The organism is Thalassotalea agariperforans (assembly GCF_053470345.1).
Genome location: NZ_JBQMWH010000007.1, coordinates 1 through 57,671 on the forward strand (window position 1 = coordinate 1; position 57,671 = coordinate 57,671).

46 protein-coding genes and 5 tRNA genes are annotated in these 57,671 nt (G+C 36.8%); 12 read left to right on the top strand and 39 right to left on the bottom strand.

Annotated features, from left to right (window positions below; translation table 11 throughout):
- Positions 1 to 156: 156 nt before the first annotated feature.
- Complete coding sequence (locus ACSLUO_RS10645) at positions 157 to 1,920, bottom strand: sensor domain-containing diguanylate cyclase (protein WP_448248518.1); 1,764 nt, start codon at positions 1,918 to 1,920, stop codon at positions 157 to 159.
- 673 nt (positions 1,921 to 2,593) lie between these two features.
- Here ACSLUO_RS10645 and ACSLUO_RS10650 point away from each other — a divergent pair.
- From ACSLUO_RS10650 to ACSLUO_RS10660, 3 genes are all read left to right on the top strand, one after another.
- Complete coding sequence (locus ACSLUO_RS10650; protein ID WP_448248519.1) at positions 2,594 to 4,351, top strand: purine-cytosine permease family protein; 1,758 nt, start codon at positions 2,594 to 2,596, stop codon at positions 4,349 to 4,351.
- A 154-nt stretch (positions 4,352 to 4,505) separates the two neighbouring features.
- Entirely contained in the window at positions 4,506 to 6,050 is a 1,545-nt protein-coding gene (locus ACSLUO_RS10655) for a mannitol dehydrogenase family protein (RefSeq protein WP_448248520.1), read from the top strand.
- A complete protein-coding gene (locus ACSLUO_RS10660; protein ID WP_448248521.1) occupies positions 6,050 to 6,970 on the top strand; it encodes a carbohydrate kinase family protein in 921 nt (306 codons plus the stop codon). The genes ACSLUO_RS10655 and ACSLUO_RS10660 overlap by 1 nt, the downstream gene beginning before the upstream one ends.
- A 468-nt stretch (positions 6,971 to 7,438) precedes the next feature.
- Here the strand turns inward: ACSLUO_RS10660 and ACSLUO_RS10665 are convergent, their stop codons facing one another.
- The 7 genes from ACSLUO_RS10665 to ACSLUO_RS10695 form a co-directional block, all read right to left on the bottom strand.
- Positions 7,439 to 8,398, bottom strand: coding sequence for a sugar-binding transcriptional regulator (locus tag ACSLUO_RS10665; protein WP_448248522.1), 960 nt, complete (start codon positions 8,396 to 8,398; stop codon positions 7,439 to 7,441).
- 15 nt (positions 8,399 to 8,413) lie between these two features.
- A complete protein-coding gene (locus ACSLUO_RS10670) occupies positions 8,414 to 9,109 on the bottom strand; it encodes an HAD family hydrolase (protein ID WP_448248523.1) in 696 nt (231 codons plus the stop codon).
- 297 nt (positions 9,110 to 9,406) lie between these two features.
- Positions 9,407 to 10,426 carry an ABC transporter ATP-binding protein gene (locus ACSLUO_RS10675; protein ID WP_448248524.1) on the bottom strand — a complete coding sequence of 340 codons (1,020 nt, stop codon included), beginning with the start codon at positions 10,424 to 10,426 and terminating at the stop codon, positions 9,407 to 9,409.
- Between the two features lie 11 nt (positions 10,427 to 10,437).
- A complete protein-coding gene (locus tag ACSLUO_RS10680; protein ID WP_448248525.1) occupies positions 10,438 to 11,268 on the bottom strand; it encodes a carbohydrate ABC transporter permease in 831 nt (276 codons plus the stop codon).
- A gap of 3 nt (positions 11,269 to 11,271) precedes the next feature.
- Complete coding sequence (locus tag ACSLUO_RS10685) at positions 11,272 to 12,144, bottom strand: carbohydrate ABC transporter permease (protein WP_448248526.1); 873 nt, start codon at positions 12,142 to 12,144, stop codon at positions 11,272 to 11,274.
- Between the two features lie 68 nt (positions 12,145 to 12,212).
- Positions 12,213 to 13,523 carry an ABC transporter substrate-binding protein gene (locus ACSLUO_RS10690; protein WP_448248527.1) on the bottom strand — a complete coding sequence of 437 codons (1,311 nt, stop codon included), beginning with the start codon at positions 13,521 to 13,523 and terminating at the stop codon, positions 12,213 to 12,215.
- Positions 13,524 to 13,662: 139 nt separating this feature from the next.
- A complete protein-coding gene (locus ACSLUO_RS10695; RefSeq protein WP_448248650.1) occupies positions 13,663 to 14,946 on the bottom strand; it encodes a hypothetical protein in 1,284 nt (427 codons plus the stop codon).
- Positions 14,947 to 15,745: 799 nt separating this feature from the next.
- On the opposite strand from ACSLUO_RS10695, the gene ACSLUO_RS10700 reads away from it, so the two are divergent.
- From ACSLUO_RS10700 to ACSLUO_RS10715, 4 genes are all read left to right on the top strand, one after another.
- Positions 15,746 to 16,336, top strand: a complete 591-nt coding sequence (locus ACSLUO_RS10700; protein WP_448248528.1) for a Crp/Fnr family transcriptional regulator — start codon at positions 15,746 to 15,748, stop codon at positions 16,334 to 16,336.
- A gap of 114 nt (positions 16,337 to 16,450) precedes the next feature.
- The gene (locus ACSLUO_RS10705; RefSeq protein WP_448248529.1) at positions 16,451 to 17,077 is read left to right on the top strand and encodes an NAD(P)H-dependent oxidoreductase; all 627 of its coding nucleotides are present in this window, start codon (positions 16,451 to 16,453) and stop codon (positions 17,075 to 17,077) included.
- A gap of 1 nt (position 17,078) precedes the next feature.
- The gene (locus ACSLUO_RS10710) at positions 17,079 to 17,522 is read left to right on the top strand and encodes a DMT family transporter (RefSeq protein ID WP_448248530.1); all 444 of its coding nucleotides are present in this window, start codon (positions 17,079 to 17,081) and stop codon (positions 17,520 to 17,522) included.
- Position 17,523: 1 nt separating this feature from the next.
- Positions 17,524 to 18,300 (top strand): GNAT family N-acetyltransferase, encoded by a 777-nt coding sequence (locus ACSLUO_RS10715; RefSeq protein WP_448248531.1) that lies wholly within the window; start codon positions 17,524 to 17,526, stop codon positions 18,298 to 18,300.
- Between the two features lie 87 nt (positions 18,301 to 18,387).
- Here ACSLUO_RS10715 and ACSLUO_RS10720 read toward each other — a convergent pair.
- The 29 genes from ACSLUO_RS10720 to ACSLUO_RS10860 all read right to left on the bottom strand — a co-directional run bounded on the left by ACSLUO_RS10720 (position 18,388) and on the right by ACSLUO_RS10860 (position 49,884).
- Positions 18,388 to 18,477: transfer RNA gene (locus tag ACSLUO_RS10720), tRNA-Ser, on the bottom strand.
- Positions 18,478 to 18,593: 116 nt separating this feature from the next.
- Positions 18,594 to 19,316: a tyrosine-protein phosphatase gene (locus ACSLUO_RS10725; RefSeq protein ID WP_448248532.1), complete on the bottom strand. Its 723-nt coding sequence runs from the start codon at positions 19,314 to 19,316 to the stop codon at positions 18,594 to 18,596.
- Positions 19,317 to 19,337: 21 nt separating this feature from the next.
- Positions 19,338 to 21,533 carry a GumC family protein gene (locus ACSLUO_RS10730; protein ID WP_448248533.1) on the bottom strand — a complete coding sequence of 732 codons (2,196 nt, stop codon included), beginning with the start codon at positions 21,531 to 21,533 and terminating at the stop codon, positions 19,338 to 19,340.
- Positions 21,534 to 21,555: 22 nt separating this feature from the next.
- Positions 21,556 to 22,077, bottom strand: a complete 522-nt coding sequence (locus ACSLUO_RS10735; protein WP_448248534.1) for a polysaccharide biosynthesis/export family protein — start codon at positions 22,075 to 22,077, stop codon at positions 21,556 to 21,558.
- Positions 22,077 to 23,240 (bottom strand): outer membrane beta-barrel protein, encoded by a 1,164-nt coding sequence (locus ACSLUO_RS10740; protein WP_448248535.1) that lies wholly within the window; start codon positions 23,238 to 23,240, stop codon positions 22,077 to 22,079. The genes ACSLUO_RS10735 and ACSLUO_RS10740 overlap by 1 nt, the downstream gene beginning before the upstream one ends.
- A 46-nt stretch (positions 23,241 to 23,286) precedes the next feature.
- Positions 23,287 to 24,684: an undecaprenyl-phosphate glucose phosphotransferase gene (locus ACSLUO_RS10745; protein WP_448248536.1), complete on the bottom strand. Its 1,398-nt coding sequence runs from the start codon at positions 24,682 to 24,684 to the stop codon at positions 23,287 to 23,289.
- Between the two features lie 235 nt (positions 24,685 to 24,919).
- Positions 24,920 to 25,936, bottom strand: a complete 1,017-nt coding sequence (locus ACSLUO_RS10750) for an acyltransferase family protein (RefSeq protein WP_448248537.1) — start codon at positions 25,934 to 25,936, stop codon at positions 24,920 to 24,922.
- On the bottom strand, positions 25,936 to 27,213 hold the full coding sequence (locus ACSLUO_RS10755; protein ID WP_448248651.1) for a flippase: 1,278 nt from the start codon (positions 27,211 to 27,213) through the stop codon (positions 25,936 to 25,938). The genes ACSLUO_RS10750 and ACSLUO_RS10755 overlap by 1 nt, the downstream gene beginning before the upstream one ends.
- 32 nt (positions 27,214 to 27,245) lie before the next feature.
- Complete coding sequence (locus ACSLUO_RS10760) at positions 27,246 to 28,445, bottom strand: polysaccharide pyruvyl transferase family protein (RefSeq protein ID WP_448248538.1); 1,200 nt, start codon at positions 28,443 to 28,445, stop codon at positions 27,246 to 27,248.
- 33 nt (positions 28,446 to 28,478) lie between these two features.
- Entirely contained in the window at positions 28,479 to 29,753 is a 1,275-nt protein-coding gene (locus tag ACSLUO_RS10765) for a hypothetical protein (RefSeq protein ID WP_448248539.1), read from the bottom strand.
- A gap of 14 nt (positions 29,754 to 29,767) precedes the next feature.
- A complete protein-coding gene (locus ACSLUO_RS10770) occupies positions 29,768 to 31,645 on the bottom strand; it encodes a WecB/TagA/CpsF family glycosyltransferase (RefSeq protein ID WP_448248540.1) in 1,878 nt (625 codons plus the stop codon).
- A gap of 245 nt (positions 31,646 to 31,890) precedes the next feature.
- Complete coding sequence (nadA, locus tag ACSLUO_RS10775) at positions 31,891 to 32,928, bottom strand: quinolinate synthase NadA (protein ID WP_448248541.1); 1,038 nt, start codon at positions 32,926 to 32,928, stop codon at positions 31,891 to 31,893.
- Between the two features lie 256 nt (positions 32,929 to 33,184).
- A tRNA-Lys gene (locus tag ACSLUO_RS10780) sits at positions 33,185 to 33,260 on the bottom strand.
- A 28-nt stretch (positions 33,261 to 33,288) separates the two neighbouring features.
- A tRNA-Lys gene (locus tag ACSLUO_RS10785) sits at positions 33,289 to 33,364 on the bottom strand.
- A 27-nt stretch (positions 33,365 to 33,391) separates the two neighbouring features.
- Positions 33,392 to 33,467: transfer RNA gene (locus ACSLUO_RS10790), tRNA-Lys, on the bottom strand.
- Between the two features lie 55 nt (positions 33,468 to 33,522).
- Positions 33,523 to 33,598, bottom strand: a tRNA-Lys gene (locus ACSLUO_RS10795).
- Positions 33,599 to 33,747: 149 nt separating this feature from the next.
- Positions 33,748 to 34,536 carry a tol-pal system protein YbgF gene (gene ybgF, locus ACSLUO_RS10800; RefSeq protein ID WP_448248542.1) on the bottom strand — a complete coding sequence of 263 codons (789 nt, stop codon included), beginning with the start codon at positions 34,534 to 34,536 and terminating at the stop codon, positions 33,748 to 33,750.
- 13 nt (positions 34,537 to 34,549) lie between these two features.
- Positions 34,550 to 35,104, bottom strand: a complete 555-nt coding sequence (gene pal, locus ACSLUO_RS10805; RefSeq protein WP_448248543.1) for a peptidoglycan-associated lipoprotein Pal — start codon at positions 35,102 to 35,104, stop codon at positions 34,550 to 34,552.
- A 43-nt stretch (positions 35,105 to 35,147) separates the two neighbouring features.
- Positions 35,148 to 36,491, bottom strand: coding sequence for a Tol-Pal system beta propeller repeat protein TolB (gene tolB, locus ACSLUO_RS10810; protein WP_448248652.1), 1,344 nt, complete (start codon positions 36,489 to 36,491; stop codon positions 35,148 to 35,150).
- 88 nt (positions 36,492 to 36,579) lie between these two features.
- The gene (tolA, locus tag ACSLUO_RS10815; protein ID WP_448248544.1) at positions 36,580 to 37,497 is read right to left on the bottom strand and encodes a cell envelope integrity protein TolA; all 918 of its coding nucleotides are present in this window, start codon (positions 37,495 to 37,497) and stop codon (positions 36,580 to 36,582) included.
- Positions 37,497 to 37,919 carry a protein TolR gene (tolR, locus tag ACSLUO_RS10820; protein WP_448248545.1) on the bottom strand — a complete coding sequence of 141 codons (423 nt, stop codon included), beginning with the start codon at positions 37,917 to 37,919 and terminating at the stop codon, positions 37,497 to 37,499. The genes tolA and tolR overlap by 1 nt, the downstream gene beginning before the upstream one ends.
- Before the next feature lie 27 nt (positions 37,920 to 37,946).
- Positions 37,947 to 38,627, bottom strand: coding sequence for a protein TolQ (gene tolQ, locus ACSLUO_RS10825; protein WP_448248546.1), 681 nt, complete (start codon positions 38,625 to 38,627; stop codon positions 37,947 to 37,949).
- Positions 38,617 to 39,033: a tol-pal system-associated acyl-CoA thioesterase gene (gene ybgC, locus ACSLUO_RS10830; protein ID WP_448248547.1), complete on the bottom strand. Its 417-nt coding sequence runs from the start codon at positions 39,031 to 39,033 to the stop codon at positions 38,617 to 38,619. Before ybgC ends, tolQ begins: the two co-directional genes overlap by 11 nt.
- 661 nt (positions 39,034 to 39,694) lie before the next feature.
- Positions 39,695 to 40,705, bottom strand: coding sequence for a Holliday junction branch migration DNA helicase RuvB (gene ruvB / locus ACSLUO_RS10835; RefSeq protein ID WP_448248548.1), 1,011 nt, complete (start codon positions 40,703 to 40,705; stop codon positions 39,695 to 39,697).
- Between the two features lie 51 nt (positions 40,706 to 40,756).
- A complete protein-coding gene (gene ruvA / locus ACSLUO_RS10840; RefSeq protein WP_448248549.1) occupies positions 40,757 to 41,377 on the bottom strand; it encodes a Holliday junction branch migration protein RuvA in 621 nt (206 codons plus the stop codon).
- A gap of 196 nt (positions 41,378 to 41,573) precedes the next feature.
- Complete coding sequence (gene ruvC / locus ACSLUO_RS10845; RefSeq protein ID WP_448248550.1) at positions 41,574 to 42,101, bottom strand: crossover junction endodeoxyribonuclease RuvC; 528 nt, start codon at positions 42,099 to 42,101, stop codon at positions 41,574 to 41,576.
- A gap of 347 nt (positions 42,102 to 42,448) precedes the next feature.
- Positions 42,449 to 44,788, bottom strand: a complete 2,340-nt coding sequence (locus tag ACSLUO_RS10850; protein ID WP_448248653.1) for an ABC transporter substrate-binding protein — start codon at positions 44,786 to 44,788, stop codon at positions 42,449 to 42,451.
- Positions 44,789 to 44,942: 154 nt separating this feature from the next.
- Positions 44,943 to 46,745, bottom strand: coding sequence for an aspartate--tRNA ligase (aspS, locus tag ACSLUO_RS10855; RefSeq protein ID WP_448248551.1), 1,803 nt, complete (start codon positions 46,743 to 46,745; stop codon positions 44,943 to 44,945).
- Positions 46,746 to 47,019: 274 nt separating this feature from the next.
- On the bottom strand, positions 47,020 to 49,884 hold the full coding sequence (locus ACSLUO_RS10860) for a diguanylate cyclase domain-containing protein (RefSeq protein WP_448248552.1): 2,865 nt from the start codon (positions 49,882 to 49,884) through the stop codon (positions 47,020 to 47,022).
- A gap of 141 nt (positions 49,885 to 50,025) precedes the next feature.
- Here ACSLUO_RS10860 and cmoA point away from each other — a divergent pair, with 141 nt between their 5' ends.
- Both cmoA and cmoB read left to right on the top strand, forming a co-directional pair.
- Positions 50,026 to 50,760 carry a carboxy-S-adenosyl-L-methionine synthase CmoA gene (gene cmoA / locus ACSLUO_RS10865; RefSeq protein WP_448248553.1) on the top strand — a complete coding sequence of 245 codons (735 nt, stop codon included), beginning with the start codon at positions 50,026 to 50,028 and terminating at the stop codon, positions 50,758 to 50,760.
- Entirely contained in the window at positions 50,760 to 51,722 is a 963-nt protein-coding gene (gene cmoB, locus ACSLUO_RS10870; RefSeq protein ID WP_448248554.1) for a tRNA 5-methoxyuridine(34)/uridine 5-oxyacetic acid(34) synthase CmoB, read from the top strand. The genes cmoA and cmoB overlap by 1 nt, the downstream gene beginning before the upstream one ends.
- Before the next feature lie 123 nt (positions 51,723 to 51,845).
- On the opposite strand, the gene ACSLUO_RS10875 is transcribed toward cmoB, so the two are convergent.
- Complete coding sequence (locus tag ACSLUO_RS10875; RefSeq protein ID WP_448248555.1) at positions 51,846 to 52,637, bottom strand: substrate-binding periplasmic protein; 792 nt, start codon at positions 52,635 to 52,637, stop codon at positions 51,846 to 51,848.
- Between the two features lie 141 nt (positions 52,638 to 52,778).
- On the opposite strand from ACSLUO_RS10875, the gene ACSLUO_RS10880 reads away from it, so the two are divergent.
- Positions 52,779 to 54,104, top strand: a complete 1,326-nt coding sequence (locus tag ACSLUO_RS10880; RefSeq protein WP_448248556.1) for an anti-phage deoxyguanosine triphosphatase — start codon at positions 52,779 to 52,781, stop codon at positions 54,102 to 54,104.
- A gap of 13 nt (positions 54,105 to 54,117) precedes the next feature.
- On the opposite strand, the gene ACSLUO_RS10885 is transcribed toward ACSLUO_RS10880, so the two are convergent.
- Positions 54,118 to 54,888 carry a class I SAM-dependent methyltransferase gene (locus ACSLUO_RS10885; RefSeq protein WP_448248557.1) on the bottom strand — a complete coding sequence of 257 codons (771 nt, stop codon included), beginning with the start codon at positions 54,886 to 54,888 and terminating at the stop codon, positions 54,118 to 54,120.
- 115 nt (positions 54,889 to 55,003) lie between these two features.
- On the opposite strand from ACSLUO_RS10885, the gene gloB reads away from it, so the two are divergent.
- Together gloB and ACSLUO_RS10895 are read left to right on the top strand one after the other, a co-directional pair.
- Positions 55,004 to 55,840, top strand: coding sequence for a hydroxyacylglutathione hydrolase (gene gloB / locus ACSLUO_RS10890; protein WP_448248558.1), 837 nt, complete (start codon positions 55,004 to 55,006; stop codon positions 55,838 to 55,840).
- Between the two features lie 94 nt (positions 55,841 to 55,934).
- Positions 55,935 to 57,575, top strand: a complete 1,641-nt coding sequence (locus ACSLUO_RS10895) for a LysM peptidoglycan-binding domain-containing protein (RefSeq protein WP_448248559.1) — start codon at positions 55,935 to 55,937, stop codon at positions 57,573 to 57,575.
- The last annotated feature ends 96 nt before the right edge of the window (positions 57,576 to 57,671 follow it).

Consider the following 57,671-nt stretch of genomic DNA (forward strand, 5'->3'; position numbering starts at 1 on the left):
TCGGTTTTAATCGATTTAGCGGCTTGCTTCGCAAACGCTTCAAGTTCTTTCTTATTCATAGTCTGCCTATCCTAAACCCTACATGGGTATTAATGATAGGCAGTTACACAGATTTTGTTACAGGGTCCTTTTTAATCATTGCTTCAGTAACAAAATCTATGCATCTAACGCAACTTCACGATGATATTCTGCAAAAATCTGATTTTTTCCGTTTTGCTTAGCAATATAAAGTGCTCTGTCAGCTTCATTAATCATCATTTCAAAATTATCTAACGTTAGCGGCGCATTTTTAAAGTTACCGGCATAAGTACCGGCAACACCAAGACTCGCCGTAATAGACAAAGGCACTTGATTAATAGTAATACTAAGTGTTTGAATTGCTAGCCTTATACGCTCCGCCTGAACAAGTGCTTGTTCTTGTGATGTTTCAGGTAAAAACACAATAAACTCTTCCCCGCCCCATCGAGCAGATATATCACCTTTTCGACAAGTATTACTTATACATTTTGCAACGTCATGTAAGACTTTATCGCCAGTATCGTGACCGTATAAGTCATTAAACTTCTTGAATAGGTCAATATCAATTAACACAAAAGCTGCATCTCGTTGTTCACGAATAATAGATTGCCAAATCGGCTTGGTTAAATACTGAAAACCACGACGATTATTGAGTTGCGTTAAAGTATCTGTTCGAGCATATGTTTCTGCAATTAATTTATCAAATTGCGCCATTCGAAATTGTCTGGCTAAAATAACCGCCAATAAAATAGCTTCAAAGGCCATTCCTGCTTCAATCGCTTTAAAAGTATAATCATTATAAGGAACCACAACGCCGGCAACCGCTAATGTAGTTACTGTAATGCATATAGCCGCAAGAACTGACGAGAATAAAAAAATACGCGCAAATGCTATTTTTGCATATAACGCCCGAACGCCCATCACAATAAAGAAAATAACAAAAGTGGTGTTTAATATAAATGCTAAGATTAATGAGATAAAAAGTTGATTTAAAATAAAGCCAACTAGCATAGCTATTGGAATAATAACTGTCGTTCGCCAAACAAATTTATCTAAACTTGGTGCGTATTCTTTTGTCATTAATAATACCCGCGCAAAATGTAAGCCCGCTACGCTATAGGTGATCATTAAAAAGATATTTAACCAATCTTGAAAATACGCGCCAAAATCGTAAATAATAAAGGTATGTAATAACCCAGTATATGACAGGCTATTTAACACAAAACCAATGAGATACGCGCTGTATAAACCATATTCTATTTGACGAATACCAAAAAACAGCACTAAGTTATAAAGTGCTAATGCCAGCATAATTCCGTATAACACCCCATATTGATATCCATTAGCGATATCATTATCTATTGCTTTTTTAATGGAACGTAATTTTACCGGTACGGCCATAGGGCCTTTTGTTTCAATTCGAATAAAAACCTCTGTTTGCCCTTGCAAAAAAGCATGTTCAAACGCATAAAACCGATATGGCATCGGCCTTTGTTCAAAAGGAAATGCATCTCCACCGGGGATATGTTGAATAACCTCTCCTTGGTATACTAGCCAAGTATCAATATAATCTAACCATGGTGTTTCAACCGCTAAACGATATTTCTGTGCCAACTCACTCGTATTATTTACGGTAAACTTCATCCAAACAGGCGCAACATCTAAGCCTAATGATATAGAATTACTGGTGCCTTTTTTTGTTGATGAAAAATTAAAAGTATCACGCGCTTGAGCTAACGTTAACTTACCACGTGATTCTTGGAAATAATGAGTGTGTTTCCCTAATGAGCCTTCACTGATTTGAGGAATATCAAAAGTATCTGCTTTAATGACCGGACTGAATATAAAAATATGCACTAAAAAAAGATAGAACAATAAAAAACGAAATGTTAACTGAGGCATGAAAACACTAACTCCGGGAGGCCAAAATTTTAATAAAACGGTGCAAGATTAAGGCGTATAAAATATTTATAAATTAAAGACTAAATAATCCGTTATTCGATAATGATGATTTTTGCACACTAGCACTAATTTAAAGCTAGATATTTGTACACTGGTACCAATCTAAAACCAATTATTTGCACACAAGTACTAATTTTAGATTGGTAATTAGTATAGTTAAAATAACTTAAAACACAATAAAATCAGCTCAGCCCATCAATATAACCCACACACTTTTTAGCTGATTTTTAGAATCAATATCCACACCATGAGATGATGATAACGTTGAAATAACGTGACTTTCCAATGATAAGCAATAAATCATTTATAAATCCACCTTGCTTAAACGCAATTAAATATCTGAATAACATATAGTTTTTATTTTAACGTAAAAATTTCTAATGTAATTTTACTGATCAACACTGATTAATAATTGACATCTCAATACCTAAAATGAGATTATGCCCACATAAAGAGCTAATGCCCAAAATGAATAATAAAATAGTTTATCTGTTCACGGGTATTAATAATTATTTTTCATATAACCGAAATTGATATTAAACCAACAATATCAATTTTAATAATAAAACACTTTTCACCCGCCATTATACGGTGGTGATGTAAGGAAGGAACAATGGCCAATATTCAAAGAGAGCATTCATTTAGCCAGATGAATGAAGAACAAATGCCTGTTGCCAAGAATAAACTGCATGGCTGGAAACATTTTGCTGGTTTATATGCTGGTGAACATGTAGCCGCTACTGAATTTGTAATTGGAGCGACTTTTGTCGCATTAGGGGCTGCTACCAAAGATATTCTATTAGGCTTATTAATTGGTAATTTATTAGCCATGATGTCGTGGTGGTTATTAACCGCTCCTATTGCGGTTGAAACTCGATTAAGTTTATACAACTACCTTAATAAAATTGCTGGTAACTCAATGACTAAGCTTTATAACTGGGCTAATGTCGTGATATTTTCAGTGATCTCCGCCGCGATGATCACCGTCTCGTCAACTGCGGTTAGATTTTTGTTTGATATTCCTGCCCAGCTGAATTGGTACCCAAATAGTTTTTGGTTTGTTGCTATTGTACTAGCGGTTGGTTCAATTGTGGTCTTTGTTGCTATGTATGGTTTTTCAACCGTGGCTGACTTTTCTAAAATTTGTGCTCCTTGGTTATTTGTTATTTTTATTGCTGGTTCTTTTACTTTATTTCCTGCGTTATCTAATCACGTACTGGGAACAACAACCTTATCAGGTTGGGAAGATTTTATGACCATAGGTGATAGCTCCATTTGGACAGGTTTTACTGGCGATGGCGAAAAAGGTATAGGTTTGATAGAAGTTATAGGCTTTGCATGGGCAGCTAACTCTATTACCCACTTTGGTTTAATTGATATGGCAATATTCCGTTTTGCAAAACGCAAGAGTTATGGTTTATTTTCTGGTGTCGGCATGTTTTTCGGGCATTATCTAGCTTGGATATCAGCAGGTATTATGGGCGCAGGCGCTGCGGTATTATTAAAAACCACCATTACACAACTTGATCCAGGTGATGTTGCTTATCATGCTTTAGGTTTAACGGGATTTGTGATCATTATTATCGCTGGCTGGACAACAGCAAATGCGAACTTATACCGCGCCGGATTAGCAGCTCAATCTATATTTGTTAATCACTCTCGTGAAAAAACCACTGCGGTAGTAGGTATAGTTACCGTAATTATTGCTTGTTTTCCATTTGTATTCTCACAAATGTTACCGTTATTAACTTATGCAGGGTTATTAGTCGTACCGGTTGGCGGCATTGTATTTGCTGAGCATACCTTATTCCCTAAAATAGGCTTAACGCGTTATTGGGCAAAATATCAGAATATTTCAAGAAGCATTCCTGCGATTGCTACATGGGCACTCGCTTTAGTGTTCGGTTTTGGCTTAAATGCTTTAGACGTTATGTCGTTTTATTACTTATTTATTCCGACATGGATTTTCAGCATTGTCGTTTATACCCTATTAGCGAAAGAATATGGCGCTGATAAAAATTACAGCAAAGAAATTGCAGCAGAAACACTCGAGCAAGAGCAAATAATAACGTATCAGGAAAAGCTAGCAATTAATGACACTCCATTTGTTCAAGATACCCGCGTATTAAGTAAATTATTAAATACAGTATCAACGGTATCTTTATTAATTATTGCCGCTTTTGCTTCCCAAGTGATGTTTTTTAGCTCAACCATGGAAATGTATGACGCTAACAAAGCTCAATTTGAATTTTACTGTTTCATCTTAACCATTGTTTATTTTATCAGTTCATATATCGCCTTAAAACGCCAAAAAGCTCTGAACTGCAGTAGTGCTGACATTGAAGTAAATTCAGCAAAAGCGATCAGCTAACTAGGCGCTGAGCAAAGTAAAAATAAAACACGCGCCATTGATTGTTATTTACCGTATTAATCAATAGCGCATATAACATCAGTGAAATTGGGTCGCCAGATAGACTGGCTACCCCGTGATATATAGGTTAAACCCTATTTAGTAAGGCCAAAACATGACTAACATTGCCCAAAACAACAAACAAACACATTCGTTAAATCAACTAACCTTAGCTGATTTACCTAACCATATTGATATCCCCACTTATGATCGTAGCCAATTAAAAGCAGGTATAGTGCATATTGGCGTTGGTGGTTTTCATCGCGCCCATCAAGCAATGTATATCAATGAATTATTAAAAACACCAGGCTCTGAACAATGGGCCATTTGTGGCGTTGGTTTATTAGAAAACAATCGCGCTTTACGTGACATTTTAGTCAAACAAGATTATTTGTATTCGTTAGTCGTTCGCCATCCTAATGGCCAAATCGACAATAAAGTCATAGGGTCGATGATCGACTTTATCTTTGCGCCTGACAATAAACAACATGTTATTGATAAAATAGCGCATAGCGATACCAAAATTGTTTCGTTAACTATTACAGAAGGTGGCTACAACTTACACCCTACAACTGGTGACCTTGATTTAGACAACCCAGGTATTGCACATGACATTGCTAATCCTAACGATCCAAAAACTGCTTTTGGCTATATTGCCGCGGGTTTAAAACTGCGTAAAGCGCAAGGCATGAAAGCGTTTACTGTGCAGTCTTGTGACAACATCCAGCACAATGGTGCTGTAACGCGTAAAATGTTGCTTACTTTTACCCAGCAGCAAGATCCTGAGCTGAGCCAATGGATTGCCGCGAATGTTGAATTTCCAAATGCGATGGTAGATCGTATAACGCCAGTAACAACTCCAGCTGATATCGAATACGTAACAAATACGTATGGCTTAATTGATGAATGGCCGATTACTTGTGAGTCATTTTCGCAATGGGTTATTGAAGATAACTTTAGCGATGGCCGCCCTAACTGGAATTTAGCCGGTGCACAATTTGTTAGTGATGTAACACCATTTGAAAAAATGAAAATCCGCTTATTAAATGCAGGTCATTCGGTATTAGGTTTATTAGGTTCTATTCATGGTTACGCGACCATTGATGAAACGGTTTCTGATCTTGATTTTGCCGAATATTTACGCGCTTTTATGGATTTAGAAGTAACACCGTTATTAGATGAACTTGACGGTTTAGATTTAAACCAATATAAAGATACCTTAATTGAGCGTTTTTCAAACCCAAATATTAAAGACAGCTTGGCACGTATTTGCTCAGAAAGCTCAGCAAAATTACCAAAATTTTTACTCGCTACTATTAACGAAAACTTAGCAGCTGGTCGTGATTGCTCATTAGCCATTTTGGTTATTGCTACTTGGTGCTTATATAGTGATAAACAAGTAAACCAAGCAAATATGCCATTAGATATTCAAGATGCCATGCGCGACGAGCTAGCTAAATATGCTCAGCAAACACCAAATGATATGTTTGCCTTTTTAAAAATTAACAGCTTATTTGCCAACTTAATAGAACAAAAGGCCTTTAGCCAAAAATATGCTGCCGCCATTACCGCTTTATATTCGCCAAGCAGCAATATTAAAAAAATAATGGCACAAACCCTAAATCATAAACGTACTCATACTGTCGCGGAGGCCTCGTAATGAATAGCTTATTTATCAATCATAAAGCGCCAAGCGACATTAGTATTAGTTGTTTTGGTGAAATATTATGGGACTGTTTTGCTAGCGGCAAACGTTTAGGTGGTGCGCCACTGAATGTTTGTTTAAGGTTAAACTCACTCGGTATCAAAGCACAAATGTTAAGCGCCGTCGGCAACGATGCTCTAGGGCAAGAATTAATTGATATTATAAAACAACGTCAACTCAATACTGATTTTATAACAATAAATCCCGAGAAAAAAACCAGTACTGTGGAAGTTACATTAAATGATAGCGGCTCAGCATCATACGAAATTGTTGCTGATACGGCTTGGGATAATATTGCCTTAACACCAGCACTAATTGAACAAGTAAAATCGTCAGATATTTTTGTTTTTGGTAGTTTAATTGGCCGTGAGCAAGTGTCATTAAATACCTTAAAGCAACTAATAGGTATTGCTCAATTTAAAATATTCGATGTTAATTTACGCAAACCACATTATGATTTAGCCATGTTAATTGAGCTAATGAAGGCCGCTGATTTCATCAAGCTAAATGATGATGAATTATATGAAATAGCCCATGCCATGGGTTCAAAATTTAATTCATTAGAGCAGAACTTAGAGTTTATTGCCGAGCAAACCAATACGCCTTATATCTGTGTGACTAAAGGTAATCATGGTGCTTTACTGAAAATTAATGATAAAAATTATTATAACTCTGGTTACTTAATTAACGTGGTTGATACTGTCGGCGCTGGCGACTCATTCTTAGGCTCCTTGATTTATCAGCTATGTAATACCACAAATGCTCAATACGCAGTTAACTTTGCCTGTGCTGTTGGCGCTATGGTAGCACAAAGCCACGGCGCAACACCTGAATTGCCAATGCAAGATATTGAACAGTTTATGAATCCTAAATAACCTGAGTTCGGGATAATACCAATCCGTATAAGAAAATGATCGCTTAGCGAGAATTTAAAGGCACAGAGGCAAAGCATTGATTGAAGACGAAACCATGGATGGTGGAGGTAGAGCGACTCAGGAGACAAAGCCGAGAATGGTTATTCTCGGTAACTGCTCCTGCGTTTCCCTAATGTTCAACATCCATGTGGGAACGTATGCGCACCATGATAACTGCACAAAATTTATTGGATGTAGAATATCTATCTCTTCACAAATTTTGTTTATTCTAATGCCGCCCATACCGTTCTATGTGGTTCTATGTAAGCACTTTTTTATACGGAATGGAATAACAACTTGCTTGCTTTGGAGCTAAAAAAAACCACAGAGCTCATTCTGTGGTTTTTTATAAATAAGCAGATATTTTTATCTAGAAAAATAAGAGCAGTGGCTTAAACTTTAGCTTAATTTAACCCGCCTAACTAAAACTTAATCAATACTTAATAAGCGCTCTGCCGTATATTCATTGGTGATCAAACCGGTAATAAGCTTAGATCTTAATGCGCCAAGTATGGCAAAAACCTTCTCTTCACCCGCTGCAATTGCATATACAGGTTTATCAGAATTAACTTTCAACGGGGTACTCGCAACTCGGTCGTTAACCGCACAATCGAGTAAATTACCTTTAACGTCAAAAACCCAGCTAATTAATTCACCAACCGCGCCCTTTTTTTCTAACTCTGCTAATTCAGCTTCCGTAATAAAGCCATCTAAGTGCAGTGGTGAATTTAAACCTAAATTTCCAACTCCCACAAAGGTTACATCCGCTTTAGCGGCTAACGCTAAATTTTTAGCTATGTGCGCTTGCGCATGTAATTGCTCCTTTACTTCCTTGCTAACAGGTAATACCGGCAATGGCATTGGGTAATGTTTAGCGTTAATGTGTTCTGCCATCCGCATAACCACATCATATGATGAAGCGGAGCCATCCGATGCTATATTACCGAGTAACGCCACAATTTGATGTTGCTCACAATTCATTAAAGTCAGTTCTTCTACGCAAGCTCGCAAAACCCGACCGGTGCCCATTGCAAAAACTTTTGATTCGGCTGATCTTAAATGTAGCTCCATAACACTAGCACCCGCTTGTGCTAAGCCTAAAGTCGACGAGGGTTCAGCACCATCACTTGGTACGACGCGACAAAATTCTAAACCAAACCGTTTTTTTAGTTTTTCTTTAAGATCCATACACTTTGCAATTGGATGCTCTAGCCTAACTTTAATAAGTTCTTCACTAACAGATAATGCAACCATTCGCTGCGCCGTTTGACGCGAAACATTGAGTTTTTTGGCAATTTCTTCTTGGGACTTACCTGCAACGTAATACATCCATCCGGCTCTTGCTGCATCGTCTAACTTTCTTACTTCTGAATTAGAACGCTTTACCACGATTTACCTCTCAATTTAAAATGATGAACTAAGCGAAGGAAACATCTCAAATAACTGTTCCCAATGATCTATTGTACTAATACCCTCAGACAACTGGGTAGTAATATTTCTATTTTTCATATGGCTTGCACCCGCAAACCGAATAACCGGCATATTTGCCGCCAAAGCGCCTTTGATCCCTACTTGAGAGTCTTCTATCACTAAGCAATTTTCTGGTGATACCCCCATATTTTTTGCCGCATGTAGAAATAAATCTGGGGCTGGCTTACCTCTTTTTACTTCAGATGAAGTAAAAACTTTGCCAGAAAAATAATCACTAAGACCGGTGTAATGCAAGGAGTTTTTTACTTTTTCTGGGCTACCACTCGTGGCCACACATGATTTAACTTTTAGCTGTGCTAACAACCAAGTTAACTGTTCAGTCGGTTTTAGCTCTTCAGCAAAGGTATTGATCAATTGCCCGCGAAAATTTTCACGAAACTCTGCTGTTAACGTGACGCCAAAATCCGCTAACACTTTAGCCGTGACATGTTCAAAATTAAACCCTAAAAAATGGCGATAAAAATATTCATCAGAAACATCTGCCCCCAGCTTAGCAAGCATTTTAAGTAAAACACGTTTACTCAAAACTTCACTGTCAACTAGAACACCATCGCAATCAAAAATAATTAATTCAATATTATGGTTAAGTGCAGGTTGAGTCTGATTCATGGTAATAGCCTTATTGAATTTATCTTGTGGTAAATGCGTTTCGCTTGCTCTTGATGTTAGTTCTGATGTGCAGGAAAATAAAAACATCCATGCTATTAATGCTATTAGTATTCCAAAGATATCATTGATTTGCAAAAACACCGCCATAAACTTACCACTAAAATGTAAGTTTAATTAAGCTCGTTGTTTATGATGTGTTGGTAAAATTATCTTCAAACTTATAATCAATATTTTAATGCTAGCACTGCAAATAACTTATTGTAGCAATGCCAGCATTAAATTAGTTCTGCAGCTGTTCTAAGCTATCGCAGCTTCTTTATTCATGGTGATCCCTGATTTATCAAAATGAAGTATTTTATGCTCGTCTGCACTTAAATAAATAATGTCACCATAATTTAAAGTACAATCGCCATCAGCCTTCACCGTAAAGGTTGCCCCTCCTTCAACTTGTACATGTAAAAAAGTTTCAGAGCCAAGGTGCTCTACCACCCCAACCTTACCTTTCCAAATACCTTCATCTTTTGATATTTTTAAATGTTCTGGGCGAACGCCAAGACAGGCTACTTGATCATCATCAGGTTCTGCTATTTCAATAAAATTCATCTTAGGTGAGCCAATAAAACCAGCAACAAAACGATTTACGGGCTTGTTATATAACTCTAATGGTGTGCCTACTTGCTCGATAATGCCGGCATTAAATACGGCAATGCGATCCGCCATAGTCATGGCTTCAACCTGATCATGGGTAACATAAATCATGGTAGTGGCTAAACTTTTATGTAATTCTGAAATTTCTAAACGCATATTAACCCGTAACGAGGCATCTAAATTCGATAACGGTTCATCGAATAAAAACGCGGATGGTTGACGTACAATCGCACGACCTATCGCAACACGTTGCCGCTGCCCGCCCGATAATTGCCCCGGTTTACGATCAAGATAAGAACCTAAGTTTAAAATTTTTGCTGCATTTGCTATTTTTTTCTCTATTTCATCTTCGCTGACTTTGGCACGTTTTAGTGGAAAAGCGATATTATTACGTACCGTCATATGCGGATACAAAGCATACGATTGAAATACCATTGCTAAGCCTCTTTTCGCAGGCGGTGTTGCGGTTGCATCTTGACCATCTATTTCAATGGTGCCGCTGGTGGTATCTTCCAATCCGGCAATCATGCGTAATAACGTTGATTTGCCACAGCCCGATGGCCCAACAAAAACGATAAACTCACCATCTTTAATTGCTAGATCAATTGGTTTAATGACATTGACTTTACCGAATGACTTTGTCACTTGCTTTAATGTAATACTGCCCATTTTAAAATCTCCTATTTAACTGCGCCGAAACTTAATCCGCGCACTAATTGTTTTTGACTAAACCAACCAAGTATTAAAATTGGCACAACGGCCATTGCAGAAGCTGCAGATAACTTGGCATAAAATAACCCTTCAGGACTTGAATAACTGGCAATAAATGCCGTTAAAGGGGCAGCATCAGCGGCGGTTAGGATCAAGGACCAAAAGGCTTCGTTCCACGCCAAAATAACATTTAATAATAAAGTTGATGCGATACCTGGTAAGGCTATGGGCAAAAGCACATGAAATATTTCATCCGCGATATTAGCGCCGTCCATACGTGACGCTTCTAAAATTTCATTAGGAATTTCTCTGAAATAGGTATAAAGCATCCATACCATGATAGGAAGGTTAATCAACGTCATGACAATCACCAAACCTAACTTAGTATCAAGCAGTTCTAAATCTCGAAATAATAAATAGATTGGAATAAGCACACCAACTGGCGGCAACATTTTGGTTGATAACATCCACATTAATAAATTTTTTGTCCGTTTAGTTTGAACAAAAGCCATTGACCAAGCTGCAGGAATAGCTATCAGCAAACCAAGAAGACTTGAACCAAGTGAAATGACAACGGAATTCCAAAAATGATCAAAATACGGCGATCTCGCTAACACATCCTGATAATTTTCGAGTGTCCAATCAAACATAAACAAGCTAGGCGTGGCTGAAATTGCTTCCGCTTCGGTTTTAAAGCTCGTGATCAAAGTCCATAATATTGGAAAAAATATTAAGCTACTGATGCTCCAAGCTAAAAAGGTATAAATGAATTTGGATTTTTTACTATTATTAATCGCCATAATTTAACCCTCCAAGTTTTTGCCAATTAAACGCATTAAGAAAATGGCCACTATATTGGCAATAATCACCGCAACAATACCACCAGCCGAGCCGCCACCAACATCAAACTGTAATAAGGATTGCGTGTAAATAAGATAAGTAATATTGGTTGATGCATAACCTGGCCCACCACTTGTTGTTACTAATATTTCAGCAAAAATAGACAATAAAAAAATGGTTTCAATTAAAATAACGGCAGTTATTGCCCGTGATAAATGGGGTAAAACAATGTAAAAAAACTTGCTGAATGGGCCGGCACCATCTAAATCCGCCGCTTCGAGTTGCTCACGATCAAGTGACTGTATCGCCGTCAATAATATTAAGGCAGCAAATGGCAACCACTGCCAAGAAACAATCATGATGATCGACAACAAAGGAATTTGCGCGAAAAAATCAACAGGTGTTACACCTAGCCAAGTAGCAAAATGGGCAAATAAACCATTTACTGGGTTCATTAACATATTTTTCCACACTAGCGCAGACACGGTAGGCATAACAAAAAATGGCGCCAATACCATGATACGAACATAATTACGGCCCCAAATAGCCTGATCTAGCAAGATAGCTAAACCAATACCGCCACCTAAAGTGATCAGCAGAACCCCGCCAACCAGTAATAATGTATTAAAAAAGGATTCAATAAACGCAGGATCGGTCAAAAAGAATTCGTAGTTTAATAAACCAATAAATTCTTCTGTACCCGGACTAAGTAAATTGTAATCTAAAAATGAAAAGTACAATGTAATACATAGCGGTACTAACATCCAACCTAACAGTAAAATAACTGAAGGAAATAACATTAAACGCGCTAGCGAACGTGAGTTTGTTGTAGCCATAACCTAAACCTTATAATAAGCCTTAAACCTGGGTAAGTTAGAAGCACTTACCCAGCCTAAATAAACAGTTACTTTTTAGGGTATCTAGCTTTACGCATCGCACGTTCAACTAAACGCTGTGAACTTGCTAAAGCTTGCTTGACTGTCATTTGTCCAGTTAATGCCGCAGAAAATTGCTGACCAACTGCTGTACCTATGCCTTGAAATTCAGGAATAGCAACAAACTGAATACCCACATAAGGTACCGGTTTTACCGTCGGATTAATTGGGTCGGCAGATTGAATTGAATCTAACGTGATTTGGGCAAATGGAGCGGCCTTCATATATTCAGGGTTATTGTATAATGACGCTCGTGTTCCTGGAGGCACTTTAGCCCAGCCTTTTTTCTCTGCTACTAATTGAGAATATTCTTTTGAGGTGGCCCAGCTAATAAACTTCATTGCTGCGCTTGGTTTTTTACTACTCGCGGGAACCGCTAAGGTCCATGACCACAACCAATTACCGCGTTTTCCTAAACCATTATCTGGTGCTAACGCAAAGCCAACTTTATCAGCAACTTCAGAATCTTTTTCGTTAGTAACAAAAGCACCAGCAACAGTTGCATCAATCCAAATGCCACATTTACCGGTTTGGAATAAAGCTAAGTTTTCATTAAAACCATTAGCTGAAGCGCCAGGAGGTCCAGATTCTGCCATAACTTCAACATAATATTGCAAAGTGTTGTGCCATGCTTGCGTATTAAATTGTGGTTGCCAATTTTCATCATACCAACGAGCACCAAATGAGTTTGACATTGCGGTAATTAACGCAACATTTTCGCCCCATCCAGCTTTACCACGTAAACAAATACCATAAATGCCCGCGTCTTTATCTGTCATCGCTTTTGCTGCTTCGCGAATAAAAGTCCAGCTTGGCTTTTTAGGCATTTCAAGACCGGCTTGTTTCATTAAATCAGTACGATACATCACCATCGAGCTTTCACCATAAAAAGGCGCAGCAAAAAGCTTGTTATCAATAGTTAAGCCACTTCTAATCGCTGGTAATAAATCATCGACATCATAGGTAGCACCAAGGTTATTGAGCTCAGTTAACCAACCTTGCTCACCCCAAATAGGGACTTCATAAGTACCAATAGTCATAACATCGTATTGACCACCACGTGTTGCAACATCGGTCGTAACTCGTTGGCGGAGAATATTTTCTTCTAACGTTACCCATTTAAGCGCTATATCTGGGTTTTTCGCGGTAAAATCATCACTCAATTCTTGCATGGTGATCATGTCACCATTATTTACCGTTGCTATAGTAATGGTTTCTTTTGCCACAACGGCACTCATGGTCATAACACCACAGGCCAACATCATTAATTTTTTCATCATCGTCCCCTCACTTAAAAGTGAATTTCTTACTTAACCGTGTTAAATAAGGTTATTCTTATAGTAGTAGAAAAAACCGACCTACCTTTTTATTTGACTAGGTCGGCTAGGCTAAATAAGCCGAGAGATTTCGGCCTCTAGCCTAAAACTTGACTGATATTTCAGACGTAAAACCGTCAAAACCAGCACCAATTTGGCCACCTGAGTTAACACCTTCTTCTTGGTTAACATATTCAAATTTCAACAAGGTTTTATCGTTAAACCAGTAACCTGCAGCTACTTGTAGTCGTTCAACTTTATTGTCGATTTGTTCGATAAGTTTAGAAGTGTTTTCAGCTTCAGAATAACGAGCTGCGACATAAAATTTATTTGGCACAATGTACTGCTGTGCTTCTAAAGTGAAATATTCCACTGACGACTCACCTTTAATTACACTAACAGAATCAAAGGTAGTGCCATCAGCATCGGCAACACCATCAACGCCAAAATAGGTAATTCCAGCCACCGCATTACCGGCAGTATCAGCAAAAGTATAATCATCACTAGATTTACCAATCATGAAAATAACACTCGTTTCAGGTGTTGGTTGATACGCTAAGTTAAGTTGCATAATTGACTGATCTAGCCCCGGCATAGCACCTACATGAGTATCACGTTCACTAGAGGGAGAAGCAGAAAAGTTATAATTCTCTCCATCACCAAAGCGATAATTGGTCGTTGTTACTCCTGCAAGGCTAGCAACGCCATCTTCAAAACGTAATTGATCCCCCTGATTTGCTTGGAAAAAATTTAAACCGGCTTTAAAACCACCAGCAAATTCAACCGTACCTTGAAGCCGATAGTTAAAGCCTCGGTCCTCTTGAAAAGCCTCTCCAAAACTTGAAGTAGTCATATGACCCGCAATATTAAAGCTACGAATTGCACCGCTATCAAATGATTCGCTATAACTTAATTGGGCGCCGTTTTCCGCAGTTGCATAATCAGTTATACCGTTACCAATCAGGGCATTACCTTGGTTGTCTGCACCATCTTGAAAACCCTTGAATTGAAAAGGAGCTGCGCCAATATTGCCAAGACGAAGTGTTAAATCTGCATTGTCTCGGGCACGACCCGAAAGACCCAGCAGTTCAAATTCAATGCCGGCAAAATCTTGGTGAAATGAAAAATCACGGTCGCCATTATTACCAAAATCATTTGGCTCTTCGGCAATATCAACATCAGCTGTAATATGTTCAGTAATATGAAACTTAAATTGCAAATTAACTCTTAGACGGCCAAAACCAGAAGACTGCTCCTCATCTACCGGACGAAACGCACCATCTTTTGCTTGAATAGCTTGGTAATTTTGCAGCGCTAGAAAATTAACTTCGGCCAAGCCATCTAGAAATTCAGCTGCTTGTGTATGTGCCGACGTTGATGCAGCCATTACAGCGGCAGCAAGTATCCCTAACTTAGCGAATTTAGATGTTGTTCGAGAATTCTTACAGATATTACGACTTTTTGAATTCGACATACTCTCCCCCTTATTTGCTTTTGATGAAACTAGATTTTTTTGCATATTTATCAACATAGTAAGCCCTTATTTCTCATAGTTTTTTTATGGTTTTTTTATAATTTTTTTGTGTTTTTACAAAGTGATTAAGTAAAGACTAAAGGCATCAAATTCGAATACGATCGAAACATTGTTATAACAATACTTTGATAACGAACAACAACCATTAGACCTCACACTGAGCAAAATTAAACAAAAGAGCTTTTGCTCACTACTAAGGCATAATCCCACAGTTGACTTTATAACGTCAACCGCTTTATTCAAAAAACAAACAAATAATGAAAGACGGAAAAATAAAGACAATAAAATCATAATGTTAAAAATACAGATATATATTTAAGTAAAGCTTTAATTGTTAATGCGGTGTCAGGGCAAGCAAAAATTGTCATTGAAATAACAAAGAGGAGTCATTAAAAGTATAAAAACAAAACCAGATTTTGAATATATCCGAAATTATGTTTACTAATTATAAGAGTAAATATTAGGTGAGATAGTGATCGAGCTAAGCACTGAATTGAAATTATTTTCAACTTGATACAGATAACTTATTGGTACGAATTGTTTTTGGTTTATATATTTCAAAGCATCAATTAACCCAAAAAAATTTATCTAATGGTAAATTTTTTAATACGGCGCTATATTATTGATTTATTGTTAGAAAATTTCTTTTTATATGTCAGATAAATCCGCAGCCTTTAAAGCGTTAAGAGCAACACTAACTTCTTATGCGCCTATTAGTGATGATACATGGCATGATTTTAAAGCATTTTGTCAAGTTAAGTCGCTCAGCAAACAAACGATGCTTTATGCACTTAATACTATACCAACCTCATATGCTTTTATTTACCAAGGCTTAGTCAGGTGTTTTTCCTGCGATGAAAAAGGAAATGAATATAATAAAATGTTTTTTGATGAAGGCATGTTTCCCGGTGCTATGACTGCTTTATTAACATCAACACCTACTAAACTTGCCTGTGAAACTTTAGAAGATTCGATCCTCGTTGAAATTGACTTTAAAGCTTACCGTCAGTTAATGATAAAAAATGATGAGCTTAAGCTTTTTCAAATTTATTATTTAGAAAAAAATTGGCTGCTAGCAAAAGACGCCCGTGAAATTCAAATGGCACAAGACGACGCCACTGCACGATATTTACACTTTGTTAAGCAATATCCCACCCTTATTGATCGCTTACCGCAGTATCAAATTGCCGCGCACCTTGGTATTACCCCAACACAGTTAAGTCGCATTAGAAAAAAACTTTAATTCATCAACCTATGTAAATGAATGTTAAAACACTGCTCTTTAAAATGGTCATTCCGAGTGAGTAAAGAGCACTTGCTCAGTTTGTATTAATTAACAAAATAAAGAGTAAATAACATGACCTTATTACCTGCATTACAATGGCGATATGCTGTTAAGCAATTTTCCCAACAAAAAGTTCCAGCACACCAACTAAAAACACTGCTTGAATCCACACGTTTAAGCGCATCATCTTATGGTTTACAACCCTATAAAGTCATTGTGGTTGAATCACCAACGACCAGAGCACAATTAGTACCCTACTCCTACGGCCAAGATAAAGTCGCACAAAGTTCACATTTAATCGTATTTGCTGCACATCGCCAAATTGGTGATAGTACCGTTGATCGTTATATTGACAAACATGCACAAATTACCAATAAAACGCCTGAGCAACTCAATAACTTTGCAATGCACATGAAGTCGGCACTTAAACAAAAAAGTGATTATCAAAAACAGGAATGGGCGCACCAACAAGCCTATATCGCACTCGGCAACTTTTTAACCTGCGCCGCGGCAATGAAGATAGACAGCTGTCCAATGACAGGTTTTGACCCGGCAGGCTATGACCAAATACTGGCATTAAAAAAACACAGCTTAACCACAACTGCCATCTGTCCTATTGGTTATCGTCATCAAGATGATGTTCAAGCCTTCACGCCTAAAGTAAGATTTGATTACGATGAATTTGTGATGACAATTTAACATGAGTATTTTAGCGCTTTTTGCAATAGCGGCGGGGGCTGCTATTGCAATACAAGCTACCATGAACGCTCAACTTGGTGTTGTACTTAAAAACTCAATACTGGCAACTTGTATCGCCTTTTTATTGAGTTTTATGATCACCGTCATTGCATTGTTACTCACTACAACACAATACCCGAATATTGCAGAACTAAAATCTGTGCCGGCATATTTATGGTGTGGTGGCATTTTAAGCGCATTCGGTGTTGCTATGTTTTATGTTTTAATTCCTAAAATGGGCGCAGGTAACATGATGTCTTATGCTTTAACAGGACAACTGTTAATCGCACTTTTAGCAAGCCACTTTGGTTGGTTTAACTTACCAATAAAATCAATTGATAGTATTAAAACAATCGGCGCCATACTACTGATTATTGGTGTTGTATTAATTAATTGGAGAGCCTGAAATGTTAATAAATCAAGCCAATATTGATAACCTTACACATTTATGGAAAAAATACGGTACACGGACCCTTAAATTAAAAACAACACAAAATGAACGCCAAAGTAGCTTATTACATATCAACCCCCATTGGCCGTACCGTTGTTGGTTTGATGAACCTTACCTACGGCAAAATACGTTAGCACTTGTGTCTTTGCCTCCATCAACCATTTATCCGGTTTGGCCGAACTTTTCTGTAAAGACAAAACAAACACTAGCCGAACAACACAAAATTGAGCGGGAATTAAGTAGCAATAACTGGCGCTGTATACTCGAACAAACGGCAATGTTTTTACCCTTAAATCAACAAACAACGGCTGAATTAGTAAACTACCATTCAGCACCAACAAACTTTAACGTTAAAAAACTAACAACAGTAACAGAGTTAGCCTTATGGCTTAATATTGCCAGTAAAGCTTTTGGTTATGCGATTGAACAACTTGTCTTTGAAAAGTTAATGGCTGAGCAAGATAGCCAAATATTACTCGCTTATGATAATAATGTGCCGGTTGCGACTGCACTCTTGTTTAAAACAGACAATATTATTGGCATCCATCAAGTCGCCGTTCACCCAAACATGCAAGGGAAAGGCTACGCTCGTATGTTAATGAAAGCTTTAATAAACAAAAGTTATGAATGGCAAGGATCACACATTGTTTTACAAGCATCAGCAGCAGGTAAACCGTTATATGATAGTTTAGGTTTTAAAAACCAGTTTTTAATTAAATCTTATCAAAAATAACAATTAACAAGCATGGCTATAGAAATTTAACGCTTGAGAAAGCAATAAAGCTGAGTACCCTTACAGATACTCAGCTTTATTTTAATATGGCGGTGAGCGAGAGATTCGAACTCTCGTTAGGGATTAACCTAAACACACTTTCCAGGCGTGCGCCTTCAGCCACTCAGCCAGCTCACCATAGTGCTTTATTACTTAGAAATCTACGGTTCGTAATATAAAGCGGCGCTATGGTAAGAAAAAAACGCTTATTAAGCAAGGTGAATTTTGAGGTTCAATAGAATAAGGTTAACGGTTTAATTAATCAGAGTAATTAGCTGCTTAGGATTATTTAAAACTAAATCTTCTACATAGCTATCATTAGTGACTGAGCAAGCTAATATAGCAGCTTCGTTCAGTAATGGAGGCCTTCTTTTTACGCTGTGTGCGTCACTTGCCATAAACTGGAAAACTTTTTTTTCTAAGAGTTTATGTGCAAATAATCTAGCGGCATCGCCAAAATGACCTAATAAAGAGCTAGCGGTTAACTGAAAAAGGCAACCGTTTTGTAGCAATGTATTTAATAAATTAGGGTTCTGTTGTAATTCACGATTACGTTCAGGGTGTGCAATAACTGTAATGATATTATGTTTAGCCAACCACAGAATTAAATTATCAATTCCTTTAGGTACATGGCTATGAGGCATTTCAAGCAACAATACGTCATTCCCGTGCCAACAACCAATAAAAGGTAATAACCTCTTCTCTACTAATGGCATTATATCAGGACTAACTCTTACTTCTGCCCCTAAATGTAGCTTGATTGGAATAGAGTACGCTGTTACCTTCTCTGAGAATATATTAAAAGCGTGTAACAAACGTTCCATATTATTATCAAAAATACCTAAATGTATATGCGGTGTTAATATAACCTCGGTAATACCGTTGTTATTTGCTAATTCAAGCAAGGCTATCGACTCACCCATATCTGCTGGGCCATCATCAATCCCAGGTAAATAATGACAATGAATATCAATCATATCAGTATATTACAATTATATTTATGCATAACCATATTGATCATAATAACCTTGATAACCTTGATAGTTGTCTTTTTTACTCATATCCACTTTATTCAACACAACACCTGCAATATTGGCATTAACAGACAAAAGTTTATCAAGCCCCTGTTGAGCCAATTTACGCGCTGTTTTATCCGCACCAATAACATAAAAGGTTAAGTTGGAAACTTGAGAAATAACTAAGGCATCACTAACAGCTAAAGAAGGTGGTGTGTCAATAATTATGCGATCGTATTGTGAAGTTAACTGGTTTATTAATTCAGCAAAGCGATCTGATGATAACGCCTCTAATGGATTTGGTAACATAGTACCTGCGGTTAATATATCAATTCCTGACTTATTATCAGTAAATACACATTCTGTAAAACCGTCTGTTTGCGCCAAAATATTTGATAAACCATGAGTATAAGGTGGTAAATCAAAGTTTTTATCGATGGACGGCCGTCTCATATCAGCATCTATAAGTAATACTTTTTCCATATGAGCCATAGCAAAAGATAAATTAATTGCGGTAGTGGTTTTCCCTTCATTTGGCTGAGCAGAGGTGACGCTAACAACCTTTGCTACTTTATCTATATAAGTTAATGAAAAGTTAGTTCTCAATGTCCGTAACGCTTCAGAAAAACAGTGATGATGACTATCGTAAAAACTGTATAACGAAAAAGGTTGTTTAGCTTTTTTATCTATTTGCGGTATTAATCCTAATAACCGTTGGCCCAGTTTATACTCCACATCTTCTGTAGTTTTAAAGCGATCATTATTAGCATCAAAAATAAAAGCAACGATTGCGCCAATGGCTAAAGATGACATAAAAACTAACGCCAAAATCATTACCTTTTTAGGTTTACTTGGCTGAATCGGTACAGTAGCATGATCCGTAAATTTAGCATGTGCTGATTCAAAATCAGCTGTGATCGAAGTCTCCTTTGCTCGTTCTAAAAAAGTGTCGTATAACTTTCTATTAGTGCTCACCTCTCGCGCTAATCGGCGATACCCATTATCAAGTTGTTCATTACTTAAATGCACATTTCTGGTTGATGCTATTTTTTCATTTATATCTTCAATACGGCTTTTAGATGCAGTCACTAATTTACCAGAGTTTTGAGACAGTTTATGTATTTCATTTGCAACACGACCTTCAATTGAGGCGAGCTCCGCGTAAGCTGAAATAATTTTAGGGTGTTTAGGCCCATAAACTTCACTAAGTTCAGAAAGTTTTAATTCAACATTACTTTGATCCCGCTTTAAATCTTGGATCGTACGATTGCTTGTTACCATATTAAGTGCTTCCAATACAGATAAACTATTGCTACTCGGCTTTTTCACAATGTCATAAATACTTTGCGCTTCACTTAACACTTTTTCTTCTTGTACTAATTGTACTTGTAATGCTTTTAAACGCTGACCAGTTAAAGCATTCACTCCATCAACGACTGTTAAATTATTATTTTGAGTAAAATCTTGTAGCTTACTTTCAGATTCCCTTAGGTTTTCTTCAAGTTCAGTGATCCGCTCGAACAGCCAAAACCCCGCTTTTCTAGTCCGATCATTTTTATCAATAATATAATTTTTTATATACTCCTCGCCAATGGTATTGGCCACTAACGCTGCCAATTTAGGGTCTTTGGATTCAAAACTAATATTCACTAATTGTGTTTTTTTTATCGGTGTTACATTTAACCTGCTAGAAAAGTTATTTAGAACACTTTGCTTTTTAATATTAGCTTTGAGTTCATCACTCATCAGCTCATTTTTTACTAGACCTAACCTTGTTTTAAGCAAAGTTGTAAAACTCGCCTTATCTGGGTTTACCACAAATTCTTTGTGATTCATCAAGCCTAATTTTTGGATTACTTGCTCCGATAAACTTTTCGACTTTAATATTTCAAATTGTGTCAAAAAATATTCTTTTTGAGTGGTGTTCAAACCATAAACATCTTCAATTGAAACCGCTTTAGCCGTTTGCGCTTCAATTAATAATGTTGCCGTAGCCTTAAAAATGGGGGGAGATTTAGCTAGAGATATTGCTGCAATAAAAGCTATCAATAAAGCAAAAAACAAAATAGCAAACCGATACCGCTTTAATACCAGCACGTATTGATATAAATCAAGAGGTTGATTCTGCAATGTTGCCGCTATTAAAGGAGCGTTTATCCGTTTATTCATATCACTCATAGGGAGATCCTTTTTCCATCAACTAAAAAAAACGCTTTTCAATGTATAACGTATCTCCTGGTGTAATACTTGACGATAAGTTCACCATTTTTTTGTTAGCCTCAACATCCGTTTCAGCTACTAAATACAATTTATCTTTAGCTGCCCTTTCCGTGAATCCTCCAGCCAATGAAATGGCTTTATTAATATTAAGTCCTGGTTCGTAAGGGTAACCGCCCGGTTTTTTCACCTCACCATGCACATAAATATTACGATACTTCACAATACTGACTGAAACTGTAGGGTTAACTAAATAATCACCTTTGAGACCTTGATAAATCATATCTTCAAGTTGTTTTTTAGTTAAGCCAACGGCTTTTATTGCGCCAACAAAGCGATAATTTATATTGCCATCTATTGATAACAATGTTTTAAGATGTAAATCTGGTTGGCCAAAAACAACAATTTCAATTTCATCACCTGCACCAAATTTATAGGCTTGCTGAGCGTGAGCTTTTAAACCTAACAAGCTCATGAATAAAAGGATGATTACAAGGTATTTCATTAGTTCACTCCTACCTTAATATTGATACTGAAAACATTTTGTTGATAACGATATTGACTATCTGATGATTGTTGATGGACATTACCAAAACTCATATTCAACGCCATATGGTGGTTTAACAAATACCACAATGAAAAGTCACTACTATTTCTTTGGTCTTGTCGATATATATCACCGGTCAGCTTTTCACGGGTATGATCAAATTTAATCACAGCTTTAAGATCATCGATAAAAGAATATTCGGCTTTAACCATATAAACACTTTCTTTAATATAATCACCAATTAAGTTAGGATCACGCGCTTGCCGCTTTGTTTCAATAATAAGCCGGCTATATGAGCGTAATTCATAATCAAGTTGTGCTGTCCAAGAAAGTCCGCCAAAATCACGCCTTTGTTCAGATAAAAAGTCTTTTTTTTGCCAGCCTACTTTAATGTAGCCGGCGCTTAATCCAGTTAATTTCCAACGCACACCAGTGAGCAATTGATAGTTAACACTGTCTCGCAATAAATTATTGCTATTGTCTTTAGCGAAAACCTTATCATTTTTTAATAGCTCTACGCTTAGTTCACCGCCGGCTCCTGATTGATAATAAAATCCTGTACTATAGGAGATCATGTCATAATTTCTTGTCATAAATTGTTGGCTATCATATTCATGTATTAACATTTTCACGTTAAACACCAATCTCCCTGTGCTTTGTTTATCACCGTAATTAAATTGAGATGACATAAATTGCTGATGAAAAGTCAGCGGCTGCTCTGTAATTAAAGCATGTCCTTGTGTTAAACCTTGCCCTCTGTGTTCATGTCCCGCTGTATAAGTGCCTGAAATAAGCAAAGACGCGGGCTCAAACAATTGCAAAATAGCTTCACCCGAAATGTGTTGATCAAAATAATTATCCGCCGATGAACTAGCATAATCGCCTTTATCAAGCTCGCCAGTTAACTGATAGCGATTAACGCCATCATCCAATTGAGCTAATAGTTGGGCAGACATTACAGTAGCAAAAGTGCTGGTTAACTCCGTATTCTGCAATAGTAAGTTATCATCATAAAAGCTTCTAAATGACAACATAGGCACAAGGTTTACCCCATTATCAAACTCAACAGCGCCCATTTTTAAATTAGCTAAAGCAGAGTCCATCACTGCGACAGCTAACATTAAGACTCCAATACGAATAAACATATAGAAATATTGAATTTTGCAATTAATAGGCATTTTTATTAATAAAACCTTTAAATATAGTTAGAAAGATAATTTCAATATCTAATAAAATTGACCAATTGCGCATATATTCCAAATCGAACTCAATGCGTTTTTCCATTTTTTCTATAGTGTCGGTTTCACCACGCCAACCATTAATTTGTGCCCAGCCGGTAATGCCTGGTTTAATTTTGTGACGAAGCATGTAAAAGTCCACTTTAGTGCGATATTCCTCATTATGAGCAACAGCATGAGGCCGAGGCCCAACAATTGACATAGATCCGTGAAGTACATTAATAAATTGCGGTAATTCATCTAACGATGTCCGTCGTAAAAAAGCACCTAATCGTGTTATTCTGCTATCACCTTTAGTCGCTTGTTTAACAACAGCACCATCGTCTAGTACCTTCATGGAACGAAATTTGTACACTTTGATCTCTTTACCGTCTTCGCCATAACGTGATTGTTTAAAAAAGACAGGGCCTTTAGAATCTAATTTGATGAGGATACTGATCAGCAGGAGTAAAGGGGAGATAATGGTTAAAATCACTATTGATATAACAATATCTTCAACACGTTTCATTAAGTTTGATGGTCCCCTTAATGGTGACTCAAAAACGCTTAAGGTTTGCATCGAACCTAAATAAGCTAAACGTGAATTAATTAAATTAAAGATGAGGAAATCAGGAACAAAATGAACATCGACTGTCGTATTCCCTAATTGTTTTAGAATCACTGACAACCGTTCTTTATCACCAATTGGTAAAGCAATATAAATAATATCGAATTCAGCGTTTTTAGCGCGTTCCACTCCTTCTTTTACATTACCTAACAATAAATGATGAAATTTTTCACTGATTCGATCAGGTTTTCTATCATCAAAAAAACCAATTAATCGTATACCCGTTTCAGGCTTGTCAAAAATTTGTTCCGCGACTCTAAGACCATCGGCAGATAAACCTAAAACAGCAACAGTTCGGGTATTAAAACCACGTCTACGAAAATAAAATAAAGTCCAACGAAACATTAAACGCCAGCCAATCAATGCCAGCCCACACAATAAAAACCAAGTACCAATAGTAATACGTGAAAATTCAATACCTATTTTAGAAAAGAAAATAAACAAGACAACGCCAAATGAAGCACTCACCCAGCAAATAACGGTACACAGTAATAAACGATAAACACTACTGGTACGCCATGAACGGTACAAACGAACTACTTCAGACATCAAGAAATAACAAGTACTAGCAACTAAGCTAACAATGAAATAGCGTTCCGAGATTAAAATATCATGTAGAAAACATGAAAAAAGCAGTATTAACTGTATAACAATAAAATCAACAATACGATAAATGACAGAAAATTGATTTATGTTATTTTTTAAGAATCCATCTCTCATAATACACCTCCCAAAAATACTAAATACCTTTAGTTATTGGAAATATATACAGCAATATATTTTCAAATCCTTGTGAATAACTTACGCTGATTTTCATCAAAAATTAAACGAAAATAACTTAACTGTTATGATGAAAAAAAATCATCCATCTTCTGATAGAACTTCCCTTTTGGATCTCCTGTACACCAAATATTTACCCGTAAAATAAAAGAAAACCTCGATCAAATTAATCTTGTTATAAAAAGCGTTTACTCCATCGTCCAAGCGGCTTTTCAATATAGGCATAAGTAAAAACAGCAACTGCTAAAGAAAGACTAAAAGACAAAATTATAAATAGCGGCACGAATAACTCACTATCATTAGGTAAAAGCTTACTTAATAACACGCGTACAAAAGTGATGACAAAAACATGAGATAAATACAAACTATATGAACTATCTCCTAATAACTTCAACCATTGATTAATATAAATCGGCCAAATTAAATTCAATGAAACAAGCCCATAGATAAGTAAAGCCGCTGGTATGCCAAAATGGAAAAGCCTTGATAAATCAGTTTGAGGTAATGCTAAAAACATAACCACACTAATTATGACAATCGTAAAAGAGATAACCGCACGTTGGGAATAAATCCCTTTATTGATTAATACTCCTATCATCCCCCCAAAAATAAATTCATAAACAATAAGATCACCATAAAACCAAGTAAAAGCTAAAGCCTCGGTATAGAAATAACGCACCAAAATAAACACACACGTCATTAACACAGTTAACGTGATGACCTTGCTCTGTTTTGAACACAATAAAGATAACGAAAATAACAAATAAAAATACATTTCATAATTTAATGTCCAACCAGGTATAACAACTGGCCACACTTGTTGATTAAATATCGGATGAATCGCAGGAATAAAAGTCAGTGACAGAAAAAAATGTGCTAGGTTAAATTCTGTCGATTTTAATAATTCAGGCAATATCAAGGCTACTGTTGAGGCTAATAAAGTAAGTAACCAATATAAAGGGGCAATTCTTAAAAAACGTTCTTTTAAAAAAGTGACAGCCGTTACATTTTTTTGCTCCGTGATATACACCATGATAAAACCACTCAGTACAAAAAAGAGATCAACTCCTAACTCACCAAACTCAGGTAAAATGATACTGTCCATTGATAAACTATTTCCTTGTATAGAAATATGGAAATAAACCACCATCAAAGCGGCAAAGCCTCTTAAATATTGCAAATAAATCAACATTAGACTTGCCTCTCTGCTTTTTTATTATATGGGGAAAAAGGAGGGTGAGTTAACATCATATTGATGATTTTACCAATTGATTTTGCTCTCATATAATTAAGTAAATAATAAGCAAAAAATTGCGCTATTAATGAAGCTAAGGCAGCTCCAATCGCGCCATAGGCAGGAATTAACCATAAATTAAGTCCAATATTTACCGCCAGTCCAATAAGGTTTCGGTGAAACACTTGAGTATTTTGATTATCCGCAACAAACATTTTTGCGGTGATAGCCCCAATATAAGTTAACGGTACACACCAAATGGTAATTGCCAAAACATCAGCACTTGCCAGATAAACCTCACCTAACAATAAAGTGATCATAAAATCTGAAAATATCGACACCAATAATGCTAAAAGTATTGATAACCAGATTAATTTACTACCAAAATTAACTAAAGCGATACGATAGTGTTTACGCGATTTTTTCTTATGATCTAAAAAAACAGGAAAATACACCGCAATTAGCGAAAATCCAATAAAAAACCATGCTTCACTCAGCTTTGTTGCAGAAACATAAATAGCAACTGCATCATTACCAGAAATTTTTCCTAACATGATTTGGTCAACTTTCATATATAGAAAAGCAATCCCGCCCGCTAACATCAAAGGGTACCCTTCTCGAAGGAATAATTTTATACGTTGATAATCTAAAGAAAATTTGAGCTCAATACGCTCTCGATATAACAGACACAGCACTAAAATAAATAAAGCAAATGCATCAACAAGGTATGCAATATAAAACCATAAAGCATCTGCTTGATAATATAGCCCTAGCGCGCGAAAAACTGTTCCTAAAAGAATAGCGCTAATAGCAACCTTAGAATATATGTAACTTCGTTGTTGAGCCTGAAGATAATTTTCAACGGCTTTTATGGGTAAAAACAGGTGATAAAGCGACAAAATAAACAGAAAAAAATGTTCATTAGGTGCTAACAGTAATAAGCCAACAAGGTTAATGCCGAATACTGACACTAAAGATGTGAACACACGAATAAGTAAAACATCCGCTAAATAAACCTCAGCCAAATGTTTATGATCATGTATGCGTTTTACTAATATTGATTCTAAGCCAAAAGTATTAAAAAAGATAAAAATACTATTAATGGCAAAACAATAAGACAACAACCCAAACTGTTCAGTACCTAAATACCGCGCTAAAGTAATAAAAATCAAAAGCTGCAACGCCATTTGAATGATTTTTTCACCAACAACATATAGAGAATTTTTATTAATAATGAATCCTCCTCAGGAATATTTAACCGCAGTAATTAGTGAGAAAAAATCTTAGCCTTGCTTTCTGGTTCAGCTTCAATTAATGGATTTTCATTTTGTAAAGCTTGCATAAATTGTTGCTTAGCCTTGCGTAAAAACTCATCATTAGCCACCGGGGTTTGTATTGCTAGCTGAGCTCTTTCAATAATCGTATTTATATTCGATTGCTGACAATCAATAAAGAAATCAGCTCGCTTTGACAACAAATAAAACGAGGAAACTTTAGAGTCCCATGGAAACCCGATGGAAGGTACGCCCTTACTAAAAGCAATAATATTGGCGTGTAAACGATGACTTAACACCAGAGTTTGACTTTCAATAAAGTCGCATAAAGCCGTTGGAGATTCAAAGCGTTCTTGAAAACAATCTTGATACTTGGCTCCTATGGTTTGATAAATTTCTTTTAAAAATAACTCATCGCTAAAAGCTCCATTAGTAAAAAAGGAGCAGTGATAGTTCAACGCTTTAAAAGTCAAAAATAAATTAATATAAAAGTCTTTGTCGTAACGTTGATATAAATCATCTCCATAAGCTTTTAAAACAGAAGGACTCATGATCCCAATCGCAACTTTTTGGCCTGAATTTTTATCAGAAAAAGGCGGGTTATCGGTGATCAGCGCAGGATCTAACACCACATCAGCAAGAACGTTAAATAAACATTCAAGGTTATTTTTAGAAACCTCATCTCGGACAAAAAAATGTGAAATCTGGATATGCTTGATCAGATAGTTAAATGCATAAATACCAAATTTTGACATATGCTCTGATACACCTATGCCATAAGTAGTAAAATAAATATTAGGATTTTGTTTTTGAAGATAACGACAAATGGCAATCAATCGTGCGGGAAAATAGCCTCCGGTATCTGAAAAAAGGTGACCGCCACCTATCATCACATGGGTAATACTTTCTGGTTCCTTAATCTTTTTGACAATTTTTTTACCGGCCAAATAATTAGGTAAAAATAATAAATATTTAGCTAATTCATTAAACGACATTAGCCAAGCTAAAAAACGCGATTTATAGCTTCCCTTATTCACATCAATATTACGCTTATATTGCGATTTCCCGCTAAGATCAAGATGAATATAATCAAACGCCAAGCGAGTTAATTCCGCTTCCATACGTTCAGAAATTAAGCCATCTCCGAGATTATCGCTATATTTAACATTAATTAGGCATATTTTATTTTTCATCGTTTTTTCCGCGCTGCAGTTATAAAGAATAAATTAAGAAAGCAAATAACCATTTTTCAATGTCCTGTCACCAGCATATTGTTCAATGTTATTGATATGGTGGTGCGCTGCTAATTCTCGCTTATAAATAAAGCCGACAATAATCCATAATAAAGCCGCCGTTTTAATTGAATAAATAGCATTACCACCAATCATTAAATTTAAAAAAATATAACTATTAAATGCAATCGCACATTGCTTAGCTTGTAGTGTCTGCTGTGGTAATAAATTAACAATATAAAATAATAAAGCGATAGCCCCAAAAATCGTTGAACTAACCACTAAATAGCCAAAACCGCTATCCCATAAGTCATTTAACTTATGGAGTCCAAAACCAAAATAATCGACTAGTGACAAGTCAAAAAACAATGACATACCATATTGTAAGCGCCCTACTAAATTATCACCGTAGTTTGTTGCATCGCCAAATATCACAATGGCAAAGCCAAAAACTAGAGCAATAAAAGGAATTAATACATTAGAAAACCGTGGAAAATAAACAAAACCAACAGCACCAAATAAAAAAAACAAGGCCAAAAAACTGCCAGTTCGAGTTTCATTTGATAGACAAATAGTTAAGATAAGGACAATAAAAAAGAGTCTTTTACCCTTATTTAAAGCCGACCAAAACAATAACAAATACAAGGATAAAACTGTTGAAAAATTAGCTAATGAAACTTGCTCTAAAAAAATAGATGATGTTCTAGGGCCAGAAAAAATACCAAAACTAAACCTTTCTTCGAAACCTAAGGCATTATTAAAAAGCCCACTTTCATTAAACTCTTGAATTTCAATACCACGAGTATTTTGAAAATAGCTCGCTGGATTAAAGATAGCTGCATACCAGCTTATATCAATAACTTCTATTGCTAAAATAAAAGCAACAATAAGCGAGACAAATAACATTAATAGGTGAATATTTTGTTCTGTTAACCGAACTCCAACCATGGTAAAGACAGTAATAATCAAAATATTACGAATAGCATCAATGAATAGAACATGGCTAGCTAAATAGGTTAATCCTGCTGAAAATAAGGCAACAATAAATAGCAGTAAAGGCCATTTATCTATCGCTCTTAATTGATTTATAAGTAAAATTAAAACGATGTTAGCAACTAATAACACTTCCGTTAAAATCACAATACCGCGAGAAATAGGGCTGATTAAGCTATTCGTTAGCGCTAAAATTGAATTGTACAAAACACATAAAATAGTAAATAAAACAAGTATATTTCTCGTTTTATCATCAAGCTGTATTAGATAAGTCATAATTTATACACACTTTAATTTTTTAAAGCATTAAACAAAAAAATAGCATTACCAATTAAATAACGTTTCCACATTCTCCTTGGCTCTAAACATAAACGGTAAACCCATTCCAATTTAAATTTACGCATCAATTTAGGAGCCCTACTAACATTGCCCACTGTAAAATCGAATAACGCACCAACACCTATAGCTAGTTTCACTTCAGTATTAGCAAGATGCTTTGCAATCCATTGCTCTTGTAGCGGGTTTCCCATAGCAACAATTACCGTATCAGCCTTAGTTTTTTTTATTGCATTAACAATATCTTGATGTTCAGCTTCCGTTGCAACATAACCATGATGAAAACCAACAAAGTGATGTTGCGGGTAAGCGTTTTGCCAAATAGCGAGACATTTTTCAACCGTTTCAGCTTTCGCACCTAATAAATAAATACGAAGGGATTGCCCTATGTTAGCCAACAATTTTGGCGTAAAATCAGTACCATTTAAGTTTTCAACGAAGCCTTTTTGGTACTTTAATTTACTAGCCATTTCTAATCCTATGCCGTCATTTAGTACGGTAAACTGATTTAAGGTATTTTTATAATCTGCATCCTGATTAGCTAAGTTCACTGTATGAGCATTAGCAAAAGCGATAAAGTGTTGTTTTCCTTTAGTAAATTGTTCGCTGATAAAATTAACTACTTGCTCACTATTACGGGTATCAACAGCAACTCCCTGAATATCACGGCTATAAGTCCCAACCACTTGATGGTATTCTGCTGTAAAATAGCCTGCGACATGACGCCAAGAATATTGTTTTGCGTAACGCTTGGCACACAAAGCTGCTTTTTCAAAATCAAGTTGTTGAATATATTGATGTACCAATATAGATGAAGATTCAGATTCAAAATCGATAGTCAAACCTAGATGACTTGTTTGTACTATTTTTTCAAAACTCGGAATTTTTGATGTTATTGGTACCAGTCCCCCCGACATTCCCTCAATAATCGTCATGCCAAAACCTTCAAATTCTGATGCGCTGATAATATAACGAGAATGCTTAATTGTTTGATTTAACTTGGCTTCACTAGGCTCAATTATAAGTGAAATATACTGCTGTAAATTACGTTGCTCAATCATAGCTTCAAGCTTACTTTGATTATTATCCCAATCCTTACCTGCAATAATTAATCGATAGTTACTATCAAATTTAATCAGTTGACTGAAAAAATGGACAAGTAAGTCAATACGCTTATTATCCGAAAATCTACCTATAAAAATAAACGTTTGCGGTTTAGTGTGGTTCAGGTTTTGGCTTTGAATGCTAGTGTTCTTTTCTGAACAGGATGATGCAACAGACGTGGTTTCCATTGAAAACTTTTCAGTATCAACACCATTTTCAATTAGCTTTAATTTACTCTTGGCTGTGATCGACGAAAAAATAGCATGATCATTAACGCTACATGCAAAAACTTTATCAACATTACGCAAACTGAATTTAGTTATAAAGCGAAAATACACTTTTTTTAATGATGCGGCATAAGGCGTATGAAAAATGCCACCATGAGTCGATAGTACGAGTTTTTTTCTGTGCAATATCTTGCTATTCGCTAAGTAATCAAGAAAAAAATCAACACCATGGATATGAATAATATCTGCGCTTTTAATATGGTTCAGTACAGATAAAGCAATAGCATATTTATAGCTGCCAAAATAAGCCAAACGACAAACTTTTATACCTGCAATACTGTCTATATCAGCTAAAGCTTGCTCGGTATGAAAAATTTTATTTAAGGTAATTATTGATACTGTTAAGCCCGAAGCTTTTTGCTCTTTTGCTAACTGTAAAACAAAGTTTTCTAACCCACCAATAGCAGGTGAAAATTGCCTGACAATATGAATAACATTCATCAAATATCCTTATCAAAAACAGTTTTGCTTTAAAACATAAACTACGCTGTTTTCATAAAAAGATTAAATGAAATAAATTGGTATATAGAATGAATAAACTTCACCTATCAAATTTGTAAAAAATCGTCGAGTGAAATTTAAAAAGCAATGATGGAATAGATCGTAAAAATATTCTGGTAGTTTTGCTGCTGCTCAAACTACCAGTAAATTTTAGAGAAAACGAGAATATATAATGTTGTGAGCGATTACTTATTATTTAAGTTGAAATTTAGCATACGGTTAAGCGACTTAAGTGCGCCGTCACGTAGTGTCATATCAACAAACACTTCTTTACCTGTTGGGTCAATTAACGCGTCTTCAATCTCTTTTAAGCCGTTCATGGCCATCCAAGGACAATGAGCACAACTTCTACAGGTTGCACCTTCTCCAGCAGTTGGCGCTTCGAAAAATTCTTTATCAGGGCACAACTGCTGCATTTTATAAAAAATACCACGGTCGGTTGCCACAATAAATTTTTGATTGGGTAATTCTTGTGCCGCTTTAATCAATTGGCTGGTTGAGCCTACTGAGTCGGCTAGTTCGATAATCTCAGCAGGAGACTCCGGGTGAACCAATATCGCAGCATCTGGATGCAAAGCTTTCATATCTGTTAGTGCTTTGGTTTTGAACTCGTCATGAACGATACAAGCGCCCTGCCACATGATCATGTCGGCACCCGTTTGCTTTTGTATGTAATTACCTAAGTGACGATCAGGTCCCCAAAGGGTTTTTTCACCTTTTTCATCTAAATGTTCAACAATTTCTAACGCACATGACGACGTTACAATCCAATCAGCTCGCGCTTTCACGGCTGTTGATGTATTGGCATAAACCACAACGGTACGATCAGGGTGCTGATCACAAAATTCATTAAACTCTTTGATCGGACAACCTAGGTCTAATGAACAAGTGGCTTCTAACGTTGGCATAATTACCGTTTTTTCCGGCGTTAGTACCTTGGCTGTTTCGCCCATAAATTTAACACCCGCTACAATTAAGGTATCGGCTGGGTGAGTATTACCAAAGCGTGCCATCTCAAGTGAGTCAGCAACGCAACCGCCCGTTTCTTCAGCTAACGCTTGAATTTCTGGATCAGTGTAATAATGAGCCACTAAGACAGCGTTTTTCTCAATTAATAACTGTTTGATTCTAGCTTTGTATTCAGCCTTTTGATCTATCGATAAAGGCTTAGGCTTAGCTGGAAATTCGAAATCAAATTCAACGGCTAAATTGGCTTGGCTCATTAGGTTCTCTGTACATCAAGATATAAAAAAGGCGGCAATTATAAGGGAATTATCGGTAAATGTGTAGTTTAAGCGAATCAGGCTAGAAAAATAGTAATATTTTAATAAAAGTGTAAAGACCCGAGCAGATAATTAAATGTTATAAGCCCAATATAATGAACCTAAATTAGGTTTAAGGGTTTAAGCTATTAATAAAAAATTAAGTTGGATGAATAGAATAAGTAAAGTTGAAGATAATAGAACCACTTCAAAAAAGTGGTCGGTCGTGAAGGATTTGAACCTTCGACAAATTGGTTAAAAGCCAACTGCTCTACCAACTGAGCTAACGACCGATAGTAGATATATTGTATAAATTAGAAGTGGTCGGTCGTGAAGGATTTGAACCTTCGACAAATTGGTTAAAAGCCAACTGCTCTACCAACTGAGCTAACGACCGATAGTAGATATATTGTAAAATTAGAAGTGGTCGGTCGTGAAGGATTTGAACCTTCGACAAATTGGTTAAAAGCCAACTGCTCTACCAACTGAGCTAACGACCGATTTTAATTCTAATTTTTTAACAAGTTATTTGTATAAACCACCTAGGTAGAAAAGTGGTCGGTCGTGAAGGATTTGAACCTTCGACAAATTGGTTAAAAGCCAACTGCTCTACCAACTGAGCTAACGACCGATAACTTGTTTACATCATGCTGCTGCCTGATGCGCCGCATATAATACTGATATAAAATTTTAGTGCAACAACTAATTCGAAGTTTTTTTAACAATTCGAACTGTTTGCACAAAAAGACAGCGTTTAGTTTAAGTTACAAACGAATTTGCTTACTTTATTAATTCTAATCTTGAACCGGCTAATTGTGCCGCCGATGTAGAAGGGTATTCTTTAATCAGTTGGTTGTATAAAACACGAGCCCGCGCTTTGTCACCTTGTTTATCTGAAACCATCGCAAGTTTCAGCATCGCATCACTACGCTTAGTTGAATCTTTATGCTGATTAACCACTATCGAAAATTCATTCGCTGCTTGGCTTAATTCATTTTTAGTGAATAATAATTGTCCTAACCAATAATGTGCATTCGCGGCATAAGTTGAATTAGGGTATTTTTTATTAAACGCTTTAAACTTTTCAATGGCTTGATCATATTGTTTTTCTTTTAACACAAGGTTAACAGCATGATCATAGGCTTCATTTTCAGTTAAATCTGAGCTGTAATCTATATTAGGCGCATTATTAACATTATTTGAAGCTAAGGTAGCAGGAACTTGAGGAGATTGAATAGCTTGGCTTACACGTCGGTCTAATTCCTGATACAGCTCTCGCTGACGTTCAAGAATTTGGCTGAGTTTATGGCTATGCAATTCAGTAACACCACGTATTTCGTCCACTTCATTTTGCAGATCAGTTAATTGGCGTTGCATATTGATTTGTGCCCTATTACGAGCATCTAGCTTACGCTCAACGTTAGCAAGTTGTTCTGACAAACTCACGTTAGCGCTGCTTGAATTAACCGGTTGGCTACTTACATCAATCACAGGTGCTGGTTGTGCAGCTAGTACCAAACTGGTACTAGCTGCAAATGTGGCACCTAATAAAACAGTTAAATGTTTCATTTATTGCCCAATATTAATAAACCAATACAGCACGACGGTTAGTAGCAAATGCTTCTTCAGTACGTTCTTTAGCTAATGGTTTTTCTTCGCCATAGCTTACTGTAGTAATTTGAGATGAAGAAACACCCATGTTTTCTAAGTATGATACAACGGCTTTAGCACGACGCTCGCCTAACGCAATGTTGTACTCAGGTGTACCGCGTTCATCAGCATGGCCTTCAACTAATACGTTACGGCTTGGGTTAGCTGATAAAAATGTTGCATGAGCATCTAAGATAGCTGAGAAGTCAGCACTTAGCGTAGACTTATCAAATTCAAAATAGATGATGTTAGCTGATAATAATTTTTCAACTTGCTGACGTTTTTGTTCAGCCATTTCAGCTTCTTTTTTCATTGCTGCAATTTTTACTTGCTCAGCTTGTTTAGCCGCTTCTTGTTGAGCAACTACTGCCGCTTTTTCAGCAGCAATACGTGCATCTTCTTCTGATGTATCAGTTGAGCTACATGCAGAAATAGCAAGTAAAGGTAAAGAAATAGCTAAAGCTTTAACAATTTTATTCAGGCGCATTATATTTTCCTTGTTATCTTCTATGTTTTGTAAAACGTTGTATTTATAAAAATGGTGACCACGATGGCGACTTAACTTGCCCATTTAACGCGGGTAAGCGAGCCTTAAAACGACCATCAACAGAAACCAAACTTAGCACTTGGCGATTTTCATGCAAAGTACTGTAAATTATTATCCCGCCGTTAGGTGAAATACTCGGTGATTCATCTAAGCGAGTACTAGTTAACACTTGAAACTGTCCACTTGCAAGTTCTTGTTTTGCTAAATGATACTTGCCATGTGTGCGATTTACCATCACTAATTGTTTACCATCAGGTGTTAATGAGCCACCTAAGTTCATTTCACCGTCAAATGTTAACCGTTTAAGCTTACCGCTAACTAAATTTACGCGATATAGCTGAGGTTTTCCACCTCGTTCTGAACTAAATACTAATGATTGGCTATCTGGTGACCAACTTGGCTCGGTATCTATTGCTCGGTGACGAGTAATTCGACGTAATTGCTTGGTGACTAAGTTCTTTACATAAATTTCTGGGTTCCCATCTTTTGAAAGAACCAAAGCTAATTTATTGCCATCTGGTGACCAAGTTGGCGCCCCATTAATTCCTTTATGCGAACTGATCATTTGGCGTTGGCCAGTATAAATATTTAACGTAAATATTTGTGCCTGATGATTTTCAAAAGTTACATAAGCCAATTGCTGCCCGTCAGGCGACCAACTTGGCGACATTAATGGCTCTTTTGAACTTAATAATACATGTTCGTTATAACCGTCATAATCTGCGATAACTAACTGGTAAGGGTAATCCCCTTCGTCCCGCACAATAACATACGCTATTTTAGTTAAAAAAGCGCCACGCGTACCAGTTAACTTTTCATAAACTTTATCACTAATACGATGGGCATAACGACGGAATTGATCAGCGCCAATTGTCATCGTGGCATAATCTAAAATATGATCCGATGTTTTAACTAATTTACCGTTACTCAACATTTGTGAGTTACCACCGGTTAATTGACCACGAATAACATCAATTAATTGAAAGTCCACCTGATAAGTACCAACAGCCGTTTCTGATACTTTGCCAACAACAACCGCTTCAACCCCGGTAGCAGCCCATGCCGTATAATCAATATCTTTATCGCTAGTTGGTTGCGATGGGAATTTTTCGCTCGCAATTGGACTAAATTTACCACTGCGCAATAAATCATCACTAATAATTTGTGCAATATTTTCCGGCATAGGACCTGCGCCTTGCCATTGAAAAGGCACCACGGCAATAGGACGTGCGGAGTCAAGCCCGCCGGTGATCACTATTTTCTGTAAGGTGGCATAACTTGACAGTGACAAAAAGGTTAAACAAGTCAATACAATGCTTTTAAATATATTCATAAAATCCAAAATTCTCGTTAATAAATGTTATGCGAGTATGTAAGTTTACGCCGTGATTTATACCTTAAAAAATCAGCGGTTCCTAGTCAAAGTTTGGAATATATTCCAATTCAAACTTTTTAAATTGTTTATATACATCAGGATTATCTGACATAGGGATAGTACCTAACTTTAATACGCCGGTTTTCGCTGCGTTACAAACGACAGGATCACCTTTACCTGTAGTCACATTGGTAACAAAACCTGATGATGTAATACTGATGATCAATGAACAAGATTTACCGCTCATGGTCGCTTTATCTTTTAGGACACTGCGATTAATAGCTTGACTAATTAACGCATGGTAACGGTTAACTTCACCCATCACTTGCTGACTTCTTGCTTGCTCACGAGCTGCCATTTCTGCCGCCATTTGCTCAGCTAACATCGCCTCTTGCAATTCACGTTCTTTAGCTTCTCGCGCTTTGCGCTTTTTCTCTTCTTCGCGTTGCTTTCTAATTTCAGCCGCTTTTTGAGCAGCTTTTTCTTCAGCAATGCGTTTTGCTTTAGCGTCAGCTGCTGCTTGTTCAGCTTTTTTTTGCTCTGCAACTTTAGCTTGTCGCGCTTTTTCTGCTTGGTCAGCCTTAGCTTTTGCCGCTTTAGCTGCCGCGTCAGCTTTGCGTTTTTCCGCTTCTTTTTGTTTACGTTGTTTTTCTAACGATTTAATTCGTTCTTGCTCTTTAGCACGTTTTTCTCTCGCTTTAGCGGCACGATCTTCTAATTCTTTTAATCGCTTCTGTTCAGCGGCTTTTGCATCAGACTTTTGTTTTTTAATATCATTTACTCGTGCTTCAAGCACACTTTTATCGATCGCTACCGCTTGAATAGGGTTAATTTGTGCTACAGGCGTGGGGGTTGGTTTAGGCTCATGAGAAAAATTCCCAAATAATAAAAACAACGCTAATAAAAGGTGTAAAAACACACTTAACGACAAAGCAACTGTATATTTTTTATCCACCATTATTTCTCCGGTGAATCAGTCATTAAACCTACCGATGGCACTCCGGCAACATTTTGCAATAATACCATAAGTTGCACTACCGCATTATATGAGACACTACCATCACCATTAACAACAACCGGTGTGTCGGGATCAATCGACAACCTAGCCGCCACTTCAATAGCCACTTCTTCCGCTGACATCTGCTGGTTTTCACCATTAATTGAAAGGTAGTAATTCCCCGCGGCATCAACTGAAGCTACCATCGGCGTTTTACTATCTTTATCGAGTGCTTGTGCTTCTGCTTTGGGTAAGTCGACTTTAACCCCTTGGGTAATAAGTGGCGCTGTTACCATAAAAATGATCAACAACACCAACATCACGTCGATATAAGGAACGACATTAATTTCAGCAACTTTTCTACGTCTTACTCTTTGATACATATAAGGTAACTTAAACCTGTGGCTAGATTAATGATTATCAACAGTGATTTGGCGTTGCAAAATACTTGAAAATTCTTCCATAAAGTTACCATAACTATTTTCTAGTTTTTCTACTGTATGACTGAAACGGTTAAATGCCATTACCGCTGGAATTGCAGCAAATAAACCCATGGCGGTAGCAACTAACGCTTCCGCAATACCTGGTGCAACCATAGCAAGAGTAGCCTGTTGAACAGCACCTAAGGCAATAAATGAATTCATAATACCCCACACTGTACCAAATAAACCAATATATGGACTAATTGAGCCCACCGTTGCCATAAACGGTAAATGTGTTTCTAAGTTATCAACTTCTCGTGACAAAGCAACACGCATCGCACGGTGAGTGCTATCGATAATCATACTAGGGCTTTGGCTATGAGTTTTTCTTGAACGGGCAAATTCTTTAAAGCCAGCAGAAAATAAGTGCTCAATGCCATAAACATGAGGTTTAGCGTTAATTTCACTATATAGTTTACTAATATCCGCACCACTCCAAAATTTATCTTCAAAATCATGAAGCTGATCATTGGCCTCTTTTAATGCTTTTTTGCGCTGAAAAATCATTGTCCAGCATGTTACTGAAAAACCAAGTAAAATAAGCATAACGGATTTTACAAGTAAACTGGCCTGTAAAAACAAGTCTAAAATTGAAAGCTCAGCTGACACTAGGTAAGGCTCCTAAAATTTCTTGAGGTAAAGCACAAGGCTTTATTTGGTTATTTGATAAATTAACAAAAGCGATTAACACTTCTACTGTACATAATTTACGATTACTTTGGTTATACACATCTTGAGAAAAAATGATACTGGCTTTTTTCAGTTGCTTAATTTTAGATATTACTGTGAGTTGGTCATCAAGTTTACCGGCAAAAAGATTATCCATTTGCACTTTACGAACCACAAAGCCAATCTCTTTCGTTAATAAGTCTGATTGACTGATGCCTAATTCCCTTAACCACTCGGTGCGGGCGCGCTCAACATACTTTAAATAATTAGCATTATAAACAATACCACCAGCATCGGTATCTTCATAATAAATTCTCAAGCTAAAGCTGTGTTGATTTTCGTTCATCTCAGTTTATTAAATCTCGAGTTATTAATTGTTTTTTCAACGTTAGCTTACCCATATTGGGGTTATATGATGCGTATATTACACGTTGTGCATATTTTCTGGCTATAAAATTATTGCAATAGTAATAGATATTAATACTTAACAACAAGCGTTAAACCGCCAGAACTGTAACAAAATTTAAACTTTTAGTGTGATATACGAAAAGTATCATAAAAAACAGTAAAAATATAAACGACTTTTATTAAGTTATTGTGAGAATTCTTATTTTTAGCCAGTAGCCAAAATATTAAAAAGCTAAGGTAAGCAGTTTATTGGAAGCGTATGCAAAGTATTTAAACCTCAATGGAGCAAAAAATCATACCATTAGAAAAACTAATGCGAAAGTTAAGTTTTATTAGTTTGTCAGTTGTTACCCGACTAGCTAAAATGCAATTGTTGTCTGAGCTAGCGCAAATTGACTTAATTTGAACCTAAGTCATTAGCCAGATATTTTAGATTAGATAGTGATTATCTTTTCTCTCTTGTTCCCTAAAGTTTTAATTAACTTCCTTATATCAACTTTATTAGTTGGCCCGTGTTACTTAACACGGGCTTTTTTTTATTTAAAATTTAGTAAATAGCTAAACCATTCCGTATAAGCTCAGGTAAAGTGCCTTTTCACTTATGCTTGTGACGGTAAATCAAAACCTAAATGTAAATAAGCAGCATCAGTTGCAATTCGGCCACGTGGCGTGCGCTGCAAAAAACCTTGCTGAATTAAAAATGGTTCAAGCACATCTTCAATGGTTTCGCGCTCTTCACCAATAGCCGCAGCTAAATTATCAACACCAACAGGGCCGCCCATGAACTTTTCAATAATGGCTTGTAATAGTTTACGGTCCATAATATCAAAACCTTCGGTGTCAACTTCTAGCATATCAAGTGCCCGTTGAGCGGTTGTTTCATTAACAACGCCTGCGGTTTTAACATCGGCATAATCACGCACTCGCCGTAATAAACGATTGGCAATACGCGGCGTACCTCGAGAACGTTTCGCTATTTCAAAAGCGCCTTGCTCATCCATGGTTAAATTTAAAAAATGCGCTGATCGTTTTACAATTTCAGTTAAATCTTTAGTTTTATAAAATTCTAAGCGTTGCACAATACCAAAGCGATCTCTTAAAGGTGAGGTTAACGAACCTGCCCGTGTAGTTGCGCCAATCAAAGTAAAAGCCGGTAAATCTAATTTAATTGAACGCGCCGCCGGACCTTCACCTATCATAATATCTAATTGGTAATCTTCCATTGCAGGATACAAAATTTCTTCAACTACAGGACTCAAACGATGAATTTCATCAATGAACAGCACGTCATTTTCTTCTAAATTTGTTAATAGTGCGGCTAAATCACCGGCCTTTTCTAATACCGGCCCTGATGTTGTCCGAATATTAACGCCCATTTCATTTGCGACAATATTGGCTAACGTGGTTTTACCTAACCCCGGCGGACCAAAAATTAATAAGTGATCTAGCGGTTCAGCTCGTTTTATTGCAGCTTCAATAAAAATTTCCATTTGTGATTTTACGTGATCTTGGCCGGTATAATCAGCCAACATTTTAGGGCGAATAGCGCGATCTACCCCTTCATCTTCACGGGTTGCAATAGGTTGGATCAGTCGATCAGCTTCAATCATAAATAGCGTATCTTTTTAATATAGAGAAAAATGAACAAGTAAAATCAAAGTTTATAACATCGCTTTTAATGCGTCACGAATTAACGCTTCACTCGACATCCCCACTTGATATATACCTCGAACCGCTTTTTCGGCTTGTGCTGAACTATAACCAAGAGAAACCAAGGCATTAATAGCATCACCTTTATGATCACTGTGAACTAAGCTTGTTGCTTCACCACCTGATAAAGGCATTGCATCGGTTGCCGGTGTATGAATATCACTTTGCCAATCTTTTAACCTATCGCGCATTTCAATTAATAAACGTTCGGCGGTTTTTTTACCGACACCTGGAATTTTTACTATTGTGGTGAGGTCATCATGAGCAACACAACTTACAAATTGCTCAGCCGACATACCAGATAATATAGCTAAGCCTAATTTAGGGCCAACACCATTCACCTTGATTAACAAGCGAAACAACTTACGTTCAGTTTTATTGGCAAAACCATACAATAATTGAGCATCTTCTCTCACGACAAAATGAGTATATATTGTTGCTTCACTATCGATTTCAGGTAAAGAATAAATACTGGTCATCGGCATTGATATTTCATAGCCAACACCATGGCATTCAATTAAAATTTCTGGTGCAGTTTTTTCTAATAATTTTCCACGAAGACGGCCGATCACTTAATTCACCTTTCATTAATTTACATATATTCAAGCTATCTCAACTTGCCCGTTCAACAGCTTGAGATGATTTGGCTATAACCTGTTTATTTGCCAAAACAATAACACTATATAAATATACAGTAAAGTAACTTTTACCTTTAAGGACAACACTGTTCACAAGCAGTCAGCCGCTAACCCAGCTCAAGATAAAAATTTAGCGTAACCGGCCTCTAACAGTTTTAGAAGCCTGACCTGACATTTTCAACAAAGACTCATAACTATGACCATGGCATAAAGCAACGGCAAGTGCATCTGCCGCATCAGCCTGTGGCGCGGCAGGTAATTTTAAAATAGAGCACACCATATGTTGTACTTGTTCTTTAGATGCAGCGCCCGTACCAACAACTGACTGCTTAATTTGGCGGGCTGAATATTCAGCAATGGTTAAATCGGCATTCGTTGCCGCGACAATTGCAGCGCCTCGCGCTTGGCCAAGCTTAAGTGCAGAATCTGGGTTTTTTGCCATAAAGACTTGCTCAATAGCAAACATGTCCGGCTGAAATTGAAGAATAAGTTCTGACACGCCAGCAAAGATAGTTTGTAATCGAGGGCCGAGTTCTTTACCAGCAGAAATTGCTTTAATACAACCACTGCCCAAATAAGTAAAATTACGCCCTTCTTGTTTAATAATGCCATAACCCGTTAAGCGAGAGCCGGGATCAATACCGAGAATAATGGACAAAGTACAACCTGAACAAAAATCTTATCATGCAGGGAAGTTTATCAGTTTTTACTAGGGTCTGTTTATCTTTGTTTAATAATTTAGCTGAGAGATAAAATCGTTTTAATCAAGGCTGAAATTATGTCGTTTAGTCATCTAAACCAATAATTTTTAACGCCGAGTAAAGCGATTTTAGCCTCAGCCCACAGGGCAATGGCTATTTTTTACACTAGCTGCATTAGAATTTCACTCATTTGGAATAAGCAAACAACGTTCATTCTGCGTTGCTATCACTAAAAATAGCCTATTGCTGAAAATATAAACAAAGTTAACAGACCCTAAAAGTTATAGCCTTGATTCATTTACATTTATGGCTTGCTGATTAAATGATCGGAAAGTAGTTGATAGAAGTTTTTTTGATCTATCGGTTTTGCCAAGTGCGCATTAAAACCAGAACTTAAATATTGGCTTACTTCTTCTTTCATAACATTCGCAGTTAAAGCAATAATAGGAACTTTGCTGCCTAATTCTCGAATATTTTGACAAGCTCCAACGCCATCAAGCTCTGGCATCTGAATATCCATCAAAATAATATCCGGTTGCGCTTGTTGGTAAAGATTAATTGCTTCAATGCCATTTTGTGCAAGGTAAACCTTTGCTTTGGTTAACTCGAGCATTTTTTTAACGACCATTTGGTTAATACGGTTATCTTCGGCAACAAGTATAATTTTATCGTGTAGATCTGGAGCATTGATCACTTCAGCTGCTGAGTTAATTTCTTGGTCAACCACCAACTTATCAACTTTAACCATAGGTAAATTAACCATAAAGCTTGTGCCAACTTGCTCTTTACTTTTAACGCGAATTTCACCGCCCATCAAATTAGTTAAGTTTTGTGATATCGCCATGCCTAGTCCAGTACCGCCATATTTACGAGTAGTTGAACTATCTGCTTGGGTGAAATGATGAAACAACTTAGCTAGAGCAATTTCATTCATACCAATTCCGGTATCGGTAATAGTAAAACTTATGCCTTTTAAATAATGGTTAAGTTTAACATTCAATTCAACAGAGCCTTGTTCAGTAAACTTAATGGCATTAAACAATAAATTAACCAATATTTGTTTGATACGAACTTGATCACCTAACCAATACGATGGCAAGTTATCTTCAATGCTCAGTTTAAAAGTTAATGATTTTTCTTGTGCTAAGGTACTAAATTCATACTCTATTTCATTTAAAAGGATTGATAAATTAAACTCGCAACATTCAATTTGTAATTGCCCTGCTTCAATTTTAGAAAAATCTAATATTTCATTAACAATCGTCAATAACTTTTTCGTTGAAGAAATGGCATTACTCACCAATTCAACACCATTATTACTGAGCTGCTCATTACGCAATAACTGTAATGAACCGTATATGCCATTCATTGGTGTTCTAATTTCATGGCTCATATTAGCCACAAATAAACTCTTTGCTCGATTAGCGATTTCTGCTTTTTCTTTTTCTTGCTCTAACTGAGCATTTTGAGAACTTACCAGCGCATTCTTTTCATTTAAATCATCATTAAGCTTTTGCAAAGATAAGGTTTTTTCGGTAACACTTTTTCGCAATTGACGATTAAATACAACACTTAGCAACAATAATAAAAAGCTAACAGCTATTGCAGTAAACAAATACTGTCGATTAATGCCTTTATCTTGATTGAGATAATCGTCAAAAATTAAACCATCTAGTGAGCTTTCTTTTTCAACTAAACCTAAATTTCGGTATATATTCGCAATATGCAAAAATCGACTTTTCGAGACCGTACCTATTGGAGTGATCTCAGAATATATTAACGGCTTGGTTTTTAGCGCTTCAAAGGTCAAAACCGCTTTATCGGCATTAGGGTTATATTTGTTAATGATCAAATCCACTAATTCAGCTTGATGGCTTAATGCATACTTCCAACCTTTTATACTCGCTTCAATAAAAGCTTGTGCGCGTTCAGGATGCGCTTCAACATATTGTTGAGAAGTAAAAATCATATCACCGTAAAAATCGATACCATAATTACGCGGGTCAATAATAGTAATTTGGTGTCCTTTATTTTGATAATAAGCTGGCTGGTTGGTGATATAAACAGAAAATGCGTCAACAGAGCCATCTAACAAAACATCATCGTTAAAGGCAAAAGGCACATACGAATAATTATCATCGGTGAGACCAACTGAGGCAAATAATGCCGTGATTGCTGCGCCATCAATCCCTTTTTGAAAAGACACTTTTTTATTAATTAAATCTTCAGGGCTGCGAATATTAGCATCAGCTAGTGCCATTAACACAAGTGGGCTATGTTGATAAATAGTACTTAACACTACCACAGGTTTATTTTGCAAACGGTGTAAAACAATACTTGAATCAGTGATGCCAAAAGTTGCGCGATCAGCTAAAACATCTTCTACAGGGCTGGTTTTTATATTGCGTGCTTTTATCTCAACATCAAAGCCGACTTCTTGATAATAGCCTTGCTCTTTTGCAGCATAATAACCAGCAAATTGAAATTGATGTTTCCATTTTAATTGTAAAGTAACTTTTTCATTAGCTTGAGCTAACGGCGCAGAAACACTAAAAAGTACAAGGATAAAAATAAGAATGTGTTTAATAGTACAACTTCCTACCTGAACAATGAGTAACGTTTTAATAATATTGGATATTGTCAGAGTTGCAAGTTATATAGTTATTTAAAACAAGTCTGAATATACAAGCATGTTTTAATTTAGAAGCAATATTTACGATAAAAAACAAAAAAGCTTGAATGTAGTAACATTCAAGCTTTTTTAGGATAACAAATTAACTTAGAGGTTAGTTAACGATTTATTCGCTCGCCTCGGCTGACGAATCAGCATCCTCTGTGGTTTTATTTTCAACAATTGTGGCAACACCTAATTCCGCTAGCTGTGCTGGATTAGCTTCACCTGGCGCATTAGTTAACGGACAAGCCGCTGTCGTAGTTTTTGGGAATGCCATCACGTCACGAATCGATGAAGCTCCTGTCATTAACATCACTAAGCGATCTAAACCAAAAGCTAAACCTGCATGCGGTGGCGCACCGTATTGTAATGCTTCAAGTAAGAAGCCAAATTTCTCTTGTGCTTCCGCTTCATCAATACCTAATAAACCAAATACTGCCGACTGCATCGCTTGATCGTGGATACGAACAGAGCCACCACCTAATTCACAGCCATTTAACACCATGTCGTAGGCATCAGATAAAGCACCAACAGGGTTAGCAATTAATTCTTCCGGTGTCATATTACTTGGCGCGGTAAACGGGTGATGAATTGCATGTAATTGCCCATCAACTTGTTCAAACATTGGAAAATCCACCACCCATAATGGTTTCCATTCATCCGTGGTAAAACCAAGATCTTCGCCCAATTTTAAACGTAATGCACCAAGCGCTTCGGTAACTATGTTTGTAGTATCTGCGCCAAATAAAATAATATCACCTGTTTGAGCATCAACACGGGTTAATAAAGCTGTCACCGCATCGTCAGACAAAAATTTCAAAATAGGTGATTGTAACCCTTCGCGACCTGCCGCAAGATCATTAACTTTTAGCCATGGCATGCCTTTCGCGCCATAAATAGCAACAAACTTAGTATAGTCGTCTAAATTTTTACGAGACAGTTTACTAGCAGCCCCTGGTACTTTTATAACAGCAACGCGACCGTTTTCATCATTAGCAGGACCTGAGAATACTTTAAATTCAACATCTTTTAAAATATCAGCAACATCTACTAATTCTAATGGGTTACGTAAATCAGGTTTGTCAGAGCCAAATCGTTGCATCGCTTCTGAATAAGGCATTCTTGGAAACTCGCCTAAATCAACAGACAACATTTTTTGGAACAATTCACGGATCATCGTTTCTGTCACTGACATCACTTGCTCAGCACTCATAAACGAAGTTTCAATATCTATTTGTGTGAATTCAGGTTGGCGATCAGCACGTAAATCTTCATCACGGAAACATTTTACGATTTGATAATAACGCTCCATGCCTGACATCATTAATAATTGTTTAAATAACTGTGGTGATTGAGGTAAAGCAAAAAACTTCCCTTTATGAGTACGACTTGGTACCAAATAATCACGCGCACCTTCTGGCGTTGCCGCAGTAAGGATTGGAGTTTCAATATCTAAGAAACCTTGTGCTTCTAATGACGCACGTACCGCTGATGTAACACGGGCACGAAAACGTAAACGTTCAGTCATTTCAGGGCGGCGTAAGTCTAAATAACGATACTTTAAACGCTGCTCTTCTGAGTTATTTTGTTTTGAGTCTAACGGTAATGGTGCCGCTTTATTTAAAATAACCAGTTCTAAACCTAAAACTTCAATACCGCCGGTAGCCATATCTTTATTGACTTGCCCTTGTGGACGAGCACGGACTTTACCTTTTACTTGCACGCAAAACTCATTACGTAAAGTATTGGCTTTGGCTAATACTTCTGGAAAATCAGGATCATAAACCACTTGCACTATACCTTCACGATCACGTAAATCTAAAAAGATAACGGCTCCGAGATCACGACGGCGGTTGACCCAACCACAAAGAGTTACTTCTTGACCAATGTGAGCTTCATTCACCTCACCACAATAGAGACTGCGCATGTATTTTGCCTTGAAAATTTGGTTTGTTTGAGGATCTTTCTAAAAGAATATAAAAGAAACTAAGAGAAAAATGCCTAACGGTTAACGATAAAAATGAGCGACATTATATAGCAATATCAGGCAATGTCACCTTTGAGATAAAGAGAAAAGAAAGTGTCAACCTGTGTGGTATGTTTTTGCGGCAATTTAACAGGTTTTAATCTGGGGTTTTAGTTTGTGATTTTAGTACCAAAGAGCGCCAATGCAGCAGTTATACACAAAAGCTCAACACGCTTTAATTAAAAATATAATGATTTTTACCATGAGCTTTCACACGATACATCAAGGTATCAGCCACTTTTAACAATTCAGTATCGCTATCACCATCGTCAGGAAAAGCCGAAATACCAATACTGCAACTTACAGCAACAGTAGCAATAGATAGCTCAACTGGCTGACGGATCACTTTTAATGCTTTTTCAGCAATAAAAGCCGCTTCTTTTTTATCATTTAGGCCAGTTAGCAATAATACAAATTCATCTCCGCCAAAACGTGCAACAGTGTCAGATTCTCGAACACAAGCTTGCAAGCGATCCGTTAGCTGTACCAATAATTCGTCACCAACATCATGACCATAATTATCATTAATATGTTTAAAACCATCTAAATCAATAAACAAAACAGCCAAGGTTAACCCTTGTCGTTTATGAAAGTTAATCGCTGAATTAATTCGCTCAGTTAATAATGTTCGATTCGCTAAGCCTGTTAATTCATCATGGTTTGCCATGTGTTTCATTTTAATTTCTAACGCTTTACGACGCTTAATTTCATGATACAGACGGCGATTCCAAAAAATAATCACCGCAATAACAATGACAGTGAAAACGCCAATTTGAATGGCTAATTTGATCACCACATTTTTTTCAAAACCGGTATTAATTTCAACGTTAAACCATTTATCAATAATAGTTTGTTTTTCTAACTCACTAATTGAGGCAAGTGCTTGATTAACTAGCAATAACAACTCAGGCCAGTCTTTGCGTATCCCAATTTGTTCACCGTCAACCGCTAAATTATCAATAACCGAAAGTCCCATCGTAATTAAGCTTTCACGTTTTAATAACTCAGAGGCTGGAGCTAATGACGTTACTAACGCCGCTACTTGCCCTTTTTGTAATAAATGATATCCCGCTTCTATCGTATCAACTTCAACCAACTCTATTGCTGGGTATAATTTATTGATGATACTAATGACATGAACACCAGATAAAACTGCTACTTTACGATCAGAAAAATCAGACAGTACCGCCTTTTTCCCGCTGGTTACCGGATGAACAATACCCCACGGCATATGCCAGTACGATTCAGAAAAATTCAAAAAACTTTGTCTTTCTTCGGTGTTTGACACACTTGTGATCATATCAACTTCTTTGTTTTCAACAGCGGCAATTAAATCTTGCCAACGCGTGTACGGCACAAACGTAAATTGTGTTCCCATACGTTGTGCAATCAGTTCAAAAACATCTGGGTTAATGCCAACAAAATCACCATAATTATCAACAAACTCCATTGGCGACCAATTCGTTGTCATACCAACTTTAATCTGTGGATGTTCTAACAGCCAAGCTTGTTGCTCAACACTAAGTTTAATGCGCTTAGAGACTTGTTGAAAAAACGCATTTTGTTTTGCTGTTAACCACTGGTGTTCAATATCAATTAATTGATAATTAGGTATTTGCTCAAAGCCATTGACGATTAATTGTCTGATATTGTCATTATTTTGCTTAGTTAGCACATGAAAACTGACTGGCAAATAATTTGAAATAATTGAAAAGTAATATGGAGATAAGTTAGCTTGAGCTAATAACCAGCTAATATGCTGTGCTTCACCAACAATACCATCAAGCTCCTCCGCATTAGTTGGTATTAAAGCGTCCGCTAAATTTTCATAGGGTAAAAACTGAATATTTGGGTATTTATGCTCTAAATCTAATAAATAAGGGGCATGAGCTGCAATAGCAATGGTTTTTCCCGCTAAATCATCAACATGCTTTACGCGATCTAATTGTTGAGAAATAAAAAACTGCACTTTATCTTGGTAAAGCTTATGTATAGGTATGATTTTTTCATTTAAAGCCCTGTCTGCAAAAGCAATGTGGGCATCAGCATGATCATTAGTCAACTGTGACGTCGCTTGTACCTGAGATACTTTTGCAAAATCAACATCGACACCACTAAAACCTGACCAAATCCGCCATAAATCTATTAATAAACCTTCTGGCTCTCCTTTAACATTATGACCAATATAAGGAGGTTTTAATTGGCTGTATGTGACTAACAAACGCTGACGTTTTTCTGATTGCCCAAACCATTTTTGATATAGTTCAGTAAGTTCTTGTGCCGATATTAATGCTATCCCCTGACTTATATCAGAGCTTAACTTAATATCCCGTTCAACGGGCTTTTCACTCACAATTGCAAAGCTTATGGGTAAAACACTAATACGTTTGTGAATAGGATAAAAATTGGTTAATGAGGATTTTTGATGATAATTTTTGCGCAAGCTATCGTGATCAGCAAAAGCAATAATTTGTTTTGTTAATGCCGCTTGATATAAGGCTTCAGGACTATTAAATACTTTGACAGACAAAGCCGGATAATATTGTTTAAAATAAAACGCTTGTGCTGAATTTTTTAATACCCCAATGGCATAAGGTAAAAGATCCTCAAGCTCAATAATATGAGAGTATTCTCGGTGAACATTAATATAAAAAGACTGTTCAAATGACACAGAGGTAATATGAGATTGAACTGATACTTGCTGCTTATTTGCAGATAATTCAAAGCCCTCCTGCTTTGAATGCGGATTATTTAAAATGCCGGCATAAAAATCTATTTGCGACAACTTATTTGAGTCAACGTTATCTGTAGCTAAGGGAACAAACTGAACTTGATGTTTACTTTTATTCGCCCATAAACGCCAAAAATCAACGAACAGGCCATCGGGTTGACCTTGTTCATTAATATACTGCAACGGATATTGATGATGATTTACCGCAATATTATAAACAGGCGTACTTTGTTCTGCGGCAAATACTGATAGCTGAAAACAACAACTAACGATAAACGTAAACCAAGCTAACTTCGCGGTTTGAGTCATTACAACCTAATTCAAAAAAGTAAAAATAAAAGGCAATATCGTTTTATCTTAATTTATTTTTCATTAAATCAAAGAGAAAACTTCAATCGCTAAAAAAATACGTTAAAATAACGCTAATTTTTTTCGTATAAAAGTATGCACATGACGCCATCAGATACTGATCTTATCTACTCAAATCCTCACAGCCAAGTAAAAGACTTTAAATTTGACGCTCAAGTAGTGGAAGTATTCCCTGATATGATCTCGCGTTCTGTGCCTGGTTACAATACTATTATTGATACCATTGGCCGTTTAAGCAAACAATATGCGCAAGATAATAGCACTATTTATGATTTAGGTTGTTCTTTAGGTGCAGCCACCTTAGCAATGCGTAAAGCCATTACCGCCCAAAATTGCCATATTATTGGAATTGATAATTCCGCCGCTATGGTTGAACGCTGCAAAATGCACGTTCAAGCTTTTAAAGGCGCAACCCCTGTAGATATTATGCAAGCCGATATTATGGACGTTGACTTTAAACCAGCATCCATGATGGTACTTAACTTTACATTACAGTTTATTGAACGTGAACATCGTCAAAACTTATTAACAAAAATTGCCGATAACATGCTTGATAACGGCATTTTAGTTTTATCGGAAAAAATAACCCAAACTGATGGCGTTTGCCAAGAGGTAGTGACAGAATTGCATCACAACTTTAAACGCGCTAACGGTTATAGTGAATTAGAAATAGCACAAAAACGCACAGCCCTTGAAAACGTCATGAAACCCGATACCTTAGACCAACAAATCCACCGTTTAAAACAAGCCGGTTTCAAACATGTCACCCCTTGGTTTCAATGTTTTAACTTTACTTCACTTATCGCGATAAAATAATGAATTTTAATAAATTTTTTCAAACCATTGCAGGCAACCGTTTATCACCTTGGTTAAATGATTTACCATCACAATTAACCACATGGAATAATCAACACCTACACGGTGAATTCGCTCAATGGCAAAAAGCGATTGATTTATTACCACAAGTTGAGAGCACAAAACTTGATTTATTAAACCAAGTAGCGGTTGGCGAACAAGGTGATTTATCTGACGGGGAAATAAAAAAATTAACCCATTTGTTAATGAAATTAAAACCTTGGCGTAAAGGCCCTTTTCATCTTCATGGTTTACACATAGATACCGAATGGCGATCAGATTTCAAATGGGACCGATTATTACCTTTTATTAGCGATTTATCAGGCCGTTATGTCTTAGACATTGGTTGTGGTAGTGGCTATCACCTATGGCGTATGCGCGGTGCAGGTGCAAAGTTTGTTGTGGGTATTGACCCAACACAGCTATTTTTAATGCAATTTGAAGCGGTTAAACATTTCATTAAAGACGATAACGTAAATTTATTGCCTTTAGGTGTCGAGCAATTACCGGAGTTAAACGCTTTTGATACGGTGTTTTCAATGGGGGTTTTATATCACCGCCGTTCACCTATTGATTTTCTCTATCAACTAAAAGCGCAATTAGCGCCTGGCGGTGAACTGGTCTTAGAAACCTTAATTGTTGATGGTGATGTGAATACGGTGTTAGTGCCTGGTGAACGTTATGCCAAAATGCGTAATGTTTGGTTCTTACCGAGTGGTGAAGCTATGTGTTCATGGTTAGAACGTTGTGGTTTTAAAAACGTTCGTTGGGTTAATACCGATCAAACCGCCTTTGAAGAACAGCGTAAAACTGACTGGTTAGATAATGAATCATTAGCGGATTTTCTTGATCCAAATGACCATAGTAAAACTATTGAAGGTTACCCTGCCCCTAAACGCGCTATTTTTATTGCCAATAAATAAAAGAGTTATGGCGAGTGATCACTAAGGTCTGTTTGATCTTTGTTTATATTTTCAGCATTAGGCTTTTTTAAGTGATAGCCAAGCAGAATTAACGTTGTTTGGTTATTCCAAATGAGTGAACCTCTACTCGCCATAAAAAGCAATAATCTTTTGATATCCTTGATTTTCCTTCAAGCAGGTTAAGCCTTTTTCAAACCTAGCTAATAAATTTTCATCCTTAAAGCCAATCGCATATCCTCCTTTATCAAATAACGAATGTATCGTAATATCTTTTTGATAAATGCTCGCTTTATGATGTTTTAAGAAATACTTTAAAATTGATAAATCTAAAATGATCACTTCAATGTTTCGGCGATAAAACATTTCAATTTGTTTGTTTTGATCGGCAATTTCCCGATATTCAATCCCCGCATTTACCGCGTTTGCATAAGCGGGAGGCAGAAACTTTTTGGCATTTTGAAAAGCGACAACACTTAATAAAGTTAAGTCATCAAACTGCTCAATGTTTAAGTGATTATCAGTTAAGCTAACAGCAACATTTTGATAATAAATATAAGGCGTTGAAACAAAAATTCCTGGGTGATCAAAATCAGCCGGTAACGTTATCATTCCGTCAGCGCCAAGAGTTTTTAGGCTGGTAATATTTCTACCTGCGGGAATATTAATAAATTCAACATCGATGTTTTCGCAAGCTAAAGCTTCTCGAATAATATCTAACTGTAAGCCACTTTGGCCATCTTCCAGAATAAAAGGCGGCTTAGGTAAACCGGTTAGTAAGGTTATTCTGCGCTCAGCTTTGTTAATGTTAACAACAGGCTTTACATCATCTATCTCATTAACCTCAACTTCGCCATAAGAAAAAACAGGTACTAAATAAAATAAAAAGACGACTAAACTTAATATATTTATTAACATAAAAACTAAACTGCCCAGATAGCAATAGCTAAAAATTAACGCCATGATAGCAAAATAAACGTAAAGCTGTTACAACATACTGTAAAAATTAAATTTTTTAGAATTCATCTTTAATATCAATGGATAAGGAATATTAATAGTTTGAACATAAATCAATGGCATGAACGCCGCTTACCACAAATGGCAAAACGCGAACAAGATCATCGCAGTCCTTTCCAGCGAGATCGCGCTAGAGTTCTACACTCTGCCGCTTTTCGGCGCTTACAATCTAAAACACAGGTGATGGGTAGTGGTAAAAGTGATTTTTATCGAACCCGTTTAACCCATTCTTTGGAAGCCGCTCAAATAGGCTCAGGGATCACCGCACAATTGCGCTCTAAACACCCTAAAATAAGTCAGCAGTTATTACCCAATGAAGACTCATTAATTGAAACTATTTGTTTGGCCCATGATATTGGTCACCCGCCCTTTGGTCATGGCGGTGAAGTTGCCTTAAATTTTATGATGCGCGAACACGGTGGCTTTGAAGGTAACGGACAAACTTTACGTATTGTGGCGTATTTAGAGCCCTTTAGTGACAATTTCGGGATGAATTTAGCACGCCGAAGTTTATTAGGTTTAATAAAATACCCACAAGTTTTGTCCAGACTACATAATTGTGAAATAGCGATCCCGCCAGATAATTTACGCCAACTTAAAGCCAGCGAATGGCATCCACCAAAAGGGATTTATGATGATGACAACAACATTCTTGATTGGGTACTTGCCCCTTTAAGCGCTGCCGATAAAGCACTATTTCAAACGACGAAACCACAAACAAGTGGTCACCATAAAACCCGCTTTAAATCTTTTGATTGCTCCATTATGGAGCTAGCTGATGATATTGCTTATGGTATTCATGACATGGAAGATGCTATTTTTACCGGTGTTGTTAGTCAGCAAGAATTTGAAGAACAAGTGATAACAAGGTTACTTGCCATTGAACATCCTTGGTTACACAAGTTTTGTCAAAATTTAACGCAACACTTATTTAGTGAACATCATTACGAGCAAAAAGAAGCCATTGGCGGCCTAGTAAACTTTCTAATTACCGCCGTTGATATTGTTGATTTAAACCAAAGTGAAGGCATCTACTTTGAAGAAAACTTATTACGCTATAATGCAAAATTACCAACCGTTCACCGGCAAGTTTTAGCCATTTTTAAAGACTTTGTCTTTCAATACGTGATCCAAAAAACCGAGATACAACGTTTAGAATATCGTGGCCAGCAAGTAGTTATGGAGCTTTTTGAAGCTTTTGCTTCTGATCCACAAAGATTATTACCTAAAGATGTTGTTATACGTTGGCAACATGCACAGGAGCAGAATAATAACCCGTTACGCGTAATTGCTGATTATGTTTCGAGCATGACCGATGAATGTGCGACACGCCTCTACATGACTTTATTTTCACCAAACGGCTATTAACTAACATCTAAAACTATTTTTTTGTCAGTTTTTCACATCGTTGAGAAGAGTTCATCGGCGATACATTCACCGGTTTAAAGTTGGGTCGTAATTGCCACTTGGGTTTGATCGGTGTTAAAGGTAAACGCCGTTTTTTGGCAATAATGACATAAACCGAGCCTAAACTGGTAAAATAACGGCTAGCAAAGTTTTGCCAATAACTCGCGATAACGCCAGGCTCTTTATTACCTGACAAACGATGATGTAAAATTCGTTCATCTGCTAATATTTCGTAGCCCATTAAATGCAACCAATCTTTAATACGATTAGGAGAAAAAAATCGCTCGCTCCATGGATACGTCTGCCGACGATAGGGCAAAAGTTTATTTAACCCTGCCACACTAAACGGGTTGTACCCCGTTAACACCATATAACCATTTGGGATCAGTACCCTATTTGCTTCCCTCACCACATGGTGGGGATCAACACTAAATTCCAAAGTATGACTTAATAAACAAACATCGACACTATGCTCAAGAAAAGGTAAATCATCAATATCGGCAATAACACCACCAGCGTTATCACCGGTAACATTCATGGCAACATTCACTTGATTTTTTATCGGCGAAGATTGGCTGTCAATTTCAGTACTCAAATTACCTATTTTTAATAAATGATAACCAAAGAATTTTGGCCACCAATGTGCTAAAACCTGATTAACACCGGTTAAAATAAGCCCTCCTGAGGGTAATTTCTGCCAATTTTTAGGTACAATCGGTTGCCGAAAACCTAATGCCGGTTTCATTAATATTTAAGCCCCTAATAATGATACAATAACGCAATAATTTTGAGGTAATTGAGTAATTTCTCGTTCAGCTCAACACCACAAGTATTCATGTTATTATCAATGAGGAAGACAGATGTCGCAACCGAAAACGCATATTACCGCCATTAAGGCCTTTAGCGACAATTACATATGGGCGCTGATCAACTCATCAACCAACGAATTAACTTTGGTTGATCCCGGCGATGCCACTCCTTGTATCAAGTACATCGAAGCGCATAATTTACAACTCGTTAATATCTTAATTACTCATCACCATATTGATCATGTTGGCGGTATTGACAATTTACGAAGCTATTGTGACAACAAAGCATGGCCATTAACTATTTACGGCCCCGCTTTTCAGCCTCTTGCCAACAGCGAAAGTTTACCTATTCCCAAAAAACACAATAAACATACCGATATCATCGTAAATGAACACGAGTGCGTTTATTTAGCCGCCCATGATCTCAACTTATCAGTTATGTCATTAACCGGCCATACCCTTGAGCATATTGCCTATTATAATGAGCAAATGATTTTTTGTGGCGATACATTATTTTCGGGTGGCTGTGGCCGCATTTTTGAAGGTAGTGCACAGCAAATGTTTCAATCGCTCAATAAAATAGCCAAATTACCAGCAAGCACACAGGTCTACTGTAGCCATGAATACACCCAAAGTAATTTACAATTTGCCATCGCGGCTGAGCCTGACAATGCCGAGTTAATCGCCTATTACAATAAAGTGATTAAAATACGTGCCGCAGAACAAAGTACGCTGCCAACAAGTATTGCTACAGAGCTAGCAATAAATCCTTTTTTACGAAGCCACTTAGACAGTATAAAAAACTCCGTAAGCTCTCATACAAATCAAACACTTAATTCACCATTATCAGTTTTTACCGCATTACGACAATGGAAAGATACATTTTGAGACAATTATTAGCTGAGCTTTTAAGTAAGTTCGACTTGCTCAATGGGAGCAATCACGTAATAATCGCCATTCACTAAAAGCACGTGCAGTATTTATGACTTTAAAAACTTTCCTTATTACTTCTTCTTTCAGCTCTTTGTTACTGCTTAGCGCATGTCAAACAACACAACAAGCAGAAACCGACGAACAATCATTAGATAACGCCGAACTTATTGATATCGCCTCGGTTAGCGAAATAAATCAAGCGATACTTACCGACCCTAATGTCGATGTAATACACCCAATTGCTGATGTCGAATTTACCACTAATTCTGATAATATTGATGTGAATAATGATATTTGGCAGCGTATTCGTGCCAACTTATCGTTTGATATCCCACAAAATAAACGTTTAGTGACTCAACGCAACTGGTTTGCAAAACATCAAAGTTATTTAGACCGAGTTGCCAAACGTGCTGAGCCTTTTTTGTATTATATTGTTGAACAGTTAGAAGCGAACGATATTCCATTAGAAATAGCATTATTACCGGTAGTAGAAAGCGCCTTTGATCCTTTTGCTTATTCTCACAGTCGTGCTTCAGGTATGTGGCAGTTTATGCCTGAAACTGGCAAACGTTTTGGTATGAAACAAGACTGGTGGTATGACGGACGTCGTGACGTTATCGCATCAACTGCAGGAGCTATTGCTTACCTTAAATATTTACATCAGTATTTTGATGGCGATTGGTTATTAGCACTTGCCGCTTATAACTCAGGTGAAGGTCGTGTTAAACGAGCCATGCGTAATAACGCAAGAAAAAATAAGCCAACCGATTTTTGGTCGCTTGATCTACCAAAAGAAACCGAAGCTTATGTGCCTAAATTGTTAGCGTTAGTTGATATTATTAAGCGCCCTGACGATTTTAATATTAAATTATTTGAAATTGAAAATAAGTCAGTGATCTCCGTAATCGATATTGGTTCACAATTAGATCTTGCCAAAGCAGCAAAGTTATCACAAATATCACTGGCAGAATTACAGCGTTTAAATGCCGGTTTTAATCGTTGGGCGACAAATCCCGATGGCCCTCATTACTTAGTTATTCCTAATAATAAAAAAGACATTTTTACTGCCGCCATCAGCAAACTTCCAAAAGATGAACGCTTAGCATGGCAACGTTATAAAATAAAATCTGGCGACAGTTTAGGTAAAATAGCGCAAAAATTTCATACCAGTATTAGTCTCATTCAAAGTGTTAATAAAATTAAAGGCTCACAAATTCGCGCCGGTAAATATTTATTAATTCCAGTTGCAACCCAAGACCTTGACAGTTATATACTTTCAGAGCAGCAACGCATTGTTAAATCACAAAACCGCGAACGTGCCGGTACTAAGTTTGAATATCAAGTAAAAAGTGGTGACACCTTATGGGATATTTCACGAGCGCATAAAGTTACCAGTGCCCAAATAGCAAAGTGGAATGGTATGGCGCCAAAAGATATGATCAAGCCAGGCCAAAAATTAGTGATCTGGCAAAAAGCGCCAAGCCAATTTAATCGTTCTAATACCGCCGAACAAGCCGTGATGCGAAATATCACCTATAAGGTACGCAAAGGCGATTCTTTTGCACGTATCGCGGGTAAATTTAATGTTTCAATCAGCGACATTGAACGCTGGAATAACTTAAGCCGTAAAAACTATTTACAACCTGGCCAAAAATTAAAATTATCGGTGGATATCACCAATAATATTTAATACCTGAGGCAGTAGTTTCAATCAATGATAACTAAGATGAAATTACTGCCAACTTCAACCGCCTCTACTCTGTACTTCACTTACTGTTTGATATAA

Excerpts from the sequence above, each read along its gene's own strand:
- ACSLUO_RS10885 (WP_448248557.1), bottom strand. The coding sequence starts at position 54,888 with ATGAAACCGGCATTAGGTTTTCGGCAACCGATTGTACCTAAAAATTGG.
- ACSLUO_RS10715 (WP_448248531.1), top strand. The coding sequence starts at position 17,524 with ATGTTAATAAATCAAGCCAATATTGATAACCTTACACATTTATGGAAA.
- ACSLUO_RS10690 (WP_448248527.1), bottom strand. The coding sequence starts at position 13,523 with ATGATGAAAAAATTAATGATGTTGGCCTGTGGTGTTATGACCATGAGT.
- aspS (WP_448248551.1), bottom strand. The coding sequence starts at position 46,745 with ATGCGCAGTCTCTATTGTGGTGAGGTGAATGAAGCTCACATTGGTCAA.
- ACSLUO_RS10710 (WP_448248530.1), top strand. The coding sequence starts at position 17,079 with ATGAGTATTTTAGCGCTTTTTGCAATAGCGGCGGGGGCTGCTATTGCA.
- ACSLUO_RS10770 (WP_448248540.1), bottom strand. The coding sequence starts at position 31,645 with ATGAATGTTATTCATATTGTCAGGCAATTTTCACCTGCTATTGGTGGG.
- tolR (WP_448248545.1), bottom strand. The coding sequence starts at position 37,919 with ATGTATCAAAGAGTAAGACGTAGAAAAGTTGCTGAAATTAATGTCGTT.
- pal (WP_448248543.1), bottom strand. The coding sequence starts at position 35,104 with ATGCGCCTGAATAAAATTGTTAAAGCTTTAGCTATTTCTTTACCTTTA.
- ACSLUO_RS10760 (WP_448248538.1), bottom strand. The coding sequence starts at position 28,445 with ATGAAAAATAAAATATGCCTAATTAATGTTAAATATAGCGATAATCTC.
- ACSLUO_RS10655 (WP_448248520.1), top strand. The coding sequence starts at position 4,506 with ATGACTAACATTGCCCAAAACAACAAACAAACACATTCGTTAAATCAA.
- ACSLUO_RS10750 (WP_448248537.1), bottom strand. The coding sequence starts at position 25,936 with ATGTTGATTTATTTGCAATATTTAAGAGGCTTTGCCGCTTTGATGGTG.
- ybgF (WP_448248542.1), bottom strand. The coding sequence starts at position 34,536 with ATGAAACATTTAACTGTTTTATTAGGTGCCACATTTGCAGCTAGTACC.
- tolA (WP_448248544.1), bottom strand. The coding sequence starts at position 37,497 with ATGGTGGATAAAAAATATACAGTTGCTTTGTCGTTAAGTGTGTTTTTA.
- ruvB (WP_448248548.1), bottom strand. The coding sequence starts at position 40,705 with ATGATTGAAGCTGATCGACTGATCCAACCTATTGCAACCCGTGAAGAT.
- ACSLUO_RS10860 (WP_448248552.1), bottom strand. The coding sequence starts at position 49,884 with ATGACTCAAACCGCGAAGTTAGCTTGGTTTACGTTTATCGTTAGTTGT.
- cmoB (WP_448248554.1), top strand. The coding sequence starts at position 50,760 with ATGAATTTTAATAAATTTTTTCAAACCATTGCAGGCAACCGTTTATCA.
- ACSLUO_RS10670 (WP_448248523.1), bottom strand. The coding sequence starts at position 9,109 with ATGAATCAGACTCAACCTGCACTTAACCATAATATTGAATTAATTATT.
- ACSLUO_RS10875 (WP_448248555.1), bottom strand. The coding sequence starts at position 52,637 with ATGTTAATAAATATATTAAGTTTAGTCGTCTTTTTATTTTATTTAGTA.
- ACSLUO_RS10660 (WP_448248521.1), top strand. The coding sequence starts at position 6,050 with ATGAATAGCTTATTTATCAATCATAAAGCGCCAAGCGACATTAGTATT.
- ybgC (WP_448248547.1), bottom strand. The coding sequence starts at position 39,033 with ATGAACGAAAATCAACACAGCTTTAGCTTGAGAATTTATTATGAAGAT.
- ACSLUO_RS10695 (WP_448248650.1), bottom strand. The coding sequence starts at position 14,946 with ATGGCTGCATCAACGTCGGCACATACACAAGCAGCTGAATTTCTAGAT.
- ACSLUO_RS10645 (WP_448248518.1), bottom strand. The coding sequence starts at position 1,920 with ATGCCTCAGTTAACATTTCGTTTTTTATTGTTCTATCTTTTTTTAGTG.
- ACSLUO_RS10680 (WP_448248525.1), bottom strand. The coding sequence starts at position 11,268 with ATGGCGATTAATAATAGTAAAAAATCCAAATTCATTTATACCTTTTTA.
- ACSLUO_RS10745 (WP_448248536.1), bottom strand. The coding sequence starts at position 24,684 with ATGAGAGATGGATTCTTAAAAAATAACATAAATCAATTTTCTGTCATT.
- ACSLUO_RS10895 (WP_448248559.1), top strand. The coding sequence starts at position 55,935 with ATGACTTTAAAAACTTTCCTTATTACTTCTTCTTTCAGCTCTTTGTTA.
- cmoA (WP_448248553.1), top strand. The coding sequence starts at position 50,026 with ATGACGCCATCAGATACTGATCTTATCTACTCAAATCCTCACAGCCAA.
- gloB (WP_448248558.1), top strand. The coding sequence starts at position 55,004 with ATGTCGCAACCGAAAACGCATATTACCGCCATTAAGGCCTTTAGCGAC.
- ACSLUO_RS10740 (WP_448248535.1), bottom strand. The coding sequence starts at position 23,240 with ATGTTAGCTGTCGCAGTGATGGACTCTGCTTTAGCTAATTTAAAAATG.
- ACSLUO_RS10765 (WP_448248539.1), bottom strand. The coding sequence starts at position 29,753 with ATGACTTATCTAATACAGCTTGATGATAAAACGAGAAATATACTTGTT.
- ACSLUO_RS10730 (WP_448248533.1), bottom strand. The coding sequence starts at position 21,533 with ATGAGTGATATGAATAAACGGATAAACGCTCCTTTAATAGCGGCAACA.
- ACSLUO_RS10735 (WP_448248534.1), bottom strand. The coding sequence starts at position 22,077 with ATGAAATACCTTGTAATCATCCTTTTATTCATGAGCTTGTTAGGTTTA.
- ACSLUO_RS10685 (WP_448248526.1), bottom strand. The coding sequence starts at position 12,144 with ATGGCTACAACAAACTCACGTTCGCTAGCGCGTTTAATGTTATTTCCT.
- ACSLUO_RS10675 (WP_448248524.1), bottom strand. The coding sequence starts at position 10,426 with ATGGGCAGTATTACATTAAAGCAAGTGACAAAGTCATTCGGTAAAGTC.
- ACSLUO_RS10700 (WP_448248528.1), top strand. The coding sequence starts at position 15,746 with ATGTCAGATAAATCCGCAGCCTTTAAAGCGTTAAGAGCAACACTAACT.
- ACSLUO_RS10650 (WP_448248519.1), top strand. The coding sequence starts at position 2,594 with ATGGCCAATATTCAAAGAGAGCATTCATTTAGCCAGATGAATGAAGAA.
- ACSLUO_RS10725 (WP_448248532.1), bottom strand. The coding sequence starts at position 19,316 with ATGATTGATATTCATTGTCATTATTTACCTGGGATTGATGATGGCCCA.
- ACSLUO_RS10705 (WP_448248529.1), top strand. The coding sequence starts at position 16,451 with ATGACCTTATTACCTGCATTACAATGGCGATATGCTGTTAAGCAATTT.
- nadA (WP_448248541.1), bottom strand. The coding sequence starts at position 32,928 with ATGAGCCAAGCCAATTTAGCCGTTGAATTTGATTTCGAATTTCCAGCT.